General features: G+C 37.8%; 56 protein-coding genes (2 of these 56 cut by a window edge). 42 read left to right on the plus strand and 14 right to left on the minus strand.

The genetic code is table 11. The annotated features are described in order from the left end of the window. The 5 genes from ABES03_RS14295 to ABES03_RS14315 all read left to right on the plus strand — a co-directional run. A protein-coding gene (locus tag ABES03_RS14295; protein ID WP_430117958.1) for an amino acid ABC transporter permease crosses the window boundary here: on the plus strand, positions 1-566 show its 3' portion. 100 nt of this gene lie to the left of the window's left edge; only the last 566 of its 666 coding nucleotides appear in the window; its start codon lies off the left edge, out of view; the stop codon is at positions 564-566. Between the two features lie 12 nt (positions 567-578). After that, positions 579-1,322 carry an amino acid ABC transporter ATP-binding protein gene (locus ABES03_RS14300; RefSeq protein WP_430117959.1) on the plus strand — a complete coding sequence of 248 codons (744 nt, stop codon included), beginning with the start codon at positions 579-581 and terminating at the stop codon, positions 1,320-1,322. A 159-nt stretch (positions 1,323-1,481) separates the two neighbouring features. Beyond that, positions 1,482-2,021, plus strand: a complete 540-nt coding sequence (locus ABES03_RS14305) for a sigma-70 family RNA polymerase sigma factor (protein WP_430117961.1) — start codon at positions 1,482-1,484, stop codon at positions 2,019-2,021. After that, positions 2,014-3,429, plus strand: a complete 1,416-nt coding sequence (locus tag ABES03_RS14310) for a DUF4179 domain-containing protein (RefSeq protein WP_430117962.1) — start codon at positions 2,014-2,016, stop codon at positions 3,427-3,429. The genes ABES03_RS14305 and ABES03_RS14310 overlap by 8 nt, the downstream gene beginning before the upstream one ends. A gap of 325 nt (positions 3,430-3,754) precedes the next feature. Next, positions 3,755-4,741: a tRNA dihydrouridine synthase gene (locus ABES03_RS14315; protein ID WP_430117963.1), complete on the plus strand. Its 987-nt coding sequence runs from the start codon at positions 3,755-3,757 to the stop codon at positions 4,739-4,741. A gap of 128 nt (positions 4,742-4,869) precedes the next feature. On the opposite strand, the gene ABES03_RS14320 is transcribed toward ABES03_RS14315, so the two are convergent. Then, on the minus strand, positions 4,870-5,631 hold the full coding sequence (locus ABES03_RS14320; RefSeq protein WP_430117964.1) for a SagB/ThcOx family dehydrogenase: 762 nt from the start codon (positions 5,629-5,631) through the stop codon (positions 4,870-4,872). Positions 5,632-5,881: 250 nt separating this feature from the next. On the opposite strand from ABES03_RS14320, the gene ABES03_RS14325 reads away from it, so the two are divergent. Then, the gene (locus ABES03_RS14325; RefSeq protein WP_430117966.1) at positions 5,882-6,067 is read left to right on the plus strand and encodes a hypothetical protein; all 186 of its coding nucleotides are present in this window, start codon (positions 5,882-5,884) and stop codon (positions 6,065-6,067) included. A 303-nt stretch (positions 6,068-6,370) separates the two neighbouring features. Here ABES03_RS14325 and ABES03_RS14330 read toward each other — a convergent pair whose 3' ends face one another. Then, positions 6,371-6,571 (minus strand): cold-shock protein, encoded by a 201-nt coding sequence (locus ABES03_RS14330; protein WP_042463323.1) that lies wholly within the window; start codon positions 6,569-6,571, stop codon positions 6,371-6,373. Between the two features lie 332 nt (positions 6,572-6,903). Here ABES03_RS14330 and ABES03_RS14335 point away from each other — a divergent pair, with 332 nt between their 5' ends. Continuing rightward, a complete protein-coding gene (locus ABES03_RS14335; RefSeq protein WP_205178538.1) occupies positions 6,904-7,017 on the plus strand; it encodes a YjcZ family sporulation protein in 114 nt (37 codons plus the stop codon). Positions 7,018-7,049: 32 nt separating this feature from the next. Continuing rightward, positions 7,050-7,202, plus strand: coding sequence for a YjcZ family sporulation protein (locus tag ABES03_RS14340; RefSeq protein WP_430117968.1), 153 nt, complete (start codon positions 7,050-7,052; stop codon positions 7,200-7,202). Positions 7,203-7,373: 171 nt separating this feature from the next. On the opposite strand, the gene ABES03_RS14345 is transcribed toward ABES03_RS14340, so the two are convergent. Further along, complete coding sequence (locus ABES03_RS14345) at positions 7,374-7,880, minus strand: DUF421 domain-containing protein (protein ID WP_430117970.1); 507 nt, start codon at positions 7,878-7,880, stop codon at positions 7,374-7,376. Between the two features lie 252 nt (positions 7,881-8,132). On the opposite strand from ABES03_RS14345, the gene ABES03_RS14350 reads away from it, so the two are divergent. From ABES03_RS14350 to ABES03_RS14475, 26 genes are all read left to right on the plus strand, one after another. After that, on the plus strand, positions 8,133-8,945 hold the full coding sequence (locus ABES03_RS14350; RefSeq protein WP_430117971.1) for a glycoside hydrolase family 16 protein: 813 nt from the start codon (positions 8,133-8,135) through the stop codon (positions 8,943-8,945). Between the two features lie 15 nt (positions 8,946-8,960). Next, a complete protein-coding gene (locus tag ABES03_RS14355; protein ID WP_430117973.1) occupies positions 8,961-10,295 on the plus strand; it encodes a GH1 family beta-glucosidase in 1,335 nt (444 codons plus the stop codon). A 49-nt stretch (positions 10,296-10,344) separates the two neighbouring features. Next, positions 10,345-11,280: an aldo/keto reductase gene (locus tag ABES03_RS14360; protein WP_430117975.1), complete on the plus strand. Its 936-nt coding sequence runs from the start codon at positions 10,345-10,347 to the stop codon at positions 11,278-11,280. A 49-nt stretch (positions 11,281-11,329) separates the two neighbouring features. Beyond that, positions 11,330-12,319: an L-glyceraldehyde 3-phosphate reductase gene (gene mgrA / locus ABES03_RS14365; protein WP_430117977.1), complete on the plus strand. Its 990-nt coding sequence runs from the start codon at positions 11,330-11,332 to the stop codon at positions 12,317-12,319. 358 nt (positions 12,320-12,677) lie between these two features. After that, positions 12,678-13,577: an ABC transporter permease gene (locus tag ABES03_RS14370; protein ID WP_430118039.1), complete on the plus strand. Its 900-nt coding sequence runs from the start codon at positions 12,678-12,680 to the stop codon at positions 13,575-13,577. A gap of 14 nt (positions 13,578-13,591) precedes the next feature. Beyond that, the gene (locus ABES03_RS14375) at positions 13,592-14,491 is read left to right on the plus strand and encodes a carbohydrate ABC transporter permease (RefSeq protein WP_430117978.1); all 900 of its coding nucleotides are present in this window, start codon (positions 13,592-13,594) and stop codon (positions 14,489-14,491) included. Positions 14,492-14,682: 191 nt separating this feature from the next. Continuing rightward, positions 14,683-16,347: an extracellular solute-binding protein gene (locus ABES03_RS14380; RefSeq protein ID WP_430117980.1), complete on the plus strand. Its 1,665-nt coding sequence runs from the start codon at positions 14,683-14,685 to the stop codon at positions 16,345-16,347. A gap of 132 nt (positions 16,348-16,479) precedes the next feature. Beyond that, positions 16,480-18,336, plus strand: a complete 1,857-nt coding sequence (locus tag ABES03_RS14385) for a sensor histidine kinase (RefSeq protein ID WP_430117982.1) — start codon at positions 16,480-16,482, stop codon at positions 18,334-18,336. Continuing rightward, positions 18,329-19,858 carry a response regulator gene (locus ABES03_RS14390; RefSeq protein WP_430117983.1) on the plus strand — a complete coding sequence of 510 codons (1,530 nt, stop codon included), beginning with the start codon at positions 18,329-18,331 and terminating at the stop codon, positions 19,856-19,858. Before ABES03_RS14385 ends, ABES03_RS14390 begins: the two co-directional genes overlap by 8 nt. A gap of 207 nt (positions 19,859-20,065) precedes the next feature. Then, complete coding sequence (locus tag ABES03_RS14395; RefSeq protein WP_430117984.1) at positions 20,066-23,254, plus strand: cellobiose phosphorylase; 3,189 nt, start codon at positions 20,066-20,068, stop codon at positions 23,252-23,254. 16 nt (positions 23,255-23,270) lie between these two features. After that, positions 23,271-24,614: a glycoside hydrolase family 30 protein gene (locus tag ABES03_RS14400; protein WP_430118041.1), complete on the plus strand. Its 1,344-nt coding sequence runs from the start codon at positions 23,271-23,273 to the stop codon at positions 24,612-24,614. A gap of 97 nt (positions 24,615-24,711) precedes the next feature. Further along, positions 24,712-27,651, plus strand: a complete 2,940-nt coding sequence (locus ABES03_RS14405) for a carbohydrate binding domain-containing protein (RefSeq protein ID WP_430117986.1) — start codon at positions 24,712-24,714, stop codon at positions 27,649-27,651. 428 nt (positions 27,652-28,079) lie between these two features. Further along, entirely contained in the window at positions 28,080-28,391 is a 312-nt protein-coding gene (locus ABES03_RS14410) for a hypothetical protein (protein ID WP_430117987.1), read from the plus strand. A 197-nt stretch (positions 28,392-28,588) separates the two neighbouring features. Beyond that, positions 28,589-28,978, plus strand: coding sequence for a hypothetical protein (locus ABES03_RS14415; protein WP_430117988.1), 390 nt, complete (start codon positions 28,589-28,591; stop codon positions 28,976-28,978). A gap of 410 nt (positions 28,979-29,388) precedes the next feature. Further along, on the plus strand, positions 29,389-29,886 hold the full coding sequence (locus tag ABES03_RS14420; protein WP_430117990.1) for a MarR family winged helix-turn-helix transcriptional regulator: 498 nt from the start codon (positions 29,389-29,391) through the stop codon (positions 29,884-29,886). 24 nt (positions 29,887-29,910) lie between these two features. Continuing rightward, complete coding sequence (locus ABES03_RS14425; protein ID WP_430117992.1) at positions 29,911-32,994, plus strand: MMPL family transporter; 3,084 nt, start codon at positions 29,911-29,913, stop codon at positions 32,992-32,994. A gap of 980 nt (positions 32,995-33,974) precedes the next feature. After that, entirely contained in the window at positions 33,975-34,370 is a 396-nt protein-coding gene (locus ABES03_RS14430) for a VOC family protein (protein ID WP_430117993.1), read from the plus strand. A 24-nt stretch (positions 34,371-34,394) separates the two neighbouring features. After that, positions 34,395-34,766: an MmcQ/YjbR family DNA-binding protein gene (locus ABES03_RS14435; protein WP_430117995.1), complete on the plus strand. Its 372-nt coding sequence runs from the start codon at positions 34,395-34,397 to the stop codon at positions 34,764-34,766. A 257-nt stretch (positions 34,767-35,023) separates the two neighbouring features. Next, positions 35,024-36,154: an NlpC/P60 family protein gene (locus ABES03_RS14440; RefSeq protein WP_430117996.1), complete on the plus strand. Its 1,131-nt coding sequence runs from the start codon at positions 35,024-35,026 to the stop codon at positions 36,152-36,154. A 109-nt stretch (positions 36,155-36,263) separates the two neighbouring features. Then, positions 36,264-36,971, plus strand: a complete 708-nt coding sequence (locus ABES03_RS14445; protein ID WP_430117998.1) for a M48 family metallopeptidase — start codon at positions 36,264-36,266, stop codon at positions 36,969-36,971. Positions 36,972-37,161: 190 nt separating this feature from the next. Continuing rightward, entirely contained in the window at positions 37,162-37,623 is a 462-nt protein-coding gene (locus tag ABES03_RS14450) for an FMN-binding protein (protein ID WP_430118000.1), read from the plus strand. A gap of 3 nt (positions 37,624-37,626) precedes the next feature. Continuing rightward, positions 37,627-38,511, plus strand: a complete 885-nt coding sequence (locus ABES03_RS14455) for an FAD:protein FMN transferase (protein ID WP_430118001.1) — start codon at positions 37,627-37,629, stop codon at positions 38,509-38,511. Then, positions 38,512-39,342 (plus strand): RnfABCDGE type electron transport complex subunit D, encoded by an 831-nt coding sequence (locus ABES03_RS14460; RefSeq protein WP_430118002.1) that lies wholly within the window; start codon positions 38,512-38,514, stop codon positions 39,340-39,342. A 78-nt stretch (positions 39,343-39,420) separates the two neighbouring features. Next, entirely contained in the window at positions 39,421-40,092 is a 672-nt protein-coding gene (locus ABES03_RS14465; protein ID WP_430118043.1) for a response regulator transcription factor, read from the plus strand. A 6-nt stretch (positions 40,093-40,098) separates the two neighbouring features. Next, the gene (locus ABES03_RS14470; RefSeq protein WP_430118004.1) at positions 40,099-41,337 is read left to right on the plus strand and encodes a sensor histidine kinase; all 1,239 of its coding nucleotides are present in this window, start codon (positions 40,099-40,101) and stop codon (positions 41,335-41,337) included. A gap of 108 nt (positions 41,338-41,445) precedes the next feature. Next, positions 41,446-42,915, plus strand: a complete 1,470-nt coding sequence (locus ABES03_RS14475; RefSeq protein ID WP_430118005.1) for a protein adenylyltransferase SelO — start codon at positions 41,446-41,448, stop codon at positions 42,913-42,915. Positions 42,916-42,985: 70 nt separating this feature from the next. Here the strand turns inward: ABES03_RS14475 and ABES03_RS14480 are convergent, their stop codons facing one another. Continuing rightward, the gene (locus tag ABES03_RS14480; protein WP_430118007.1) at positions 42,986-43,261 is read right to left on the minus strand and encodes a CC/Se motif family (seleno)protein; all 276 of its coding nucleotides are present in this window, start codon (positions 43,259-43,261) and stop codon (positions 42,986-42,988) included. Between the two features lie 99 nt (positions 43,262-43,360). On the opposite strand from ABES03_RS14480, the gene ABES03_RS14485 reads away from it, so the two are divergent. Next, complete coding sequence (locus ABES03_RS14485; RefSeq protein WP_308080807.1) at positions 43,361-43,615, plus strand: GlsB/YeaQ/YmgE family stress response membrane protein; 255 nt, start codon at positions 43,361-43,363, stop codon at positions 43,613-43,615. Positions 43,616-43,753: 138 nt separating this feature from the next. Here ABES03_RS14485 and ABES03_RS14490 read toward each other — a convergent pair whose 3' ends face one another. The 5 genes from ABES03_RS14490 to ABES03_RS14510 all read right to left on the minus strand — a co-directional run bounded on the left by ABES03_RS14490 (position 43,754) and on the right by ABES03_RS14510 (position 47,325). Then, complete coding sequence (locus tag ABES03_RS14490; RefSeq protein WP_430118009.1) at positions 43,754-44,344, minus strand: redoxin domain-containing protein; 591 nt, start codon at positions 44,342-44,344, stop codon at positions 43,754-43,756. A gap of 27 nt (positions 44,345-44,371) precedes the next feature. After that, positions 44,372-44,773 (minus strand): OsmC family protein, encoded by a 402-nt coding sequence (locus tag ABES03_RS14495; RefSeq protein WP_430118011.1) that lies wholly within the window; start codon positions 44,771-44,773, stop codon positions 44,372-44,374. Positions 44,774-44,842: 69 nt separating this feature from the next. After that, positions 44,843-45,910 (minus strand): HAMP domain-containing sensor histidine kinase, encoded by a 1,068-nt coding sequence (locus tag ABES03_RS14500; protein WP_430118013.1) that lies wholly within the window; start codon positions 45,908-45,910, stop codon positions 44,843-44,845. Then, the gene (locus ABES03_RS14505; protein WP_430118014.1) at positions 45,897-46,595 is read right to left on the minus strand and encodes a response regulator transcription factor; all 699 of its coding nucleotides are present in this window, start codon (positions 46,593-46,595) and stop codon (positions 45,897-45,899) included. The genes ABES03_RS14500 and ABES03_RS14505 overlap by 14 nt, the downstream gene beginning before the upstream one ends. A 16-nt stretch (positions 46,596-46,611) precedes the next feature. After that, positions 46,612-47,325: a cytochrome c biogenesis CcdA family protein gene (locus ABES03_RS14510; RefSeq protein ID WP_430118016.1), complete on the minus strand. Its 714-nt coding sequence runs from the start codon at positions 47,323-47,325 to the stop codon at positions 46,612-46,614. A 110-nt stretch (positions 47,326-47,435) separates the two neighbouring features. On the opposite strand from ABES03_RS14510, the gene ABES03_RS14515 reads away from it, so the two are divergent. The 5 genes from ABES03_RS14515 (at position 47,436) to ABES03_RS14535 (ending at position 50,919) form a co-directional block, all read left to right on the plus strand. Next, a complete protein-coding gene (locus tag ABES03_RS14515) occupies positions 47,436-48,032 on the plus strand; it encodes an SAM-dependent methyltransferase (RefSeq protein ID WP_430118018.1) in 597 nt (198 codons plus the stop codon). Positions 48,033-48,114: 82 nt separating this feature from the next. Next, positions 48,115-48,483: a hypothetical protein gene (locus tag ABES03_RS14520; RefSeq protein WP_430118020.1), complete on the plus strand. Its 369-nt coding sequence runs from the start codon at positions 48,115-48,117 to the stop codon at positions 48,481-48,483. A 174-nt stretch (positions 48,484-48,657) separates the two neighbouring features. Next, positions 48,658-50,091 (plus strand): bifunctional metallophosphatase/5'-nucleotidase, encoded by a 1,434-nt coding sequence (locus tag ABES03_RS14525; RefSeq protein WP_430118021.1) that lies wholly within the window; start codon positions 48,658-48,660, stop codon positions 50,089-50,091. Between the two features lie 130 nt (positions 50,092-50,221). Next, positions 50,222-50,605, plus strand: a complete 384-nt coding sequence (locus tag ABES03_RS14530) for a DUF5655 domain-containing protein (RefSeq protein WP_430118023.1) — start codon at positions 50,222-50,224, stop codon at positions 50,603-50,605. An 83-nt stretch (positions 50,606-50,688) separates the two neighbouring features. After that, positions 50,689-50,919 carry a hypothetical protein gene (locus ABES03_RS14535; protein ID WP_430118024.1) on the plus strand — a complete coding sequence of 77 codons (231 nt, stop codon included), beginning with the start codon at positions 50,689-50,691 and terminating at the stop codon, positions 50,917-50,919. Between the two features lie 27 nt (positions 50,920-50,946). Here the strand turns inward: ABES03_RS14535 and ABES03_RS14540 are convergent, their stop codons facing one another. Continuing rightward, the gene (locus ABES03_RS14540; protein ID WP_430118025.1) at positions 50,947-52,191 is read right to left on the minus strand and encodes a helix-turn-helix domain-containing protein; all 1,245 of its coding nucleotides are present in this window, start codon (positions 52,189-52,191) and stop codon (positions 50,947-50,949) included. Between the two features lie 119 nt (positions 52,192-52,310). On the opposite strand from ABES03_RS14540, the gene ABES03_RS14545 reads away from it, so the two are divergent. Next, a complete protein-coding gene (locus ABES03_RS14545; protein ID WP_430118027.1) occupies positions 52,311-53,621 on the plus strand; it encodes an MFS transporter in 1,311 nt (436 codons plus the stop codon). 104 nt (positions 53,622-53,725) lie between these two features. Continuing rightward, positions 53,726-54,049 (plus strand): nitrous oxide-stimulated promoter family protein, encoded by a 324-nt coding sequence (locus tag ABES03_RS14550; RefSeq protein WP_430118028.1) that lies wholly within the window; start codon positions 53,726-53,728, stop codon positions 54,047-54,049. 32 nt (positions 54,050-54,081) lie between these two features. Here the strand turns inward: ABES03_RS14550 and ABES03_RS14555 are convergent, their stop codons facing one another. From ABES03_RS14555 to ABES03_RS14570, 4 genes are all read right to left on the minus strand, one after another. Beyond that, positions 54,082-55,566: a peptide MFS transporter gene (locus tag ABES03_RS14555; protein ID WP_430118029.1), complete on the minus strand. Its 1,485-nt coding sequence runs from the start codon at positions 55,564-55,566 to the stop codon at positions 54,082-54,084. A gap of 295 nt (positions 55,567-55,861) precedes the next feature. Next, entirely contained in the window at positions 55,862-56,932 is a 1,071-nt protein-coding gene (locus ABES03_RS14560) for a GIY-YIG nuclease family protein (RefSeq protein WP_430118031.1), read from the minus strand. A gap of 88 nt (positions 56,933-57,020) precedes the next feature. Continuing rightward, positions 57,021-57,386, minus strand: a complete 366-nt coding sequence (locus ABES03_RS14565; RefSeq protein ID WP_430118033.1) for a DoxX family protein — start codon at positions 57,384-57,386, stop codon at positions 57,021-57,023. A 108-nt stretch (positions 57,387-57,494) separates the two neighbouring features. Then, positions 57,495-57,671, minus strand: partial view of an EthD family reductase gene (locus ABES03_RS14570; protein ID WP_430118035.1) — the 3' portion only. Its footprint extends 126 nt past the window's final position; only the last 177 of its 303 coding nucleotides appear in the window; the start codon falls outside the window, past its right edge; it ends in the stop codon at positions 57,495-57,497.

The following is a 57,671-nucleotide window of genomic DNA, read 5'->3' on the forward strand; positions in this document are numbered from 1 at the left end:
TAATTGGGATTTTATTCGGATTATTTTTTGCTCTTTTAAAAATATCAAGGATTAAAGTATTAGGCTATATTTCAAATGCGTATGTATTCCTGGTAAGGGGAACTCCACTCATTGTCCAGATATTCATTCTGTATTTTGGATTCAGCGGTATTTTCCTCATACCTGACTTTTGGGCAGCGGCTCTTGCACTCGCCTTCCATAACGGTGCCTATATCGCAGAAATTTTTCGGGGGACGATTCAGTCCATTGATAAAGGGCAAATGGAAGCGGCACGCTCTCTCGGCATGACCAGAATACTAGCAATGCGCCGTATCATTCTTCCACAGGCTTTCAAGAGGGCACTGCCTCCCCTTGGAAACCAATTTATTATTGGACTTAAGGATTCATCTCTGGCAGCTTTTATTTCCATGAATGAGCTGTTTAATGTTTCGACCACACTGGGTTCCAATAATTTCGATGAAATGACCTACTTGTTAATAGTAGCCGTTTATTATCTAGTACTTGTTGCAGTATTAACAATGCTGGTGAGCCTGTTCGAAAAGAGATTGGCAGTTAGTGATCGATAGGAGGACGATAAAGTGAATGAACGAGAAATGATTAAAATAGAAAACTTACATAAATCTTATGACAATTTACATGTATTAAAAGATATAAACATGTCCGTGTATGAAAGTGAAGTTGTCTGTTTGGTCGGAGCATCTGGCTCTGGTAAAAGTACTCTACTAAGATGCCTTAACTTTTTAGAAAAAAGGGGCGGTGGGAGAATTTCAATCCGCGGGGAAGAGATTAGCCCGGAAACCCATAATATTAACAATATCCGCCAAACGGTGGGGATGGTTTTCCAGCACTTTAATCTTTTCCCACATAAAACTGTCCTTGAAAATGTCATTGAAGCACCAATCATGGTAAAGAAAATCCCAAAAGACCAGGCCATTGCTGAAGCAAAGGAGTTGCTCCAAAAGGTGGGTCTTGAGGATAAGGCCGATGTTTATCCTAGCAAATTGTCAGGTGGTCAAAAGCAGCGTGTGGCAATTGCCAGGTCGCTGGCCATGAAGCCGGATATTATGCTTTTTGATGAACCGACATCTGCCCTTGATCCGCAGCTAGTTGGTGAGGTATTGGCGACCATGAAGGAGTTAGCCGATGAAGGAATGACCATGGTAGTGGTTACCCATGAAATGGGCTTCGCTCGTGAGGTTGCTGATTGGATTGTACTCATGGACGATGGTAGAATTATCGAAAGAAATCGGCCAAATGAATTCTTTGATCATCCAAAGGAGCAACGTACAAAAGAATTCCTTCAAGCAACCATGTTAAAATGATTTGTAATAAGCAGAAGCCTACTCAGGTTTCTGCTTATTTTTTTGAACTTCGGATTTTATTTCCATGTTATGCTTTTCCTTAGAAAAATTAAAAACTTTAACTTTTTGAAACTTTTCTTGAGTATAGATTCCACTAATTAGTAAAGGGGGGCAAAAAAGATGGAAATAGAAAGCCACCGGCTAGTTAAAAAAGCAATCAAAGGTAATAAAAGCGCCTTTGAAAAGTTAATTCAACAACATTATGAAAGAATCTACCGAACTGCCTATCTTTATGTACATAACGAAGAAGATGCATTGGATGTTGTCCAAGAAGCAACCTATCAGGCCTTTACATCTATCCATTCGTTAAAAAATCCGGAGTATTTTATGACCTGGCTCACCAGGATTGTCATACGATGTTCGGGACATGTCCTAAAGAGAAAAAGCAATGTTGTTCCGTTGAGTGATGAGATATTGTCGAACCTGCAGGGTCAGGCAGATCCAAACATTGAAGAATCTTTACAGCTGCTAAACGCAATTCATCAGCTGAGAGAGAATTACCGTACTGTGATTATCTTATTTTACTATTACGATTACTCGATAAAAATGATTAGCAGTGTCATGGAAATTCCAGAGAGCACTGTAAAAACATATTTAAGTAGAGGGAAAGCAGAGTTAAAAAAGTCCTATAAAAATGAGGAGGACAAATGCCATGGATAACAAGGAATTCAAAACAGCAATAGAGCAAATACCTGTGCCCAAAGAAAAAGTATTTAGCGCCATTTCCAAAGGGATGAATAAGGAAGGCAATAGGGGAAAGGCAAAGAAAAAGAAGGCTCTTGCAGGTGTGGCGACTGCTGCTGCTATTTTTGGAATTACCGTTGCCTCAGGATTTGTTAATCCTACAATGAATAGAGTATTAGCTAAAACTCCATTAATAGGCGGGATTTTTCAAGAATTTAATGATGCAACAGGCTTGGAATTAGCTAACCAGGCTGCAGTTACAGAATTAAATCAATCACTTACCAAAAATGGGGTAACTGTAAAATTGACCAGCGCTTATTTTGATGGCAATGTGGTATCAATTACGGGATTTGTAGATGAAGATGTTGAAAAAGGACATAACGAAAAAGGGGAAGTAAGTTTTGATGTAAACTTTGAACACAGAAAAGGGGATCATGACCCTTGGCTAAATGGAAAGTCAAATGACATTAAGAAAGTAGAGAATGGATATAATTTTCAATGGAAAATGAATTATCCCTATAAATCATTCAAGGAGAATTCTACTCTTCCAATAACGATTCATAATATCAACGGGATAAAAGGAGAATGGAATTTTGATATTCCAATTAAGCAAGAAAAAAATAGTACACTTGCTATTAACAAGGATCAAGGATATCCGGAAGACGAGGTAAAAATCCGTATTAAAGAGATACTCACTGCAAAAGCATCCTCATCGCTTATTTATGAGACCGTGGAGAAATACAAGGGTGATGATATTTATATAGAAAAAGCGGTTGATAATAGAGGAAAAGTGTATAGGTTTGAGAACCCAACCTATCTCGAGGAATCGAAACAAGAAGATGGATATCATAGAACCATGAGGAGAGAAATGACCAAGCTCGATCCAGATATTACGTCACTTACCTTTTATCCTCGGTTATCTGCAGCAGATCCAAAAGTACAACAGCTTTTGGACAAAAAAACATTTGCATTAAAAAGCACAAGGTACAATTTTGGTCTGCAGGTAAATGATGTTACTCAAAAAGGTAAGAAAGTGGTAATAGATTATCAACTTACAGGGCTTCCGAAGAATTTGAGTAAAGGCAAACTTGAAACAATTAACCATAATTTGAAATACCTTTTCTGGTTGGTTGATAAGGAATATTTAACGAAGATCGACCCGGAAAATGCATGGCCACCTAAAAACCACGGTATTCCGTTTAATAAAGTAAAAATGATGGATAAGGAAACAGCACATTTCCAATCTACTTTTGACTTAAACGGAGAAGAAAGGATTGAGAATTTTAAACTGGAAAATACAATGTTGCTATTTGATTTTTCAAGCTTTATCCCATCAAAGGATTTAAAACCATTTACTTTTGAAATTCCATTGGAGAATAAATAAACCCGTCAGCATCTCGTGTGTTAGCAACTACAGTCCACACATTGCGAAATAGTAGCGAAAATAGTATTAAAATAAACAGAAACCGGACCAGGTTTCTGTTTATTTTTTTTGCCTTAGGATTTTAATTGCATGTACAGAGTTTGTGAAGTTAAAATGAAAATTTCCCAACCAATCACCGATTTGGTGAAAATAAACAGTTCCAATCCGTTTGATAAAAAGTACTTAATCATGGTATAAGTGTAAAGGAAGCAGGGACATTCTGCTCTTTAATTTTGGGACAGGGTGTTGTCCTGGTCTCCCATAATGAGAGGATTTGAATTTCAATATGAAAGATAATTTTTGGCGTGACTTACCACGACCTTTTTTTATACTAGCACCCATGGAAGAAGTGACGGATGTTGTTTTTCGTCATGTAGTGAGTGAGGCAGCTAGACCTGATGTGTTTTTTACAGAGTTTACAAACAGTGAGAGTTATTGTCACCCAGATGGGATCAAAAGTGTGCGCGGGCGTTTGACTTTTACAGAGGATGAACAGCCAATTGTCGCTCATATATGGGGGGACAAGCCTGAAAACTTCCGGCAAATGAGTATTGGTATGGCGGAACTGGGCTTTAAGGGTTTGGATATCAATATGGGTTGTCCCGTACCCAATGTGGTACAGAACGGGAAGGGAAGCGGCCTGATCTGCCGCCCGGAAGTTGCAGCAGAATTAATACAAGCAGCAAAAGCGGGAGGATTGCCCGTAAGTGTCAAGACAAGGCTCGGTTTCTCGGATGTAGACGAATGGAAGGTCTGGCTAAAACACATATTGGAACAAGACATCGTCAATCTTTCCATTCATCTGCGTACACGGGATGAAATGAGCAAAGTAGATGCTCATTGGGAGCTGATCCCGGAGATTAAAAAACTTCGTGACGAGGTGGCACCAGATACCCTTTTGACGATCAACGGGGATATTCCTGACCGTCAAACTGGATTGAAGCTCGCCCATCAATATGGTGTCGATGGGGTTATGATTGGCCGTGGTATTTTCCATAATCCATTTGCCTTTGAAAAGGAGCCGAAAGCTCATAGCAGTCAGGAATTACTTGATCTCTTAAGACTGCATATGGATCTTCATGATAAATATTCGCATTTAGAGTTACGACGGTTCACGGCTCTTCATCGCTTTTTTAAGATCTATGTCAAAGGATTCCCTGGGGCTGGTGAATTAAGAAATCAATTGATGAACTCGAAATCAACAGATGAAGTGCGTGCATTGCTCGACAACTTTTCAAAGAAACTTGATGGAATGGGCGAACAGAAGAACTGATAAGAAGCAGTCCCATAAGAAATTTTGATAAAAAAGCCTGTATCGTTGATTACCTAGTAATCGTCGATACAGGCTTAACTATCCTTAACTAATTACCTATATATAGTTAACCTTTACTCCCATTTGTTTTATTTTCGTTTTTTTCCAACTGCACCGAGGAATAGGACAAATTCTTCAACCCCGTCCAAGCCTAATACCTCATCGATTAATTTTTGGTCATAAATACCGATTGCACATGCTCCTGCATCCACAGATTCACTAGCTAAATAAAGGTTTTGAGATACATGTCCAACATCAATGAGAATCTTCTTATGTGCAGAAATATCATATTTCCATTCAGAACGGTAAGGAGTAGTGCTCCATGCAAATACCACGGCAGCCCTTGTGGCGAAATTAGGAACAAATGGCTGGTCTAGTGTAATAGCATCGATTTTGCTATCCATTTCAGATAATTCATGTATGAATAAGAGTTTGTGCTCTATTGGAAGATATCTGTAAACCCCTTGTTGAACGCCTTCTATCCGCATAATGAAAAGGTAGGTTTCAAATGTATGTGTGGCCCCGCTGCACGGGACAGTTCGGAGCATAAGTCCGCCTTTATTCGTACCAGTGATGCCTTGTGTAGCCCATAATAGATAGGACAACTCGTCAAGGGTTAATCCTTCCTCAGAATAAAGCCGAGTACTTCTCCTTTCCTTTATGCATTCGTAAATACTTTGCCTTTTTATAATATCCTCATGAACTTCAGGCAGATCTATTATGATGGATGAGGGGTCATAGGGCTTAACAGCCGGCGGTTTTGGCATCCCCTTAGCCTTATCGGTCTTAATGTGTTTGAATTCAAGAAAATTTGATTTTAAAAATTCTCTTTGTTGTTCATATCGTCCCATAATCTAGCCTCCCAAGATGTCTCTACCTTCACGATACTATACCCATAATGGATTTTGTTCTGTGATATGCGTCATAATAATCCATAAAAACATTGATCGAGTTCCTCCATTGAGCCCCTTCCAAAGTGCCAAGGTGACGGTTCTATGATGACAGGGACAGTTCTTGCAAACGCCAAGAGAACCGTCCCCGTGGTACAGGTCAGTATCTTGGGCATAATACAGTTTATATACATTAGAGAGGGGGGATAGTATGAGGCTAAGAAATGGAGATTTTTATACAAATGTTGTTACCAATAAGTTGTATAGGTTAAATGAAGATAACGATAGCAGCTGGTACTTGAGTTTGCGTGATGAAGAAGGTTATCATGAAACAGAAAAGATATCAGGGCGCGATATGATTAGATTGGTAGAAGGTAGTTATAAAAAAAGTTACTAAATAGTAGTCGAGGTAATACATTAGAGATTCCTACTACAAAAGAAAATGAATAATTAAGTATACATCCGAATAATAGGAAAAATTGACAAGTGATTTATAGGAATAAACTAAGGCTTGTTCCATTAATAAAACTTACTATTCAAAGGTAATTAGGAGAATTCAAGATTATGTGATACACTTTGTTTACCATTTGATTTCCTTGTTTACATGTGCCCTACTCATTCATGAGTGGGGCTCCTTGTTTTTAAAAGAAGAAATAAAAAAACAGACTCTATATAGAGCCTGTTTTAGTTGTTCTTATTATTAAGCTTTACGCACGTTAGCTGCTTGAGCTCCACGTTGACCTTGCTCAACGTCAAATGTAACTGTTTGACCTTCGTCTAAAGATTTGAAACCTTCGCCTTGGATCGCTGAGAAATGAACGAACACGTCTTCTCCGCCTTCACGCTCGATGAAACCGAATCCTTTTTCTGCGTTAAACCATTTTACTTTACCTTGTTCCATTTGTAGTTCCTCCTGCTGTGTGCTTTGCACACAATGTGTTACTATCCTTGCACTCAGTGATCATCAAGACGAAAAGTTAATCTTATACTATCCTTTACACCGAACAAAAATAATTCTTCTAAAGTTTAACATTTATTAAAGGTATTTGCAAGAAGACATAAACACAGCTTTTTTTTCACTCTCCCTGTTGATTGGAGCGGAAATCAACAGGGCAAGTTTAACAATGATTTTCTCTAATAGTTCAGATTGGGCTTTTATATTTCGCAAAAGTCCTAACACCTTTGGGATTTAATCATATTTTGTATTGAACAGATGTAAAAGGAGGTTATTAAATGGATGGTGTAGGAGCTGGTGGAGGTTTCGCATTAGTAGTTGTATTGTTTATCCTGCTTATTATTATTGGAGCGTCCTTTATGGGCGGAGGATATGGCGGAGGATTTTATTAATTAAATAATACTGATTGAAAGGGGGGATATTAATGCTCGGTTATGGAGGATTCGGCGGCGGCTTTGGTGGCTGTGGCTGTGGTGGCTACGGTTACGGTGGCGGATATGGTTACGGTGGTGGTTTTGCCTTAATCGTTGTCTTGTTTATTTTATTAATTATCATTGGAGCAACTTGCTTTTATTAATTAAAAGCATCCAACCTCATTTTTTTCATAATAAAAAAGCCCTTGCTTTAGGGCTTTTTTATTTGGCTTTAGTGCATCGAACGCATATAAAGCTATTTTTACTGTTTTATGGTAATGTCGGAGTAGTTTATTATCGGGGTGACAAAGTTATGGGGATTATTTTAACCTATCTTACTGCAAATCATCCTGCTCCTTATCAATATATAAAGAACCATCCTGCTGTACTTCTCCATAGAACACTTCGGAAATTTCTTGAATCCCAGATTGTTTTAATTGTTGATTCACCCAATTTTGATTTAAGTTTAATTTTGATAAATTTTCTTCGTCAATGATTCCACTTGAAATGATGGGTGTAGACACTGGATAAATGTTTGGTTGCTTTGTTTGCCCATTTAAATCACTTACCGTAGAGGGTTGCTTACTATTTTTTTTCATCACCGATAGCTTTCCGTCCGTTTCAAAAATGGAAAATTCTACATCCGCCTTAGAGAATACATTTTTTTGCCTTAGCATGGCGTTTAAGCTGTCCGTACTCAGCCTTGTTTTTTGTAGTGTTTTTTCCAAAATCTTGCCACTCTTGACAACTACTAAGGGTTCTCCCTCAACGACCTTTCTTGCCTTTTTTGAATTAATGTCAATCATTCCCATGACAACAGTAAAGATACTCCACAGTACCAAAGTAATCACACCAAATGAAATCTTAAGGTCTGAACGTATCATCATCGTTTACAATGTTGAAATGTTAATAACCTGATTTTTCTTCAATTGGAAGAAGGAAGAGAGACCTTATGTTTGAAGGATTACCCCGAAATTTTGGTACCCTAAACAAAATTATAAGTCTGAAGAAATCGAAGCAGCAAAGGTAAAATGATAAAAGAACCTAATAAAAGGTCCGTTTTACGATCATTGATAGAAAGGGGACACCTAATTTTGGAATCTAAAAAGGCTATTCCTAACGAAGAAATGAGTGCGCTTTCAAGTGTGGAACTCCAGTCAGATGTATGGAACCTAGTTTGGGAGGAAAGGTTCACTGGTGAAAAGATAGATGAAACAAATTGGAATTATACACAGGGCGGTTGGGGCTTTGGCAATGACGAATTACAGTATTACACGGCTCGAGAAGAAAATGCAAGGATTGAAAATAATCTACTAATTCTAGAGGCAAAACAAGAGAAATATGAAGGGATGAATTACACATCTGCAAAACTAACGACTAAAGGGAAAGCAACCTGGAAATATGGTCGATTTGAAATTAGAGCAAAACTTCCCGAAGGTCAGGGAATATGGCCTGCCATTTGGATGATGCCCGAGGATATGGAGCTTTATTCTGGCTGGCCTGCATGTGGAGAAATTGACATTATGGAGCTTATTGGTCATCAGCCTGGTACCGTTTATGGAACACTCCATTATGGAATGCCACACACTTACACAGGGGAAAATTATAGTCTGCCTGGCAATAAAAAATTCTCTGAGGATTTTCACATCTTCACACTGGATTGGGAACCAGATGAATTTCGATGGTATGTTGACGGCGTTTTATATGCCAAGCAAAACAAATGGTTTAGCAATCATAAAGAAACCGGTTCGGAACACCCCGGATTTGCTCCGTTTGATCGACCGTTTTACTTGCAAGTTAATTTAGCTGTCGGTGGAAAGTGGCCGGGAAATCCAGATGATTCAACCTGCTTTCCTCAGAAAATGGAGATTGACTATATTAAAGTTTTTCAGAAAATAGCTAGATAACTAGAGGTGATAACGATGAGTAGATTTTCTAAAGAGTTTATTTTCGGTAGTGCAACATCGGCGTATCAAATTGAAGGAGCCTTTCAAGAGGATGGAAGAGGGCTATCAATTTGGGATACATTTTCAAGGATACCTGGAAAAGTGGTCAACATGGAAAATGGTGATATTGCTTGTGATCACTACCATTTGTACGAGCAAGATATTGAAGTATTAAAGAATCTTGGAGTGGATTCATATAGATTCTCCATTTCTTGGCCAAGAATTTACCCGGAAAAAGGGAAATACAATCCAGCTGGAATGGAGTTTTACAAAAAGCTAATCAATCTATTAAATAAAAATGGAATCAAACCTGCAGTAACACTTTATCACTGGGACCTCCCACTTTGGGCGCATGAACAAGGCGGATGGACAAATCGTGAGTCGTTAAAATGGTTTATAGAATTTGCAGAGAAATGCTTTGAAGAGTTGGACGACAAAGTTTGTATGTGGATAACGCATAATGAACCATGGTGTGCGGGATTTCTTGGATACCATCAAGGTATTCACGCTCCGGGCCATACCAATATGGAGGAAGCACTGAAAGCTGTACACCACATTCTCCTATCACACGGGGAAGCAGTAAATCTGCTTAAGAGAAAAAGGGGATCGGAAACCCCGATTGGAATAACTCTAAACTTATCGCCAATGTATTCTAACGGTACATCTATCAATGATTCTCTTGCTGTCAATAACGCAGATGGCTATGCTAACCGTTGGTTTCTAGACCCAGTGTTAAAAGGCTATTATCCAGTTGATATGCTGAATCTATTTTCCAAATATGTTCATTCTTTTGATTTTATCCAACAGGGAGACCTTGAAGTAATATCAACGGCATGTGACTTCTTTGGAATTAATTACTATAGCCGAGGTCTAGTGGAATACAATGGTGCATCTGATTTTCTTTATAAAAATTCATATTCGGATTATTCCAAAACGGCAATGGGATGGGATATAAGCCCAAATGAGTTTAAAGAGTTAATCTATCGTCTTCGTAAAGAATATACCACTCTTCCAATCTATATTACTGAGAATGGTGCAGCTTTTAATGACGTGGTATCCGATGACAAAAAAGTTCATGACGGCGAACGGAAGGAATATGTAGAACGTCACCTTAAAGCCATTGCTGAGTTAAATGAAGAAGGAATGGATATAGCGGGCTATTATTTATGGTCTCTTCTTGATAATTTTGAATGGGCGTTTGGCTATGAAAAACGATTTGGGATCACGTATGTGGACTTTCAAACTCAAGAAAGAATCATAAAAGACAGTGGGCTTCGTTATGCTGAAATTATACGAGAGCGAACTATTTAGTAGGCAATAAAAGGCAAGCGGATATAGGAGAGATAAGGCGGGTTTAAGGATGAATTATAGACAGCTTGGCAGCACGGGAATAGTGGTTTCGGAAATCGGATTTGGTGCATGGCAGCTTGGGAATCAACTAGATTGGGGAGAAATGGGCGATAATCAAGCAGTAAGACTTGTCCATGAAGCGCTTGACAGCGGGTGTAATTTCTTTGATACGGCTCCTAATTATGGGCGTGGCAATAGTGAGAAACTTCTCGGTAAGGCACTTTCAGGTAGAAGGAATCAAGCGGTAATTAATACGAAATTTGGACATCATTCGGATGGTTCGCTCAATTTTGACCCTAAGTTCATTCGGTCCACGTTAGAGGCAAGCTTAAAGAGACTCAATACAGAATATGTGGATTCCCTTCTCCTCCACAACCCAGACTTTGAGTGTTTGAAAGGAAACACAGGTCATTTTGATGAATTGGAAAAGCTAAAGCAAGAGGGGAAAATTCGGGCTTATGGTGCTTCTGTTGATTCCAGTAGAGAGATGTTCGAGATAATGGATTCTACTAACAGTAAAGTAATAGAAGTAATGTTTAATATTTTTCATCAGGAAGCTAAGAAAGCATTCCAACAGGCGGGAGAAAATGGGCTGGGACTGATCATTAAGGTTCCACTAGATTCAGGATGGTTATCTGGTAAATATGATAAGGATAGCGTATTTACAGATATTCGAAGTCGCTGGGATGTTGAACAACTTACGAAGAGAGCATCCCTTCTCCCGAAATTGAGGGATGTGCTCGAACCTGAAGAATCCATGGCACAGGCTGCTTTACGATTTATCCTATCTTTTCAACAAATATCTTCTGTTATTCCAGGAGTAAAAAATATTCAGCAGCTAAACATGAATGTTTCTGCTGTTGAGAAGCAGATGAAACAGGAACAAGTAGAAGAACTGGAGAAATTGTGGGAGGAAGAAATAGCTGGATCCCCACTTAATTGGTAACTCCCTTAGAGCGCTAAAATATGTGTAATATAAGATGGAGGTTTTGGTGATGACATATCAGCCTAGTACAGAACGATATAACAAGATGATTTATAACCGCTGCGGAAACTCAGGTTTGAAACTTCCAGCTATCTCTCTTGGATTGTGGCATAACTTTGGTGGGGATGATGTATTTGCAAATGGAAGAGAGCTCATAAGGAAAGCCTTTGATTTGGGGATAACTCATTTTGACTTGGCTAATAATTACGGACCTCCTGCAGGATCTGCGGAAGAAAATTTTGGTGCCATTCTTAAAAAGGATTTCTCTAGTTATCGGGATGAGATGATTATTTCGACAAAGGCTGGATACGGGATGTGGCCAGGACCATATGGTGACTGGGGTTCAAGAAAGTACCTAGTTTCTAGCCTTGACCAAAGTCTAAAGCGAATGGGCATTGATTATGTAGATATTTTCTACCATCATAGACCAGATTCAGAAACGCCACTTGAAGAAACGATGTTGGCCTTGGACCACATAGTAAGACAGGGAAAAGCACTTTATGTGGGAATTTCCAACTATGGGGTTGAAGAGACAATGAAAGCAATTGAGATATTGAAAGAGCTTGGAACGCCTCTTTTAATACATCAACCTGCGTATTCACTATTTAACAGGTGGGTTGAGGACGGTTTAATTGACTTGCTTCAGGAAAAACAAGTAGGTTCTATTGCTTTTGTACCGCTTGCTCAGGGGTTACTCACTACTAAATATGTTAATGGAATACCTGAGGATTCTCGTGCTTCAAAAACAAATTCCTTTTTAAAGAAGAGTGATGTAACCGAGGAGGTTGTAAGGAAGGTTCAAAAACTTAACAACCTCGCAAAAAATCGGGGTCAATCGCTTGCACAAATGGCTCTTGCCTGGGTACTAAGGGATCGGAAAATAACTTCGGCCTTAATTGGAGCCAGTAAGGTTAGTCAAATTGAAGAGAATGTCGCAGCGTTAAAAAATCTTGAGTTTAGTCCTCATGAATTATTGAGTATTGAGGAGGCCATACGATAGTTTGGGCTCAATAGAAATACAGTTAGCAGAACCTATTCAATGAGTAGGTTCTTTTACTGTACTTCTAAGGATGATCGTTTACAGTTAATAGAGTGAAAAGCACAAAATTGACGATTTTGTGAAAACGATACCAATGGCGGTGGTATCGTTTTTTTTATGTCATTCTCAAAAACCAAAAATATGATACCCTAATCAAAATCTGCTAGCTTAAAATCTTGTTCACTAAATTCTATTATAAAGATAAGGAAACAAATACATCTAAGGTGGTGAGCTCGTGGAAACAAATTATCAACCAGTAGAACAAGCAGTACCTGAGGGCTTAATAAGCACCCCGACAAAAAAAGAAAAATTTAAAAAAGTGTTAAGAACCATAGCTGCTCAGAAATATTTGCACATTATGGCTATCCTCGGTGTTATTTGGATGATTATTTTTAATTATATTCCTATGTATGGCTTGATCATCTCTTTCAAGGAATTCAATATTGTCAGGCCAATTTCGGAAGCACCATGGGTTGGATTGGACCAATTCAAGGAATTTATTCAAGATGATAATTTTATGATTGTCTTAAAGAACACCCTTGGTATTAGCTTTATTAAGTTACTCATCGGTTTCCCGCTTCCAATTATTTTTGCACTGATGCTTAACGAATTAACTTCGTTAAAGTTAAAAAAGGCTGTTCAAACGATTACCTACTTACCACACTTTTTATCTTGGGTAGTGTTAGGTGGAATCTTAACAACATGGCTAGCAGACATTGGTCTTATTAACGATATTTTAATGAACCTCGGACTTACTTCCGAAAGGGTCAACTATTTAGGAGAACCGGATAATTTCTGGTCTATAGTAATCATTTCAGATATTTGGAAGGAACTTGGATGGTCGGCCATTATTTATTTAGCTGCCATTGCCGGTGTTTCTCCAGAACTATATGAGTCCGCTACGATTGATGGAGCCAGCCGTCTTCAAAAAATGTGGCATATTACCCTGCCATCAATAAAGCCTACGATTACCATTCTTTTTGTCCTTGCCGTAAGTGGAGTGCTTAATTCCAATTTTGATCAAATTCTAGTTCTTCGTAACTCTTTAAATGAAAGCGCTAGTAACGTAATAGACACTTATGTTTATAAAGTGGGTCTTCAAAATGCAAGATACTCGTATGCAACAGCAGTTGGATTGTTAAAATCAGTTATTGCTTTCATATTGCTAATAGCTGCTAATAAGGTAACAAAGAAGCTAAATGGCACAACACTATTCTAGGAGGTGATGAAAGCATGTTTAAGATTTTTAGATTAAACAGACGAACGAAGAAAGAGTATATTTTTGACAATATCAACATCCTTCTCATGCTCTTGATATGCGCCATCACCATCTATCCCATCTGGTATGTCATTATCAATTCCTTTAATGAGGGTATGGATGCCATGAAGGGCGGCATTTATTGGTGGCCAAGGGAATTTACCATTGAAAATTATAAAGCGGTTTTTGCTAATCCAGGGATTGTAACATCATTTGGGGTCACGGTTGCTAAAACGGTAATCGGAACAGCCATTCATGTGTTTTTTACAGCAATGGTAGCCTATGCGTTTTCTAGAAAAGAGTTAATAGGCAGAAATATATATATGTTTATTGGAGTTATAACAATGTTCTTTAGCGGAGGGTTAATTCCCTATTTCCTGCTAATCAGAGATTTAGGTTTATATGATAATTTCTTAGTCTATATTGTTCCAGCTATGTTTAACTTCTTTGATCTAATCATATTTGTTTCCTTCTTTAGAGAGCTCCCTGCCTCTTTGGAAGAAGCAGCAAAAATTGATGGCGCGAACGATTTTATGATCTTCCTTAAGGTGATTATCCCTTTGTCTATGCCAGTTATTGCAACTATTGCGTTATTCCATGGAGTTTACCAATGGAATGATTATTTCGCAGGAGTCATCTTCGTAAATAATCCTGACTTGCAGCCGATTCAAACCTACCTTTACAAAGTTGTGGCGGAGTCGAGTTCAAATCAGATGTTGGTGAATGCACCAGGAGGAATTGCAGCAAAAACAGTAACCTCCCAATCCATAAAACTAGCAACAATGGTTGTAACCACCTTGCCTATTATGCTGGTGTATCCATTCCTGCAAAAATATTTTGTTAAAGGAATGCTGATTGGTTCTGTTAAAGGATGATTTATTTTGGTTTAAATTTTCTCCCTTAGGAGATGTTTAAATAAATACTAAATGCGTTACAATTCTTCACTCTTTTTATACAGTTTCAGAGTTATAATGATGGGTATCGACTTGAATAATAGCTTTGTACTACATAAAAAGAGTGGCAGTTGTATCGCCAAAAAAAGACAAATTGATGAGAGGGGTTCAGCATGAAAAAGAATTTTTGGTCCAAAAGTTTCATCTTAACACTGGTTTTAGCACTTTTCTTAGCTGTAATGACAGCTGGATGTTCTTCGAAGACAGATGAAACCGCTTCCTCAAAAGAAAAGAAAGAAAATAAAACAACAGCTTCGGCAGATGAGCCAGGCTGGAAGAAAGATACATCACCGATTACCTTTGATTGGTATGTAAACTTTTCATGGTTTACTGGTAAATGGGGTGATGATGCCGTTTCAAAATATGTAACAGATAAAACAGGTGTATCAGTCAACTTCATCTCTCCAGCGGGGAATGAAGCAGAAAAAATGAATACAATGATTGCATCAGGTCAACTGCCAGATTTCATCACACTCGGCTGGTGGGAAGATGCAGTTAAGAAAATGATTGAAGGAAAGCTTGTACTTCCTTTAAATGAACTAGCAGATCAATATGATCCATACTTCGTTAAAGTTACAGACCCAACTAAGATTGAGTGGTTTAAGCAGGAAGACGGAAATACCTATGGTTATCCAAATGCTTCTTCGTCACCAAAGGATTTCGAAAAGTATAAAGACCTTAAACCATCAAACCAAACATTCTTAGTAAGAAAAGATATGTATGAAGCTATCGGTAGTCCTGACATGAGTACACCAGAAGGATTCTTGAAAGCACTTGAAGCAGTAAAAGAGAAATATCCAACTGTAAACGGAGCACCACTTATTCCATTCGGATTAAATGAATTTACTGATGTAGGGAATACTTCTTTAGAAGGATATCTTCAGAATTTCTTAGCTATTCCAATGGAAAAAGACGGAAAACTTTATGATCGTACGAAAGATCCTGAATACCTTCGCTGGTTAAAGACGTTCAGATTAGCGAATGAAAAAGGACTGTTATCTAAAGATATCTTTATTGATAAACGCCCTCAAATGGAAGAAAAGATTGCGCAAGGCAGATATTTTGCTATGTTATATCAGCGCAGTGACCTTGCAGCACAAGAACAGGCCTTATATGCAAAAGATCCAAATTCTGTTTACATTGCAGTAGATGGTCCTAAGAATTCCAAAGGTGACGAGCCTACCCTTGCAGGAGACGGCATTTCAGGATGGACGGTTACGTTAATCTCTAAGAATGTTAAGGACAAGGAAAGAGCCATTAAATTCTTAAGTTATTTAATTAGTGAAGAAGGACAAAAGGATTTATACATGGGTAAAGAAGGTCTTACCTATGATATGGTGAACGGTAAACCAGAATTTAAGCCTGAAGTTCTAGATTTATTAAACAAAGATCGTGCTGGTTTTGACCAAAAATACGGTGCTTCATTTAAATATTGGATGTTAATGGATACCAATATGAGCCTTGATTGGGCTCCGCCAACTGCGGAGCCAGCTAAACAAATGGAAGACTGGACAAAAGGAAAAACAGTTAGCTTTGCAGCATTCGACGGTATCAGCCCTACTGGTACATCACCAGAAGGGATTGCAGCAAGCAAAATTGCCCAATTATGGGGTAAAACTTTACCAAAACTATTACTAGCTAAGTCAGATAAAGAGTTCGATTCAATGTTTAAAGACTTCCTGAAGAAACGTGATTCTTACGGTTTAGATAAGGTTGAAAAATACCAGCAAGAAATGTATGAAGCAAACAAGAAGAAGTTAGAAGTTGGAAGTAAGTAATCATAATCCAGACAGAGGCTGACCCCATATGGGGGAGTCTCTGTTTGCATTTTTTATTTATTCTTGAAAATCATTTGTTTTTAGGTGTGAAAAAATTATACTAGAAATATAGTAAACTTCAGGGGGATCATCATGGCATTTTCCATCATTCATAGGCTAAAGTTGTTAATAGACCGATTGTCTTTGCAAAAAAAATTAGTCGGTTTATATATTATTATCATTATGATTCCAATTATGACCTTTACCCTGAGGTATACCCATCAACTTTTCGATAGTGCATTAAAAGATGTTGAAAACAAAAATGAACACATGTTAGAAATTGAAAAAATTCATATCTTGAACAATATTGAAACCATAAGACGAACAGCTCAAATGATCGTTGCAGATCGTTCATTTATAGATTATGTGAAATACCGCAATGACACCAATATTAGTGATTTAATAGATTTTAATACGAAATCAATCTCCAATGTTAGTAAATTGCAGTTTAACAACCCTACTATAGAAAATATTCATGTCTATACTTCCAACCCTTATATCACCGAGATGTGGCCCATTTTGTTTCGGGAAAAAAGAATTTTAGACAAGCCTTGGCTGAATGAGGTGAATGCCCTTAATGGAACGGAATTATGGTGGTTTGAAGAGGATAAAGATATTCTTGGCAGGCAGACCTCGAAAAACCAGTCTAAAATCTCATTATTGAGAGAAATAGAATATCCTAAAGATGAGCATCTAGGCATTATAGAAGTAGACATGCTCCTGTACAATTTCTTTCCGAAAATGTTTAGCTCCGTTAAGGAGCCTACTTCTGAAATGATTGTAATTGATGCGAAAGGAAACATCATTCAAAATCCCTATAATAATTTCTTGAAAGAAAAGCAAGTCAATCTAACTAATTTAAAGAAATCGTTTGAAGCAAATAAGAAAAAGACAAACAATAGTTTTCTTTTTAAAAATGAAAACACAGAATATATGGTTGTATCCGTTTACATTGATGGGATAGACTCCTATATGTTAAATTTGATTTCTTTAGAAGGTATTTATAAACAAATTACTAAAACAAGATATATGGTTTTAGTAGGGATTGTTGTTTTAATCATTATTTTATCCCTGCTTACCAATGCTTTAACTAGATTCCTTTTAAAAAGAATGATGGAATTGATTGAATCCATGAAGAGAGTAGAAAAAGGGGATTTTTCCGTAAATGTGGATATAAGTGATCACAATGAAATAGGACAGCTCGCTACTCATTTTCGTAATATGTTAAATAAAATAAATGAATTAATAACAGAAGCAGTCAATAAACAGGCTGCTAAAAAAGAAGCAGAGCTAAATGCCTTAAAAACTCAAATTGATTCTCATTTTCTATACAATACTTTAGAAAACATAAAGATGATGGCCGAAATTGAGGGTAATTATCAGATTTCAGATTCAGTTACCTCCTTAGGTGAGATGATGAGGTATAACCTAAAATGGAAAAATGATGTAGTATGTTTGAAAGAAGAAATCGAACACATTAGAAATTATATTAATATAATGGATTTGCGATTGGATGGAGGTTTAACGCTTAAAGTGGAGGTTCCACCTGATCTAAAAGAACAAGAAGTTTTAAAGATGTCCCTTCAGCCTATTTTAGAAAATTCAGTGAAACACGGGATAAGACCCAATTTATTAAAAGGGCCAGGGATTATTGAAGTTAGAGCTAGAATAGAAGAGGAACATGTATTTATAGAAGTGGAAGATAATGGTGTTGGCATGACAATGGAACAAACAGCCAGCTTACACAATAAAATGACCTCTGACAATCCAATAACCGAAACGGATAAGGGAAAAGGAAATGGAATTGGACTTAGAAATCTAAACGAAAGAATTACTTTATTCTATGGAAATGATTATGGAATAGAAGTCATCAGTGTTCTTGGCGAAGGAACTACTGTCATAATTAAACTGCCATATAGAAGCATCAAGGGAGCGGGACGCAATGTATAAGATTTTAATCGTTGACGATGAAAAGATGATTCGTTTGGGAATAAAGGCAATGATTGATAGAGAATTTTCAGACGTTTTCACAACTGAAACAGCATTTGACGGAATGGATGCTATTGAAAAGATTCAGAATGAAAAAGTCGATATTTTAATCACTGATATAAAAATGCCGAGGATGGATGGTATTTCACTCATTAAAGAGATTCAGTGTATGGAGATTCCTATGCCTGCTACTATTATTCTTAGTGGATTTGATGACTTTGAATTTGCAAAAGCAGCTATTAAATGTCGGGTGAAAGATTATCTTTTAAAACCTGTGAAACGCCATGAACTTTACCAAGATTTAAAAGATATCTTAAATGAACTTAAAATCAATAATCAGATGGCTTTTCAGCACCTGGATGAATTTCGAGCAAATCAGTTAAATTATATCTTATTGAACCCCAACCTTGATGAAGGCAAAATTTTGGACCTATGCAGCAATATGCAAATAGAAGCCTATATGGATGGATTTCATGTGGGGGTTGTGAAAAATTGTAAAAAAATTGATGGCGAGGGTCTGCTAGGAAGAATTAAGGATTTCTTTAAGACAATGACAGAGCATAGTAGTGATGTTGTTTGTTTTCTAGATAAAGATGAGCATGTTGTAGTGATAACAAAGGAAAATAGATTCCTTGAATTAAATGAGTTCTTAGGGAAACAAAAATATTTTAGCTATTCGATAGGGGTTAGTGACAAGAAGCAGAAATTAAAATCTTTAAGAGAGGGGTATGAAGAGGCAATCTTTTCTCTTAAATATCACTTCCTATTTCCAGCAAATCAGATTGTTTTCTATGAAAATGTAAAAGGAAAACCTACTAATTTAAACATCCCTATAGATTTACTGAAAAAAATTGTTAATATGATTGGTACGGAACGAGAGCAAGAAATAAAATCATATCTTCTAAAAGTACTCGATTATGATAAAATAGCGAAAAGTAATATTACGTATATGGAAGCACTAAGTAAAGAAATCAACCACATTCTTCTTGAAAGTACACTTACTAAAATAGGGAAAGAGTCCAGTGATGTTACATGTCTGTATGATAAGATCCAAGATATTTACAACTTTGAAAATTTTCATGCGTATTATCAAGCCGTTGAAGAGTTGTTGCTTCGCTTACATGAATATCATAAAAAGCTAAGACAAGTCTATTCAGAACAAAAATATATGGATAAGGCATTACATTATATAGAAGAAAATTTTTCAAAGGATCTAAATCTTGCTGTTGTATCCAATTATATTTCTCTTAATTACTCTTACTTCAGTCATATGTTTAAAGAATATACAAATCAAAACTTTGTCGATTACCTGAAGATGATTCGGATTAATCATGCTAAAAAACTATTAGCAGATTCAGAGTACAAAGTGTTTGAAATCAGTGAAATGGTTGGGTATAAAAATCCAAAGCAATTTACGAGAGTCTTCCGAGAAATTGAAGGAGTATCCCCAACAGAATATAGGGAACAAAAAATGTACAGGTGAGCGACTTAGCTCATCTTTTTTTGTTTTTAAAGGCTTTCCCAGATACATTTTTTACTGTTTCTAAAATATTGACACCTGATACAAAATTCACTATCTAAAGAAGATTTTCTTTCAACGATACAATAAGAATGAAAGGAAAAACTCTATTTGCAAACAAATGATTACGCTTTCAATCTACTAAAAATACATACATCGAGGTGCAGGAATATGGCGAATTACCGATTTAATGAAGAACAGTATTTTGTTATTGATCAATTTGATCAGGCAAAACCGTTTTCTAGCTTCCTACCAGGTCTAGCTGGTTTATACGGCATTCCTATGTGGTCGTTCTATGTCAATCGCGGTCAGGGAATTGTTAGCTTTGGAATAAAGGATAAAAATAATGCGATTACAGAGTTTTATCCAGCGAACCAGGCTTATGAGCGAGTATCAACGAATGGCTTTCGTACCTTTGTAAAGGTGAAGGACTCTAGCGGAGAAGTCATTTTTGAGCCATTCACGACCTATCGCCCCTATGAAAACCCAACAAGAAGAATGTTTATTAAGGAAAACGAGTTAAAAATAGAAGAAATCAATCATGAACACGGCGTGAAAACTATAGTAACCTATTTCACTATGCCTAATGAAAACTATGCTGGGCTTGTTCGTAAAGTTGAACTAATTAATATCTCGGACCGTACTTTAGATTTGGAGGTAGTAGATGGTCTCCCTGCCATTATACCTTTTGGGGTGGAAGACGCAGCCTATAAAGCAGTAGGAAATACACTAAAAAGCTGGATGGATGTTTTTAATTTAGATAAGAAAATTCCATATTACCGTGTAAGGTCTTCTACAAATGATACAGCAGAAGTAGAAGAAGTAACGAAAGGACATTTCTATTTAAGTTTTATTAACAATGGAGAGCTATTGGAACCTATCGTAGATGCAGATCTGATTTTTGGATTTAACACTGCTAAGACCTATCCAACGGAATTCGCTGCCCAGTCGGTTGATGCCATTATTTCTAGTAAACCTATTACTGCTAATAAGGTGCCTTGTGGTTTTTCCGGTTTTTCTAAAAAACTAAATCCACGAGAGCAGGCAACCCTATACACGCTTATTGGACATGTTATGGACATTGAAATTATCAATGAGAAAGCGAAGGAAATAACCTCAACGGATTATATGGAGAGAAAATTTCTTGAGGCTAATAAACTTGTTACTGATTTGACAAGTGACATCTTCACAAAGACTAACGACCCATTATTTGATGCTTATTGTCAGCAAAGTTATTTGGATAATATTTTACGAGGAGGTTATCCAGTCCTTCTTCCTACAGAGCAAGATCCCTTTGTTTATTATGTATTTTCACGTAAACACGGAGATTTAGAAAGAGATTACAACTTTTTCTCCCTTGCTCCTGAGTTTTTCTCCCAAGGAAATGGAAACTTCAGGGATGTAAACCAAAATCGGAGAAATGATGTATTTTTCCATCCTGAAATAGGAGATTACAATATTAAATTATTCATGAGTCTCATACAAGCAGATGGGTATAATCCACTAGTCGTGAAAGGGTCTGGTTTTGAACTTGAAGAAAAAACGAAACTAGATTGGCTGCAGGCTCTATTTGAACATTCTTCCGATTATGATTACATCTTTAAGAAGTTACAAAGGGCCTTCACACCTGGGGATTTATTGCAAACCATAGTCGACAGAAAAATTTCCCTGACCACTTCATTGCCAGAGTTTTTAAAAATCATACTCACTAGGAGCAAGCAAACTACAGTGGCAGAATTTGGGGAGGGGTACTGGATGGATCACTGGACCTACAACCTTGATTTAATTGAAAATCATTTAAAAATCTATCCGGAAAAGAGAAGCCAGCTATTATTTGAGGATGATAGTTATCGTTATTTCTCTAGCCCTGTTTTTGTTAAGCCTCGTTCAGAAAAGTATGTGCTAAAAGACAATTCTGTAAGACAATATAACGCGATTGTTGAAGAGCATCATGAGCAAACAAGTAATTGGTTGAAGTCTCAAACGGGAGAAGAGTATACAACCAATTTATTTAGCAAACTATTTACGCTCGGTCTTGTTAAGTTTGCGACCCTTGATCCGTTGGGAATAGGCATTGAAATGGAAGCGAATAAACCAGGCTGGAATGACTCAATGAACGGATTGCCAGGATTATTGGGTTCAGCATTAAGTGAAACCCTTGAATTAAGAAGGGTCCTAGAGTTTATTTTAACTACTTGTAAAACAGAAAGCCGTTCGATTTCTCTGCCAGTTGAAGTCCATCAGTTGCTTTTGGCTGTTATGGAAGGTTTGCGTAAATACAACATTCAAGAGTTTGATCATTATCACTACTGGGATTATATAGCAACAGCCCGTGAACAATACCGTGAAGATGTAAGGAATGGCTTCAGAGATGAGGAAGTCTTCCTTTCATTAAAAGAGCTAGAAGCATTTACGAAGGAATTCCTTCTTAAGGTAGATGAGGGAATTGAGAGAGCTATCGAATTAGGTAATGGCCTTGTTCCAACTTATCTTTACTATGAAGCTACAAGCTACGAAAAAATCATAGGGGAAAATGGAGTGGAGATGACCAATGAACAAGGACTTCCTTATGTAAAGGTAAATGGCTTTAAGGTACACGTCCTTCCTCATTTTCTTGAAGGACCAGCAAGAGCGTTTAAAATAACTTCACCTGAAAAAGCTAGAAAGATGTATCAGGCAGTCAGAGAATCAGATATCTTTGATTCCAAACTCCATATGTATAAAACCTCTGCATCACTTGAAATGGAAACCTTTGAAATTGGCCGTTCAAGAGCTTTCACACCTGGGTGGCTTGAACGTGAATCCATCTTTATGCACATGGAATTTAAATATCTTCTTGGCGTGTTAAAAGCAGGGCTATACGAGGAATTCTATCAAGACATAAAGTACGCACTCCCGCCGTTTATGAATCCTGAAGTATACGGGCGAAGTGTATTGGAGAATTCTTCGTTTATTGCAAGCAGTGTAAATCCGGACCCAAATGTTCATGGACAGGGATTCGTGGCAAGACTTAGTGGAACAACAGCCGAATTTTTGACGATGTGGCAGACGATGATGATGGGGAAAGAAGTATTTTCTGAAAAAGAAGGAAGTCTTATATTACGTCTGCAGCCGATTTTACCGGATTGGTTATTTGATGAGAATGGAAAAGTCGAATTTTCTTTCTTAGGGCGAACTCTAGTAACCTATCATAATCCTAAACGGAAAAACACGTTTGGAATCGATGGTGTTTCAATCAAAAAGTATATTCTTTATGGTAATGACGGTGCAGTTACGATCAATACTGTAAGGATTGAAGCTCCATACGCGCAGATGATAAGGGCGGGAGAAATTAATAGAATTGAAGCATATTTAGACTAAATAGATTGGGATGATTCTGGTGAAAGTAAAAGTCATACAAACGGCTAAAAACACAGGAGATCAATTGGCAGAAAAGGAAACACCGTTGGTTACCACGGGTGTCCCCTTACAGGGAACAACTACTTTGCGACTCGATTTAGAGAAAAGCTACCAAACGTTTATGGGATTTGGAGGTGCATTTACTGAGGCAGCTGCCTACACTCTGGCACAAATTACGGATGAGGATCGAAAACGAGTGATAGAGAGCTATTTTAATAAAAAAACTGGACTCGGATATACATTGGGACGAACTCATATTCATAGCTGTGATTTTGCTTTGGAGAATTATACGTATGTTGAGGAAAATGATGCTGAGTTGAAGACCTTTTCCATTGAGCGGGAGCAAAAATATGTCTTGCCTTTAATCAAAGATGCCATGAAAGTAGGAGGGCAAGAATTAACACTTCTTTCCTCCCCGTGGAGTCCGCCTGCATGGATGAAAACAAATAATGAGATGAATCATGGCGGTAAGCTTAAGCCAGAGTACTTTTCTGCTTGGGCGATGTATTACGCAAAATATATAAAGGCGATGGAAGCAGAAGGAATTCCTATATGGGGTGTCACTGTCCAGAATGAGCCTGAAGCAACTCAAGTCTGGGATTCTTGCAGGTACACTGCAGAGGAAGAAAGAGATTTTGTGAAAAATTACTTAGGACCTATATTGGAGCAAGAGGGGCTGCAGGAGAAGAAAATTATTATATGGGATCATAATCGGGACATCGCCTACGAACGTGCAACTACTATATTGTCAGATTCTGAAGCCGCAAAATATATATGGGGAACGGGAATCCATTGGTATGTTTCAGAGGAATTCGAGAATCTATCGAAAATTCATCAGGATTTTCCAGATAAACATTTAATCTTTACGGAAGGCTGTATAGAAGGTGGTGTTCAGCTAGGGGTTTGGCATACCGGTGAACGTTATGCTCGTAACATCATTGGAGATCTTAATAATTGGTTGGAAGGATGGATTGATTGGAATCTGGTTCTCAATGAAGTGGGAGGACCTAATCATGTGGGGAATTACTGCGATGCACCTATCATTGTTGATACAAAAACAGGTGAAATTCACTATAACAGTTCCTATTATTATATTGGCCATTTTAGTAAATATATCAAACCTAATGCAGTACGAATTGGATTTGATCTGGAGTCGGAAACATTAAAGGCAACTGCCTTTAGAAATGAAAATGGGTCACTTGCTGTTGTCATTATGAACCCCTGTGATCTGCCAGAATCAGTCACGATAGATTTAGCAGGAGAGTTTACAGAGGTAAGGCTTCCAGAGCATTCCATCACTACATTACTAATAGAAAATTAGATAAAGAGACTTTATAAATTACAGATTGTTCGCAAGGGAGGTGATACTTTTAATAACTAAACTTTTTATTCTATTAGAATTAGAAGGAGGAATGGGCTTGAAGAAAAAATTAGCGATAATAATGAGTGCCATGCTGCTTATGCCGGGAAACCTATTGGGAGCAGAAGCAAGCAGTAAACTACCATCAAATGAGAAGGCTCAGCAAAACGAGTCGAACAAATCAGAATGGTCACTAGTTTGGTCAGATGAATTTAATGGAACAGAGATTGATCACACCAAATGGAGCTATGATATTGGGAACTGGATGAAAGATAGCGAAGGAAAGGCAATCACGCCAGGTTGGGGAAACAATGAAAAGGAATATTATTCTGATTCTAAGGAAAACTCCTATGTTCAAGACGGCAAGCTCGTAATTAAAGCAAAAAAAGAGCAGGTTTCAGACGAATTAGGGACATACGAATATACATCAGCGAAGTTAAAGACAAAAAACCTTTTCAGTAAAAAGTATGGACGTTATGAAATTAAAGCAAAGCTACCAACTGGTAAAGGCCTATGGCCAGCGATTTGGATGCTTCCAGAAGAAGATAAATATGGTGCTTGGGCTGCTTCAGGAGAGATTGATATTGCCGAGGGCTGGGGTAGCAGACCAAATACTGTAGCAGGAACGATCCATTATGGGGAGGGTTGGCCCAATAACAAATTTATTGGTAAGGAATATACATTGCCTAAACAAAGAGGAGTAGATAAGTGGCATACGTATGCGCTGGAATGGGAGCCGGGAGAAATTCGATGGTATGTGGATGGGGAACTATATGAAACTCAAAACAAATGGTACTCCAAAGGAAAAGATAATGCAGCAAAATATTCTTTTCCAGCACCATTTGACCAAGAATTTTACTTAATTATGAACCTTGCAGTGGGTGGTAACTTTGATGGCGATCCTGATGCCACGACCAAATTTCCAAGCCAAATGGAGATTGATTATGTCCGTGTGTATGATTTGAAGAAGAGGGAATACCGTGAACCAGTTGAACCTGCTCTAGAGCCAGTTGTTTTACCTGACAATGCAAAACAACCTTTGGTAGATGGGAATTTAATCTATGATAATCAATACGAACAACCAGTAACAGACATTGCGCAGTCGGATATAAATTTGAATCCGCTTTATTGGAATTTTGTCCATTTACCGGATTTCGGTGGTTCAGGCTCAGTTAGTATTGATCCAATAAATGGGGTTAATTTTTCAAAAATTATGATTGAAAATCCTGGGACGCAGTTGTATTCCCTACAGCAGATTCAAAACCTTTCACTAGGCAAAGGTGGAAAATATAAAGTGAGTTTTGATGCGAAATCTACAGCTGCCAGAAATATGATGGTTAAGGTTGGAGCTGGGGCTTCAAGAGGCTGGGTCAAATATTCCAATGAAGAAACCTTTATACTTAGTGACCAAGTTCAAACCTATGGATTTACGTTTGATATGTTAAATGACACAGATCTTGAATCAAGACTTGAGTTTAATTTAGGTGGCAATGGGACAAGCCCTGTATGGATCGGAAATGTTCGTGTGGAAGATATTACAGGATTAGTTGAAGATGATGATGCCGCAAAACAGCCGCTTCCCGATGGAAATCATGTCTATAATGGGACGTTTGATCAAGGCCGTATGGACCGAATGACTTATTGGAACTTTGTAACGGCTGGTGCTTCAGCAACACCATCAGTGAATGAGGCAACACGGGAATTACATGTTTCCATTCAGGATGGCGGTGCGAATCCCGATGCCGTACAGGTTAACCAAAAAGGAATGTATCTTGTAAAGGGAAATGACTATAAAGCAACCTTTAGAGCAAGAGCGGATGAACCGCGGACCATCCAAGTGGATTTCAAGAGTCAAGACGGGGAGACAAGCTATTCCGGTCCACAAACTATTGAACTTACGCCTACAATGGAAGAAAAAACAGTCACCTTTACAATGCCTAAAACTATAACTGATTCGAATGGACAATTTGTTTTTAACTTTGGTGGCCAATCTGCGGATGTGTATTTGGATGATGTAAGATTATTTAAGACCTCCGATGATGTTGATTATGGCAATATAGATTTATTCCCTCTTAAAAATGGAAGCTTTGATGAGGGCCTAAGTAATTGGAGCAATTATGTTCATTATGATGCAAGTGCACAAATTACTGCCGATAATAGCGAGGCAAAAGTGGCTATAGGAAATGAAGGTAATGAATCGTGGAGCGTTATGCTTCAACAGGAAAACATGAGCCTAGCAAAGGGAGTAACGTATGAAGTGTCCTTTGATGCTCGCTCTACCAAGCCAAGAGATATCGAGGTAACGGTTGAGAATGCTCAGTACAATCGATATTTTGATCAAAAGGCAACACTTACAGATCAAATGCAGTCGTATGTATTTGAATTAAAAATGAGGGCAGATGATCTAACTGCGATTAAATTTCAATTAGGAAAGTCATCTAGTTCACCATTAGGTGCCCATGATGTATTTATTGATAATGTCGTACTCAAAGTAAAAGGCATGGAGCCGCCTGTTCCAGATACTTCTACTGCTGGAGTTGATAATGGAACCTTTGATCAAGGGACTGATCATTGGTCTTCCTGGTGGGGTGACCAGTGGAGCGGGTATGCTGGGGGTACTATGACCTCTGAAAATGGTAAATTAAAGGTAGATATTACGCAGGTTGGGGGAGCAAGCTATTCGCCTCAAGTTTTTCAAAAGGACTTGCTATTTCAGAAGGGAGCAAGTTATACGATTGAATTTGATGCAAGTGCTGATATAGGCAGAAAAGTGAACGTTAATATTGGAAAAGAACTCACATCTGATCCATGGTTTATCTCCTATGCTCCAACAAAAACCTTTGATTTAACAAGCGAGATGAAGCGGTACAGCTTTACCTTTATAATGACAGAAGACACCTTCTCTGATGGGAAAATTGTTTTCGAACTAGGAAACATCGCCGGTGGAAATGCAGCCACCACCGTATACCTTGATAACATAAATATTAGTCAAAATTAGTGCTGGGGGGTCGGTTCTGCTGGATCTTTGATATAGGGAAGACCCTACAAAGCCAAAGAACCGCCCCTGTGGCATCCCCCAGGAAAATGCTCAAATTTTGTCGAATAATAGGTGATTGACAAGTTTAACCGAACATGAAATTATTATATTGAAAACTTCACTTTACCTCTAGCACTTACCCACAATTTTTAACCCCATTGAACACATGAAACCCCTAAATAATGAAAACAACTAGTGAATTATGCCAACGTTTCTGAACAACCACCTAATTGAATCTTCACATTTTTCTACGATAACACCTTTTTTTCATGCAGTTTCAACAAAAAATGTTTTAATAAAAACCTGAAAGGAGTGATAAACAAAGTATACTATACTATCATTTTAAGACATTTCTAGTATTTATATTTAATTTTGAAGGAGGAAAAATAATGGGTCACGATATTTATGGAGTCAATAAAGAAGGAAAAGAAATTGCTTATGCACGTTTTAGCATGGGGAATTATAATGCTACGATACTGTACAGCTTACTTGAGGCAGATAAATACTATGCAGGAGTTAGTGGGTCAGGAGATTGGTCTACCTTCTCAATACAACAAATTGAAAAGGCTTTGAATGAGTACAAACAATTGTATAAAAATGGTGATACTCAAAATTGGGATCTAAAACAAATCCTAGATTTTATACAAAACTGTTTAGCAACAGCAAAAAAAGAAGAGAGTGTTAAAGTGTATTTTGGCTAAATAAATAGTTTTGAAATGTAGATTCCATTCTTGTAAACCTGCAATCTTCCCCTTAACTTTTCACCATTTTAAACCCACGATCATGCCGTCTTATAATAACTTCCTGTTAAAGTGATGAAACAAAAATAGATATTTAATAACTAGAATAAATGGGAAAGTTGCCGTGAAATCCGATGATATAAAAAAGGAGCGGTAGTATGAATGCAGTTCTGAGTAAAATTGCCAAAGGCGTCACTGTGTGTTATGCAGAGATTTTCCCCAATCAAAACAACGATTTTTTTCCCTTAGATTGTATGGGAAAGCTATTTTTGGTCGCTGACTCATATTGTATGAATCCAGATTGTACATGCCATGAGGCAGTACTTCATTTTCTACAGGTTTATCCGAGAGAAGAAAGTAAAGCTGACAGTTTTATGATCAGGTATAAACTTAACGGAAGAGGATACAAAATTCATGAACGTGGCAAATTCAATAAACGCGAAATACAGGCCATCGTCATGCATTTTACAGCCGACGAAACGATTCTAAACCTATTAAATGAACGGTTTAACGATATGAAGGAAAAAGCAAAAGAAATACTAAACTAATAAAATTTATAAATAAATAATCAACCCACCCAGTCTAGTGATAACGGGTTTACTTACAGGGTGCACAACTGTAAAAGTAGGTCCAATCTCTGATTTATTCTCACCATTTTATTCACATGAAAAATCACATTAGGATTTGTCCTTCATAACCCGGATGAAGGACATTTTTCATGTTATTCAACCGATTTTTGTCCTTCATAACCCGGATGAAGGACATTTTTCATGTAGTACAACCTAGTTTTGTCCTTCATAAACCGGATGAACACACGCAATTGATAAATATTACTCATTTATGATGTTTTTCAAGATATCTTTTAATTGACAAAGTGGATAGTAAATTTTACGATAGATAGCACACGATGTATCTTGCGGGATATATCGTGTGCTATTTTTTTGAAAGGGGTTAATAAATGGAGGAAAGAGCCGTTTTTATTCGTGAATCTATTGATCTATTACAAAGTTATCTAATGAAAAGTCTTCAGCAACATTCCGAAGAGCGTGGTGTCACTATTCCCCAAGCAAGAGTAATTGGAGAAGTGTTTGCTCATAAAAAAATCAGTATCAAGCATCTTTCTCAAAACCTTAAAATGACCCAAAGTACGGTTTCAGATATCGTTGAACGACTTACTTCAAAAGGGCTTCTTGTGAAAACTCCTAACCCTAAAGATAAACGTTCAGTGGAGATATCACTTTCCAATGAATTAGCAAAAGGAATAAATGAAGACATATCTGATATCGCAAATAAGTCATTACTAGGTGTATTAAATCAATTAAATCCAAGTGAACAAGAGATAGTTGAAAAGGGCATGAGATTATTGGTTTCTGCTGTTAAGGAAAAAATGGCGGCAGAAGGAATGGATAATCGTGAATTCTTTGATGTTTTATACTTTCCTGAAAAAACAAAATAAATATTAAATAACGGAGGATTTAAGGTGAGAAAGATTATTAAAGGCCGCTGGGCTATATTTTCAATTTGGCTGATTGCGACGATTGTACTTACAGTCATTCAACCGGACATCAATGCAATTTTGCGGCAAAAAGGGCAGCAAGGAACGAGTAATGACAGCCCTTCAGTAATGGCGGATCGTATCTTGAAAAAGATGGATACAACGAAAGGGACGAACAACCTTATCGTTTTTTACGATAAAAATAAAATATCAGATGACGAAATGGAGAAAATCGGTGATGCGGTAGAAACCATTCGCGAGAGCGGTGCAGAACTTGGTATTGCTAACATCATGGATCCCTTCAGTATCCCCGAAGCCAAAAGCTCTTTAGTATCTAAAGATGGTACGACACTTATGGTGAGCTATAAGCTGGATAAAAGAGGGCGAGAAATAGATGATATCCAAAAACAGATTGAAAGCAAATTGGATCATGTACCTATTGACTACTATCTTAGTGGTGAAGACTTTATCAATAATGATTATCTGAAGGCGTCACAGGCAGGTGTTGAAAAAAGTGCGGCATTAACCGTTATTTTTATTTTAGTAGTTCTTATCATTGCCTTTAGGTCAGTCGTTACACCGTTGATTTCCTTAGTGGCTGTGGCTTTTTCCTATCTTGTTTCCATGGGAATTGCCGCTCAATTAATTGATAAAGCAGGATTTCCAATAACCAGTCTTACTCAAATGCTCCTGGTCCTTATCCTTTTTGGGATTGGAACGGATTATAACATCCTTCTTTTTAATCGATTTAAGGAAGAACTATCCCATGGTCATTCTATAGATGAATCAATCTTTAACACCTATAAAACGGCAGGTAAAACAATTGCGTACAGCATACTGACTGTATTTATTGCTTTCCTTGCGCTCATTTTTGCCGAATCCCCTATCTATCGATCTGGTGTTGTGGTTGTCATCGGGGTAACTATATTACTGCTTGAAATATTGACCTTAACCCCATTTGTCATGAAGGTGTTAGGCCAAAAGCTTTTCTGGCCGTCAAAGAGTGTTATCGGTCATAAGGAAAACAAGTTTTGGGGAAGTACATCCTCTTTTGCTGTTAAGCATCCAATTATATCCGTGGTTATCATACTTTTGATCATTGGACCCATGATGTACTTGCATCAGGAAAAACTAAACTTTGATACCATTGGAGAACTTGGAAATAAATACCCTTCATCTAAAGCTATTAATTTAGTAGCGGATCACTTTGGTAAGGGTCAGGCAATGCCTGCGACTGTTGTCATCGAAACTAGCAAAGCACTTGATAATAATGAATCGCTTGCAGTCATTGACAATATAACCGAGAGAGTGAAGGGGATTAAAGGAGTGAAGCAGGTTTCATCCATCACACAACCCCAAGGTAAGCCAATTGACGGTTTTTATGTCGATAATCAAATGGGGGCTGTTACGGATGGCTTGTCACAAACTCAAGGTGGTGTGGATCAAATCCATGATGGATTGAAAGAAGCACAAGAAGGATTTGGATCGGCGGATTTTTCCAAGGTCAGTCAAATGGTGGATGGCACGGCTAAGCTTCAAGATGGAATGACTGACTTAACTGATGGGTTAAAGAGAATCCAAACGAGTATCAAGGATGGGTCAAGTAGTTCTCAAACAATTACGAACGGGCTCGCTACGATTGACAAGAATCTTTCCCAAATGAGCAATGGTGTTAGCGTGTTAGGTGATAATTATGGGAAGATGCAGGCTGGCTATGCTGAGATGGGCTCACGTTATCAATATGCCGCCCAAGAGCTTTTAAGGGTAAAAGCTGAGTTGTCGGAAATGCAATCTTTGGTAACGGCATTAGGAAGCAGTTATGGAGAGTCTCAAAGTGATAAAAACTATGTAGATTTGAAGCGAAAAATTGATGAGACATCAGCATCATTAGGTCAAATTACGCCTGAAGGAATCCAAGCATTAAATGCTAATTATAATGCAGTAACTACTGGCTTTGAAGCAGCTAATAATAATCTGACCGACATGAGCAACGGTTTAACGAAAATGGCAGATGGGTTGAAAGTGCTTGAATCTGGACTTGGTAGAGCCTCTTCAGGAATCGGCACCATCGTAACCAATATGAACAACGTCACGAATGGATTGGGTCAGATGAAATCAGGTCAGCAACAGCTGGCAGACGGTCTCAATGGATTCAGTGTCTTCGGAGAAAAGCTGTCAGATGTAAACAATGGTTTACAGCAAATCTCTGACGGACTAGGACAAACAAATGGTTACTTAACACAGCTTAATACGAATAAAACCTTCTTTATGCCAAAGGAAGCGTTGACTAACAAGGACTTTAAAAAATCATTTGACACATTCATGTCCGAAGATAGAAAAATCACCAAATTCATGGTTGTTCTGAATGATGATCCATATTCAGAGAGTGCTTTAAAAACCGTAGACAAAATCAATCAAACAGTTTCAGATGGACTTGAAGGCACCGCTCTATCAGATGCCAAGAGTGGAACATCCGGACCAAGTGCGACAACAAACGATATGAATAATGTATTGACCAGAGATTTAAATAAAACAACTACAATCGTCATTATCGGAGTATTGCTTGTACTGTTTTTTGTTATACGATCTTTCTGGACACCGGTTTTCATCACTGCGTCCCTTGTTGGGGCATACTATGCAGCCATGTTCGTCATAAACTATATTTTCATAGACTTGAAGGGGCTAGCAGGTATTTCTTCCTTCGTACCATTCTTCTCCTTTATCATCATTGTCGCTTTAGGAGTAGACTATAGTATATTCTTAATGATGCGATTTAAGGAATATCCACATTTGCCGGCTAAAGAGGCAATCGTGTTGGCTTCAAAGCAAATAGGCGGTGTGATTATAGCAGCAGTTATCATACTCGGTGGTACCTTTGCCACACTGATGCCTTCGGGTATCATCCTTTTATCAGAACTGGCGATAGCTGTTATTGCAGGGCTAGTCATCCTTTGTTTTATATTGCTTCCAATCTTTGTTCCGGCATTAATGGCTCTTCCGGAAGCACTAGCAAATTTATTTTCTAGAAAGAAGGATACGGACGTAAGTTTTGAGAAAAAAATAGTGTAAAATGCAAAAAGGCAGTCTCTCTTCGAAGGGGGAACTGCCTTTTTAAAAAGATAAGAATGTATAAAAATTTGTTACAGCCACATTCCTTGATAGTGTGGTATTTTATGCCCCCTCCCCAATGGAAAGCCCACCGGTAAATAGGGGAAGGTTCTAATGCCCGTGGTAAGGGGAAAAGCTCACGCCCGGTAAATAGGAGGAGTTTCTAATGCCCGTGGTAAGGGGAAAAGCTCACGCCTGGTAAATAGGGGAAGGTTCTAATGCCCGTGGTAAGGGGAAAAGCTCACGCCCGGTAAATAGGAGGAGTTTCTAATGCCCGTGGTAAGGGAAAAAGCGCAAGATCGGTAAATAGGGGAAGGTTCTAATGCCCAAGGTATGGGAAAAAGCGCAAGATCGGTAAATAGGGGAAGGTTCTAATGCCCGTGTTAAGAGAAAAAGTGTGCGACCGGTAAATAGAGGAAGGTTCTAATGCCCAAGGTATGGGAAAAAGCGCAAGATCGGTAAATAGGGGAAGGTTCTAATGCCCGAGCTAAGGGGAAAAGCTCACAACCGGTAAATAGGGGAAGGTTCTAATGCCCGTGGTAAGGGGAAAAGCGCAAGATCGGTAAATAGGGGAAGGTTCTAATGCCCAAGGTATGGGAAAAAGCGCAAGATCGGTAAATAGGGGAAGGTTCTAATGCCCGAGCTAAGGGGAAAAGCTCACGCCCGGTATATAGGGAAAGTGTCTAATGCCCGTGGCAAGGTTGCCAGGTTACTAAAGGCTAAGGACTTTTGTACGAGTAAGGGCGACTAGGTCTCAGTCTGCGCTTCGCTAGCCAATCTACCAGGCTTCTTGATCGGGGCTGACCAAGGCGCTTGCGCTTTTGTAATTATTGAAGGGATTTATTTCCTTAAATTACCCTATAATAGAGAAGTATAAAGGACTCTACTAAAGTTCAAACGCAACCTAGAAAAGTTCATCTTTTAAAAATTAGGAGGCAATTATGGGAAGATTAGTTCATTTTGAAATTCATGTGGATAACATGGAACGGGCAAAGAAGTTCTATGGAGAGGTATTCGACTGGTCATTTCAGGATTGGAGTGAGTATGCGGGCATGCCATACTTTGGAGCAGTGACAGGCGATGAAAATGAACCAGGAATTAATGGTGCTTTGATGCAGCGTCAAAGTGCGCCGCCTGAATCAAACCAAGCATTGAATGGGTATGCTTGTACTATGGGAGTAGAAAATTACGATCAAACAGAGGCTAAAATTCTTGAACATGGCGGCAAGGTCGCCATGCCTAAATACGCCCTGCCTGGAATGGCATGGCAAGGATACTATGTTGATACCGAGGGCAATGTTTTTGGAATTCATCAACCCGATGCAAATGCGAAATAGCATGGCAGCTAGGTGGATGGAATTATGAAAACACATGACACGGTAGGCATGCTTGAAAAGGTTCGAAGCATCTGCCTGGCACTACCTGAAGCAACTGAACTTATCGACGGTTTCGGTCACAACACTTTTAAGATCAATGGGAAATCCTTTGTGATATCAGGTGAAAGTGAGAAGGAATTCAGCCTGTCGTTCAAGTCAGATCGGGAAACGCAAGAATTATTGCTACAGAAAGAGCATTTTTACAAAACCCCGTATATAGGACATCACGGCTGGGTATCTATACAAAATCCGGTTGGAGAAAACTGGGATGAATTGAATGACCTCATTCAAGAAGCTTATTTGCGTGCAGCACCAAAGCGTTTGGTCAAGAAATGGAATGAGCTACATACAAATTAAAAAAAGGGGGGGATAATCCGCCTTTTTTTCATTTTAATCTATACCTACAAAGTCGCTATACAATATAGCGGCTTATTTTTTATGGTGCTGAGAAATATTTCTCAGCAGATGTCGACAATTTTGTCAGATTATTCTACATAAAATTACAATTATATTACATTACTGCCAATTGCATTGTTATTAGTCCATTTGGAGTATAAACTAGTAATATATTAGGAATTTGGAATTAATGATAGGTTACAAGAGGAGATAATGTAATGATAAAAAAATACTTTAAATATACAATTACAGCTGCCATTCTTGCCACTACGATTCAAGCAACACCTACTTTTGCGAGTCCTGATACATCAGTGACACAAGGCCAAATCGACAATACACAAGAACAAATTGATACATTTGAAACAAGGGTTCAACAATTAGACGACCGAATCTCCGTAGCAATGGAGAAAAGTGAAAAACTTAATGATCAAATAAAAACACAACAAGGGAAAATTGTTGAAACAGAAGCTGATATTGAAGAAGCTAAAAAGTCTTTAGATGCTCATAAAGAGGTATATTCTGAAAGACTAAAAAGCATTCAGGCCGAAGGGAAACAGTCCATTGTTACATACGCAGAACTTTTGCTTTCATCCAATAACCTTTCTGAGTTTTTTACCCGTTTTACTGCTATTTCAAACATCATGGAAAGTGATACTGCTTTACTAAACGGCTTAAATGAAAAAGAACAAGCATTAAAAGATGCAGAGGAAAAGTTACGTACTGAGTACAACCAATTAAAAAAGAGTCAGAATGAATTAGCGTCTGAACAAAAAAATATCCAGGCGAATAAAGTAGAAATTGAAAAAGAATTAGCTGTTGCGAAGACTACATTACAAAACCAACAGAATCAATTGGCTCAACAAAAGGCACAAGAAGAAGCACGCCGCCAGGCTCAATTAGCTCAGCAACGGCTTGCGCAACAAGCACAAAGGCAGTCTGTTGTAAAAAAATCAACAAAAACAACAAAATCGTTCGATTTATCTAATGAATCTACCTCTGCAACGGCTAGTAGTGTCATTGCCATTGCGGAAAGATACTTAGGCGTTCCTTACGTTTGGGGCGGAACAACACCAAGCGGATTTGATTGTTCAGGATTAACAAGTTATGTGTTCCGTCAAGTTGGCATTAATTTACCACGAGTATCTCGAGACCAGCAAAATTTTGGGAAAAGAATCTCTCCAAGTGATGTTCAGCCGGGAGATCTAGTATTTAGAGGTTCACCTGCCTACCATGTTGGCATTTATATTGGGGGCGGACAATATATTCATGCGCCACAAACGGGTGATGTGGTGAAAATTTCCACTTATAACCCAGCAAAATTCACGAGTGCTGCTAGAGTATTACCTTAAATACATGGAAAAAAATTAAGCTGTAAACTAATATAGTTTATAATATTAGTGTCTGTTCCTTCTGAGGGACAGGCACTATTTTTTTAAGTAATGTAAAAAAGGTGATGAAATGATACACACATACTTAGATAAGACGATACGTTTTGAAATTAAGTACAAGAATCGTTCCTCAATGGGTATCACGATTGATAGCTATGGGAATGTGGAAGTCCAGGCACCGAAAGGAACACCAGATGAAAAGGTAATCCAACTATTAGAGAAAAATTGGGACCCCATTCAGCAAAAATTAAAAGAAATGAAAGAGCGGCTCCAAGGACCGCAGGAAAAGGTATATGATCATGGTGAAAAATTTCTTTATTTAGGAAACACCTTTCCCATACAGATCATTCAAGACAGTACCATTACCCAAGATTACGTAAAATTTGAGGAAAATCAATTACATATATATGTGATGTACCCAGAAGATGAGAAAATAAAACATGCATTAAAACGCTTCTATTATCAACAGTGTAAAGCAATAGTTGAAAAGAGCATCTCCTCATATCAAAGTTACTTTAAAACAAAACCACGTTCTATTCGGATCACAGATAGCCAAACTACATGGGGAACTTGTGATTCAAGGCATCAGTTAACCTTTAATTGGAGGCTGGCTATGGCACCACAAAGTGTGATTGATTATGTAGTTGTTCACGAAATGTGTCATATGGTCCATTTAAATCATGACCGCTCTTTTTGGAGGTTGGTTGGAAAAATCATGCCTGATTATAAGGAAAAAGAAAACTGGTTGGCCTTATCAAACTGGAAAATGACTGTTTAGTAATGTATTTGCAAATCTTAATATGAGGGACCAATGGGACTGTCGGTACAGTTCTTTTGGTCGGATTTATAAAAGAGGAAAGGAACCACCAAACTTTGGTAGGTTCCTTTCCTTTTTCAAATAAAATTCTAAGATTACTAAGATAAACTGTTGTGGAATGATGATTGAGATGTTGTAGGAGGGATTCTATATGAAAAAAATAGATAAAAAATGGATCATCCTTTGTTCCACAGCTGTGGCAGCTGTTTACTCAGCTGGATATTTGACGACGGAAAACCAGGTGAGCATTGAACAGCCTATTCATCAAGTGGCGAAAAACATACAAACAAATAACAAAGCAACAAATGGTTTTTCGGTTAGCGATACTCAAAAAAATAAACTATATAAAGATGGTACGTTCACTGGTTCAGGAATGAATAGACGGGGTTCACTTGATGTTATGGTAACTATTCAAAACGATAAGATTACGGATGTTGAAATAAGCAATTTTGCCATGCATTATTCCGAAAGTGACATTGTGGGGCTTCCTGATGAAGTCTTGAAGAATCAGAGTGCTCAGGTGATAAATGTTTCAGGTGCAACATATAGTACGCAAGCATTTGAGGATGCCGTTCAAGATGCCCTTAATCAAGCATTAAATATAGTGGGGTAAGTTATGAGGAAAACCAAATTATTTATGGATACCATGGTTGATATACAGGTTGTAACGCAGAAGGCGGAAGAAAAAGAGGTAGAAGAGAAAATAAATCGTGCGTTTCTTGCTTTTCAAAGAGTAGAAGAAGCTTCTAGTCGATTTAGTCCTTCAAGTGAATTAATGAAAGCTTGTCAAGATGTCGGCAGACCAGTCAAAATTAGTCCGTATCTGTTCGAACCGCTATTCTTTGCCGTTCAAATAGCTCGAATGACGAATGGGTTATTTGATCCTACAGTAGGGAAGGTGATGGAGGAATACGGATTTAATCGGCATTATTTAACAGGCTCGATGATTCATAGTCCTTCTGCTGAAACAGTTACTTATCAGGATATATTATTAAGCCAATCAACAAGGACCTTAACAATAATGAAACCTTTAGTGATCGATTTAGGTGCAGTAGCAAAAGGATTTGCGATTGATGTAGCTGCTCAAGAACTAATAGATTTCGAAGGGTTTGTCATCAACGCTGGCGGTGATATATTTGCTGGTGGACTGAACGATAAGGGGAGCCCGTGGGAAATTGGAATCCAGCATCCGTATCATAGGGAGCTTCTGGTTGAAACGATTAAACTTTCCAATGAAGCGATCTGTACATCTGGAAGTTATGAACGAAAGAATCAAACGATTCCAAGTTTACATCACATCTTGAATCCAAACACGAAGTCTTCACCCAATCAATTGGTAAGCAGTAGCATTGTTGCTCCCTTTGCAATGATGGCTGATGCTTTTTCAACTGTAGTATTTCTACTAGGTGAAGATAAGGGGAAAGAGGTTATTGAAGAACTGAATCTTAAGGGTATGCTGATTACACCTGAGTTAAAGATAATCAGGGCTGGAGGAATGTAAATGAGAACCGTTAAATGGATGAAAACACCAAAAGGATATGTCACAATAAGTTTAATAACATATTTACTTATCGCATCAATTGGATACAAAACAATAATGGGGCTTCGAAATGCTCTCATTGCCGTTGTTTCAGCATTTATTATAGATTTCTTCTATGTCAAAATAACTAATCGAAAAAGTAGCAAAGATGGAGCTATTATTACTGGCTTAATTATTTCTTTGGTTTTGAGTATAACAACCCCCTGGCCGTATGTGGTAGGAACAGTTGCTATCGCCATCTTGTCTAAACATCTTTTGATATTCAAAAAGAAACCTATTTTTAACCCAGCAGCTATAGGATTATTAATATCAGTTTTAATTTTTCATACAGGTCAGAGCTGGTGGGGAGCATTTGGGGATTTACCATCATGGCTAATGATGTTCCTGCTGATTGGTGGTTATATGGTTACTGATCGAGTGAATAAATTCCCTCAAGTGTTTGCCTTTTTGGGGACCTTTTTTATGTTGCTATTTTTAATGGGATATTTTCAAGTTGGTGATGCAGTGGATGCACTTCGCCCACCTTTTATCAATGCTACTATGTTTTTTTGCCTTTTTATGCTTACCGATCCTCCTACTTCGCCTGCTAAATATAAGAATCAGATCTTGTTTGGAGTTATTTCAGCCATTTCAGGTATTGTTGTTTATGGAATGTTTGGAGGCTTAACTTACTTATTTTTCGGCATATTTATGGGGAATTTATATAATTATTGGAATAAACGTTCAGTGATGAAGGCAACTGAACTTAAGCAGCAGCGTATGAAAAATTCACAGAGAGCGCTATATAAATAAAAATCTTCATTTGTACATTAATTTGAGGCTAGAGGTTCGAGAATACTAAACTCAGTTAAGAGGAAGTTGGCGAAAAAAATGCGTGTGCTGGTCGTTGAGGATGATTTACCTTTAAGACGGATTATAACAACCATATTAGAAGAAGAACAATACGAGGTGGATCAAGCGGAAGATGGGGAGGAGGGTTATCTTATGGCCACATCCTATGAATATGATTTGGTCACACTTGATATTATGCTTCCGAAGATGGATGGTTTTACATTAATTAAAAAGTTAAAACGTGAAGGATATCAAATCCCTACTTTATTTCTGACGGCAAAAGATCGGGTTGAGGACCGAGTGAAGGGGCTAGACTTTGGAGCGGATGACTATATTGTTAAACCTTTTGCTACCGAGGAGTTTTTAGCAAGGATCAGGTCGCTGCTTCGCAGGTCAGGGAAAATAGGAATTGAAGGGAAAATCTCTTATGGTCCGATTCTCCTTGATACCAACCAACATGAAGGTTTTATAAAAGAAGAAAGTTTAAAGTTAACAATTAAGGAATATGAATTGCTCTACTATTTAATTCAAAATAAAGAACAAATTTTAACGAGAGACCAGATTTTTGAAAGAGTATGGGGAATAGAATCAGAAACAACAGATGCCATTGTGGATCTTTACATTCATTATTTGCGTAAAAAGCTAACTCCATTTGGTTATGAAAAGCTAATTCGGACTATTCGTGGTGTGGGCTATATGGTAAGGGAGTAATCAGTCATGTTTACCAAAACAAAACGCCGGCTTGTTATTACAAACTCTCTAGTTTTCTTCATTCTCCAGAATACCTTTGGAGCCATGATTTATTTATATACGTATTATAGTTTGTATCATCAAGTAGATAACAATCTTTTGGAAAAGAAAAATCATTTACTTCATGAGGAAGAAAAATTTGGTACGGAATTGAACCAAGAACGTGAGGAAAATCATCGTCTTGTCTATTTATTATGGGAGAAAGGTCAAAAACTGAATAAAGTGATTCCTACCAACACATTTACTAAACTAGACACTGAACGATTTGCTGAATTCTTAAATGCAAAAGGGCTACAATCTACTTCCATTGGGGCTAATTCTTATCGGTTAATTACGATACCTATTTCAATAAATAAAAACAATGCGCCTTTACAAAAAATTCAGGTGATCTATAACCTTAAACGCGAAAAAGAAATGCTATCCCATTTACTTATAGTGATTGGTTTCGGGTCTATATTAAGTGTTTTTATTGCTATCTTAGCAGGAATCTATTTAGCTAATAAAGCTTTAATACCTATCAAACTGTCTTGGGAAAAGCAGCAGCAATTTGTTGCAGATGCCTCACATGAATTGCGTACCCCGCTATCCGTTATGAAACTAAATCTTGAACGCTTATTTCGCCATCCAGACAATACGATTGAACAGGAAAGTGAGACCATTCATCAGGCAATACAAGAAATTAACTACTTATCCAAAATGTCTTCAGATTTACTCACATTAGCTCGATCTGATTCCAATCAGCTTCAGTTAATGCATGAAACCATTCAGTTAGATGAAATTATCCATCAAGTCACTAAAGGGTTTAATGCCCTAGCGATTTTAAAAGGGGTGCACCTAAAAGCTAATATTGCTCCTATTCAGATGATCGGAGATAAAGAGAGACTAAAACAACTGTTTGTTATTCTAATTGATAATGCCATTAAATACACAAAGGAAAACGGCTCTGTATCTATTAAAGGAAGTATTAAGAACTCACGTGCAGTAATCGAAATAGTGGATACTGGGATAGGGATATCGAGGGAAGATTTGCCTCATATTTTTAACCGATACTATCGTGGTGATAAATCACGAAACCGTCATTTAGAGGGATCAGGCTTAGGGCTCTCGATAGCAGAATGGATTGTTCAATCCCATTCAGGGAAAATTAGGGTTAAGAGCAATATAGGGGAAGGGACACATGTTTTTGTCACATTGCCTCTAAGTTAATAGTTTGGAAATGCGTAGAAAAATGCGTACACCAAGCCATTATGTGCAAGGATGGGTATAATAAAAATACAAAGGTATTAGTAAGACAGAAGAATTAAAGGAGACCAAATGACAAAAGAAATAAAAGTACCAGGATGGAACTTTGATAATAGTTATTCACGTCTGCCGGAAGCATTTTATAAAAGCACCAATCCAACCCCAGTAAACTCACCGCAGTTGGTCATTCTAAACGGATCACTAGCAAAGTCTCTGGGGCTGAACGTTGAGGCATTGCAAAGTGAGGAAGGGATTGCGATTTTTGCAGGCAATAAGATTCCCGAAGGAGCTTCCCCGCTAGCACAAGCCTATGCAGGACATCAATTTGGCCATTTTACGATGTTAGGCGATGGCAGGGCTGTACTTCTTGGTGAACAGATTACTCCCGAAAATAAACGGGTGGATATTCAGCTCAAGGGGCCTGGAAGAACGCCATTTTCTCGAGGCGGTGATGGTCGAGCTGCACTCGGACCAATGTTGCGAGAATATATCATTAGTGAAGCCATGCATGCGCTTGGTATTCCTACGACCCGAAGTCTCGCTGTTGTAACAACAGGGGAACCAGTATACCGAGAAACAGTCCTGCCAGGTGCTATTCTAACGCGTGTGGCTGCTAGTCATATTCGTGTCGGTACATTTCAATATGCGGCAAGATTTGGTACTGTGGAGGATTTACGAGCTTTAGCCGACTATACTATTAGCCGTCATTATCCTGATATTGAAGATGATGAGCATAAGTATCTTTCACTCTTAAAGGAAGTGATTAAGCGTCAGGCGGCACTTCTTGCAAAATGGCAAATGGTAGGCTTTATTCACGGGGTGATGAACACTGATAATATGGCCATTAGCGGCGAAACGATTGATTATGGTCCATGCGCTTTTATGGATGAATATAGTCCGGCTACCGTATTCAGTTCCATTGATAGGGAAGGCCGATACGCCTATGGCAATCAACCGTATATTGCTGTATGGAATCTTGCACGATTGGCTGAGTCGCTATTGGCACTTTTGAATGAAAATCAAGATGAGGCTGTGAAGCAGGCTGAAGAAGCTCTTTCAGGTTACGGTGCGTTGTTTGAAGAAAATTGGCTCACAGGAATGAGAGCGAAGCTGGGGATCTTTAACGAAGAGGAACAAGATGAGTCGCTAGTGAAAGAACTACTTCAGTTGATGGAAAAGCATCGGGCAGATTTCACGAATACTTTCCTTGCATTAACCTTTGATAGACAGAAGGATACAGCACTGTTTGTGGATCCGGAATTTGCCCAATGGAATGAGAAGTGGCAGGCGAGATTAGGCAGACAACCGAAATCCAAAGAATCTTCACATGAGTTAATGCGTAAAAGCAATCCATCAGTCATCGCACGAAATCACCGGGTAGAAGAGGCTTTAGAAGCTGCGGTGGAACAGGGGGATTTCAGTTTATTGGATAAGCTTCTTCAGGTGATATCAAATCCTTATGCTCACTCTCCTGAACAGGAAGAATACTGCACACTGCCTGCACCATCAGGTCGTCCGTATCAAACCTTTTGCGGTACTTGATTTTTCATAGAAGATTTAGAAAATGCTACTTCGTGGTATGAAGTAGCATTTTTCTCTTTCGTTATTCCATTTATTGAAGCTTAGCCGCTATGGTTTTTAAAAAGCTGATGCCCGATAATTTAAGGGTTAGTTTTTCTTTATTACATAAAATTTTTTGAACATAAATTGAAAGATCTTCAACATTTAATTCCGTAAATTGATCAGTTGTTTTGGGCTTTCCTGGAACTGCCACTACTTCCTGAACACCAGGAGCACAACAAGTTTTTGTTTCTAGAATTTTTACAGTTAGTTGATTTCCTTTTGCTTCTATCCATTTTTTTGATTCATTATCTATTTCAACATACATTCAATAATCCTCCCCAGGGACGGTATATATTTATTATACTTGTAAACCGAACACATTGTACAAGTTCCGCATATAATGTCAAAAAAAGGAGTTAATGGAATGACTATTCTATCTTTTATTCTTACTGTTATTGTTGCGATGGTAATTGGTGTTGTGGGGAGCAAATTATCACCGTTTGATATGCCGGGGGGATGGGCTGGAGCTATTGTTGCAGGTTTCGTGGGAGCATGGGTTGGTCCATATTTATTAGGGGCATGGGGTCCTATGATTCTTGGATTCTCGTTAGTTCCATCGATAATAGGGGCTATAATTGTAGTCATTGTAGCTGGTATTATTGCTAAACTGTTTGATTAACTGGTCAAGATCTATTTTGTATTATGCTAAAAGGTTGACTAAGTTTCTAAGGTATTATGTATGCTGATGAAAAAGCTCCATAGCAATAAAAAGGACTCCTGCCTATGCTGGAGTCCTTTATGAGTGAATGAAGAATAGTTATTTAATGTCCTTTGTTAAGTTCGCCATCATACTTTCATCCATAGGACCAACAATCTTTTTTGTTATGACACCAGTTGAATCAATAATGTAACTTGTCGGAATGGTAAAGGCCTGATACTGCATACCTATCGTTCCTTTCTCATCTAGAGGGATGCTAAAGGTTAGCCGATTCACTTTTGCAAAGGTTTCGACCGCATCTTTTCCATTATCCAGATTTGTTAGATTTACAGCTACTATTTCTATGCCGGTCTCTTTGTTATGCTCATAAAAATTTTGCATGTGAGGCATTTCCTCTTTACAAGGTGGACACCATGTCGCCCAAAAATTCAGGATGACCTTTTTTCCTTTATAATCTGATAGTTTTACAGATTCTCCTTCTAAAGTAGATAAGGTAAAATCAGGAGCTGAATTTCCTTCAAGGGTCTGTGAAAGGTCGGCTCCAGGAATATCCTCATTAGTAGAGGATTCTTCTGTAGCAATATCCGGAGCTTTTACATTTTTCTCACTTTGGAATGAGTTCCAAATGTTAACGACAATTATAACTACGGCCAATAGAATAATGGTCACAGATAGAAGCTTTTTATTCAAGACAACCTTCCTCCATTACCCTATTCATTAATGATTCCCATTAAGAGGCACAGAATTAATGGTAAACGTAATATCAATGGATTGTATAACAGACTGAATCATTCCACAATTTTTGATAACTAAGTCAGCTATTTTTTCTGCTAGCTGTGAGGTAAGTGGCTCTTCAGATTGAACAAAGGCAGTAAAGGAAAGCTGTTCAATTCGATTCGCGTGTTCTGGGTTTCTTACCGCAGAGACTTCCATCTCTAATTTTTGGAATGGATACTTCCTTTTTGTTAAGATATTTCGAAGAATGGTGCCGCTGCATCCCACTAAAGAGGATACAAAAAGTTCAAACGGTCGATAGCCTTTATTTTCAGAAGGTGAAATAGTAATTGGATCGAAACCTAAATTTCCTATAATGTGGTCATTTTCAATGGTATATTTCATATAAAGCACTCCTTTCAATAAAATAATGCAAGCGAATTATTAAGGAATGATTAAGAAACGCTATCCCGTTCATTTTTGGACTTGATAAAGAGGTAGCTTAACCCAAAACGTATGGATGGTACCATCTGTATGGATTCCAATCCTCCCTTTATGGGCAGAAATAATGCTTTTAGCAATGGCTAAACCAAGGCCGGCACCATCGGATTTTGTACTCCTTGATTCTTCTACCCGATAGAAACGTTCAAAGATTAGTTCCTTTTTTTCGGGATCAATGAATTGACCTGTATGTGTAAAGGAGAGGATGTAGGAGTCATTCTCTGTTCTTCCGATAATTGACAGTTTGCTTCCAATATTGTAATCAAGGATATTTTGAAGAATGTTTGTAAATACCTGCATGAGTCCATCTTTATTTCCTAAGAGACTTTCTTGCTCAATTTGAAATCTGATATCGGAAAAACGGGCTTCCAGCTTTAAATGAAAAGTAGTTAACGCTTCTGAAAGAACCTTATCAATAGCAATCGAGTCAAACTGTTTGTCTAAAAAATAATTCCCATTTGACCATGAGTGTAATTCGGTTATAAGCTCAACAATTCTTGTAATTCTTCGTGATTCTTCCAGCAAGGAACCGAATAATTCCGGGTTCCCTTCAATCACTTCGTTTTGCAGGGCTTCTAGATATCCATTAATATTCGTTAGGGGAGTCCGCAGCTCATGTGCGATATCCCGGAGCATTTCCTCTCGTTGTTCTTGAATAGAATAAAGTGTTTCTGACATGGCGTTAAAATTCTTTATGAGTTCCTCTAACTCACCGCTTGTCTTTATCTCCACTTTAGAGGGAGGGTTGCCTTCCTTAATCGCTCTTGTTGCCGCGGACAAATGCTTGATGGGCCTCACAATTTTTTTTACGGAAACGTAATGTAACAAGCCTGCAATAAGAAAGACAATAGCACTAACCTTCCAAAGAAATTCGTTTAAGTTAGTAACTAAATTCTGACCGACGATTTGTTCTGAATTGACTAAATAGCATGCGTAATTTTTTAAGGATAAACCAGCAAGAAGAATGACGAGTAAAATGACAAGACTATTTAGGAATACGAGCTTAGATAAGAGATTAGACAATTTTCTATAGAGCCACAAACTTATACCCCATTCCTCTTACGGTTTGAATATAATCCTTTGGCGTCTTTTCCTTGATTTTCCCCCTTAAATTCCTGATATGAACGTCGATGGTTCTGTCGGTGACTGCTTTTTCATTATTTTCATAAATAAAGGTAAGGATTTGATCTCTAGATAATACCTGATTTGGATGCTGCATGAAGGTATGGAGTAATTTAAATTCAAAATGAGTTAATTCAAGCTGTTCTCCATCGATCCATGCTTCTCCTTTTGCAGGTTTAATCGTAAAGCCTGTAAAGCTAAGCTTACCACAGCGGCTGGCAGTTCTTCTTAGTACAGCTTCAATTCGTACCATTAACTCGGCGGGGCTAAAGGGTTTGACTACATAATCATCTGCCCCTAAATGAAATCCTTTGATACGATCTTTTTCTGAAGCCTTTGCTGTAAGCATAATGATGGGCATCATACTTTTTAAATCCTCTCTAACCCATCTACAGATTTCCTCGCCGCTGATTCTTGGCAGCATGAGATCAAGAATTAATATACAAGGGTCCAGTTCCTCTATTTTTTCCTTCGCTTCTACCCCATTTACCGCTTCGGTTACTTCGTATCCATCTTTTTTTAAGTAGATTTTGACAAGATTCCGGATTTTTGGATCATCTTCCACAATTAAAACTGACTTTCCAATAAGGTTTTTTTGATTCAAGAGTTCTACCCCTCTTTTATTTTTGAAATAAATTATACGGTGACAGCCAAGCGCTAATTATTTGCATTTGCCCGGTTAAGACAAGGAACCCTAAGAAAACCATAATCATTCCATTAACAAAGGCCAGCTTTGCCATGTGTTTGTTAATCTTTTTCATTGTTTTAAGCGAATAGGAGATGACAATAGAAATAATGAAAAAGGGAATGGCCATTCCAAGCGAATAGGCACTTAATAAAATAATACCTTGGGTTAAAGTATCGGACGAGCTTGCCAATAATAGTATGGAGGAAAGGGCAAGTCCAACGCAAGGGGACCATCCGCTTGCAAAAGCCATTCCTAGTAAAATAGAACTGAATATGCCTTTTGATTTTATCTCTGAGTCGATTCTTTTTTCCTTCATTAAAAGTTTGAATTTTAATAGCCCAGCCATTTGCAGTCCAAAAATAATGATAAGAATCCCAGCAATCTGCATAACGATCAATCGATAGTTCATCAGTATTTTTCCAAGGAAGCTTGCTGAAGCACCAAAGGCAATAAATATTATACTAAAACCAATAATGAATCCAATGGAACGCACATATAAACGTTTTTTATCCACAATCATTTTGGAGTCTTCAATCTTTCCCCCTGTTAAATGGGTAACATAGGCTGGCAAAAGTGGAAAAACACACGGTGAGAAAAAAGATAATACTCCTGCAGCTAATGCGAAGAATATCCCGATATCATTCATTTCAATCACTCCTTTTTGGTTCATAATAAAAGTACTTTGTTAAAGTTTGATTAAGAATCTTTTTTCAATGATAAAATGGGAACTATACAAGAGTGAAAGGGGAATGAGCGATGAATCAGTGGAATAATCGATTTGCAGCAGAGCACTATGTTTATGGAACAGAACCAAATGTCTTTCTAAATGAAATGCAGAAGAGACTACAGTTATCTGGTGAGGTGCTAACCATTGCTGAAGGGGAAGGACGTAATGCTGTGTTTCTAGCTGAACAAGGAATGAATGTGACCGCGTGGGATTATGCAGAATCTGGATTGGCAAAAATAAAAAAATTGGCACATGAACGAGGGGTTGCTGTTCAAACTGAGCTGGTGGATTTAAAGGACGCAACATGGGGGAAAGATCAATGGGATGAAGTGGTTTGTATCTTTGGTCATTTTCCAGCCGAATTACGTCAGAAAACCCTGCAAGGAGTAAAAGGAGCGGTCAAGCCTGGAGGATACTTCATTACGGAAGTATATTCTCGATATCAACTTCCATATAACAGTGGTGGGCCAAAAGATGTAGGCTTTTTATATACTCCCGAGGAATTTATGCAGTCCTTTAGTGATTGGCGGATTGTTCACTTTTTCATGGGAGAAGTAGAACGTCATGAAGGTGAATTTCATAATGGCTTGTCACATGTTATTCAGTTTGTGGGGCAGAAATTGTAGAATTTTTTAGAAACATCAATAATAAATTAGAATGTCACCTATTCTGCTGTAGGTTCGTATCCTACAAGGGGGGGTGAATACAATGGCAACAAGTAATGCAATAGTGTATGTGGGTCAAATGGGGGCAGATACATTTACACAAGCATTGAATGGTGTGCTTTACACTGAGAACCAAATAGGGTTTATGGCAGACCGGATTTTATGGACGGAAGGACAAATTGGAGAAATGGCTAACCGAATTGTCTATGTAACCGAACTTTCTCAATTTAATACAATTAAAGCTATGTATATGGTTATGACAATCTCTTTTATGGGCATGGATTCTGCAATGAATAATATGTTTAAATATGCGGTAACAGTGAATCCTGTCAACTATATCCCATGGTTCAGAACAGGAACTTCCCCTGAATATCAGCATGTTCCGTATAATCCTTATATGAGTTGGTATTAAAAACCTAGTAAAAAAGCGGCGACCATTGGTTACCGCTTTTTTGCGTTAATTAATTTGGCTAAAAGTTTTGAGACATATAACTTTGGGTAGAGTTATGTATGATATTAAACAATAAAAAAATACTAACCAGAGTATGTATACAACAACATATTATATATCCCGAGGTGAGTTAGGATGGGAACTGAACTAACAATTATTCAGCAAAATGATACACATGGCTGTCTGGAAATGCATAAGGAACTCTTTTGGCAATCAAATGGCCCTTTTTTAAAAAATGCCGGTGGTTTTTCTAGAATCGGTAAGTATGTAAAAAAACTTAGAAAGCAAAAATCCAATGTGTTATTTCTTGATGGGGGTGATTTATTCCATGGTCAACTTCCACTGGTAAGCAGTAAAGGCAGCGCCATTCTTCCATTATTAAATAAAATGGAACTAGATGCGTTTGTTCCAGGTAATTGGGATTTTGCTTATGGAAAAGAGCAGTTAAGGCATCTTGCCGAAAACCTTCCTTTTCCTGTGGTTGCTTGTAATCTAATAGATGAAGAAACTGGTAAGGCGTTTCTAAAGCCATACTTTATCAGAGAGATGCAAGGAGTAAAAGTAGGAGTAATCGGCCTAACATATCCCTATGTTGATAAGACCATGCCAGATAGCTTCTCTAAAGGATTACTTTTTTCAAAAGGAACAGATGAAGTAAGCCGGATTATTGAGGTTTTAAAAGAAGAGGCTGACTTGATTATTTTAATGAGCCATATGGGGCTACCGTTAGATGTAAAACTAGCCTCATTGGTTAACGGGATTGATATCATTCTTTCCGGACATAGTCATGATCGGGTAACAAAGCCAATGGTTATTGGTCAAACAATTGTTGTTCAAGCGGGTTCCAATTCATCATTCTTAGGAAGGTTGGACGTAAATTTAGTAGGTGGGAATGTCACAGACGTAAATTATCAATTGGTCAATATTACAGAGGACTTCGAGAAAGATGAGGAGATTCAAGAATTAATTGAAATGGTTATGGAGCCCTTTGCAGATGAACGAAATACAGTTGCTGGGGAAACTCATACGTTGCTGCATAGAATGACCTTAAATGAGTCTCCAATGGATCGCCTAATTACAAATGCTTATCTACATGCATATGAATGTGATCTTTCTTTTTCACATGGCTGGCGATATGGACCACCAATGGCGGAAGGCGCGTTGTCGATGTATGACCTTTACAGTATGATTCCGACAAATCCGAAGATGTTTACATTGGAAATGGATGGACAAACTTTGTGGAACAGCCTTGAAAATAACTTGGAACAGGTTTTTTCTGCTGATCCGTTTGAGCAGAAGGGCGGATACATATTGAGGTCGTCTGGTCTTTTCATGACCTTCAAACCTTATAATCCAAAAGGACATCGAATCCAAAGCCTGCTAGTGGGGGAACGGGAAATTGACTTGGATAAAACATATAAAATTGTTGGGGGAGGAAGGCAGCTTTTTAAAGAACAAGAAAAATCAAAAATGTACGATGATAATCATGCAATTGATCTTATACGTACTTACCTGAAAGATAATGGTCCATTTCAGGCAGGGGGAGTAGAAAAAATTATTACTGTATAGATATTTAGATGAATATAGTTTTTATCCATTTTCAAATTGGTTAATTATGGAAATATGGTATAATTAAATATAGAAAGTAAATGTCATTTTATACAAGGAAGGTCAAAGGTGAAGAGAGGGGGAATAGAGGATGGAATCTGTATTTGAAAAGGATATAGAAAACTTCTTTTCTAATCAAGAACATCTCATCACATTGTTTCTGGCTGTGTATCAAATGATCCAATCGATTGCACCTGTATCATTCGATGTGAACAAATCCCAAATCTCATTCGGAACCAAACCAAAGTTTGCTTGGGTATGGCAGCACAAGCCATGGCTCAATAAGCGTCCAGAAAATGCGATTGTCCTTACTTTTTGCGTGGGTCGATATATCGAACACGACCAGATTGTTGAAGCAACTGAACCTTATCCTGGCCGCTGGATTCATCATTTGATGATTAGAGATAAGTCCGAACTTACTAGCGATGTGAATAAGTGGCTAGAAGAAGCCTATCGTTTTTCGAAAACTAGGTAAAGTTATACTACTGGAAAGTTTCAGCACAATGGATATCTGGGTATGGATTAGAGAAGGATAATGGTAAAAAAGGAGGTCTTCCTGTGTTTCTAAACTCAGATAACCGAAAGAATAAGGAAGAGAAGGATAAAATTGAACAAGTCCTTGAACATTCCATTGAGGTGGAAGAAGATTTAATGCGAACGTATTTAATTACTGCAGAACGTATTCACGATGATGAAGAACTTAAGGAACGCCTCGAGAACTTTGCTGAAGGAAATGCCAAAAGGACAAAACAGCTAATAGATGAACTAAATGAAACAAAAGAAACATAGAAAATAAACCCGCCGAATGTGACGTTTTTAGTCTTCGGTGGGTTTTGTTTTTTTGATGTTTTCTCTTATTCTGTTATACGTTTCATGGGCAAAATCCTTAAATGGTGTGGGTGGAAGCGGTTCGAAATGATCCACTGCATGTTTTGCGGCATGAAGGGCTTCATCATCATGGCCTAACTCAACTAGGCAAAGGCCCTTGTAGCAGTCCTTTACATATAATAGTGACAAATCAAAAGGATGATGCACCCAAGAGGGAACGGTCACGTTTTCAAGAAACGGTATCGCTTCTTGAAAACGTCTAAGGCTAAATAGGGCCTTTCCTTTTTCAAGAAGAAACCATACTTCATAAAAGTCCGTTGTTTTTGGATTAGATAAATAGTGGTCAATTATTTCAAGTGAAGCACAATAGTCCTTTTTTTCCGTTAGCGACATTACCTTGAACACATCATAGAAAAGGATAGATGGTGTATGATCTGCAAAGTCCCCATATTGCTTTAATTTCTTAAGATAATGCATCTTATTTTCTTCATCATGGGTCATCATCGCATGGGCCACGGCAAGTCTGTACAAATCATCAATTCGATAAAAAATCCGATGCTCTTTTGAGAATTGAATGGCTTTTTCCATCACACATCTAGCGGATTCAGAATCGCCAACCGCAAAGTAAAGAATGGCTTCATGATAATCAAGGTCAGCACGAGTAATTGGGTCAACAAATGCATGCTTGGCTTCAATTGCAGCACGTTCAGCTAAAAATATCGTTAATGATTCGGTATACTCATGTTTAACATATTTCTCCGTCGAGTACAAAATCCCAATTCCTGCTCGTTTAGCAGTCAGATTCATCACGTCATACATTTCCGCTGCACGATTACAATAGGTTTGCCAGCCATTTAGTTGTTCATGATAAAGACAGCGGCCATAAATGTCTAATAACCGGGCAGCTTCATATCCACCATTTAACTTATCCATATAAGAATTGAGCGAGCTAATAAGCTGTTTATATTTGTCGGGACATTGTTCAACTGGAGAATTGTATAATTTCTCCGCTGTTTCTAAAAGCCCTCTTAGCTCCTGTCCACTGATTTCTTCTAACAGCTCAGTTACCTCCACACCTAAGCGCTTAGCAATGTACGTCAGACTTTCCATGGATGGTTTAGCTTTGTTGTTCTCAATAAGGCTAAGCATTCCTTTGGTTAGTCCTTCTCCTGCCAGTCCTTCAAGTGTCATTTTTTTCATTTTTCGAATTTCCCGAATCCGTTTTCCTAACATGTATGAAACACACCCTATTTAGTTTGTAGTTTAATTATATTAAACTTTTTCTTGAAATGGAAGTATTTGGTGTGGTATGATTTGTTTAATTAAATTAAACTTTTTGGGGTGTGAATTGTGTGAATGATGGCTTAAGGCTAAAAAAAGCAACTTATCATCTTTGGACTTTCACGATAAGTAAACTCATTTCTTCTTTCGGTGCACAAGTATATTCCTTCGCCATTAGTTTTTATATTTTACAGGCTACCGGTTCGGCAACCAGTTTTGCAGCTAATCTAATTTGCAATATTTTACCTCGTACCCTCGCAGCCCCATTCGCTGGATACCTTGCTGACCAATACTCAAGAAAATTGATTGTTGTTTTAGCACAGGTTGCCACAAGCTTAGCAGTTGGGGGATTACTGATGGTTAGTTCCATCACCGACCTATCGTTAACGGCAATCTATATCACCTCCTGTATTTTATCCATCACTTCCATGTTTTCCGGGGTGACCTTTACTTCTTCCATATCTGGTCTTGTGGATGAAGCGAGAGTTCAAAGAGCTATGTCTTTAAACCAAATGTCCATTTCTTTTGCAGCTATTGCCAGCCCAGCAGTAGGTGGGCTTTTGTACGGTGCTGTATCGATGCAGACTTTCCTCATTATGTATATGATTGCTTCGTGTCTTGCCGTTGTACTTGAATCGACAATGGATTTTAAGCTATTCGCCAACCGAAAGAAAAAGGAAATCGCGGGGCAGAAGGAATCCATGTGGGTGAGTATTAAGGCGGGAATTAGCTATTTAAGACTGCAGCCAATCTTGGTAACGATTGTTTGGATTTCTTTATTGATAAACTTCCTTTTTGGAGCATTTGAGGTTGGCTATTCGTTCATTCTTATTGAAAAAATGAAAATGGTTTCCCAGCGTTTTGGATTTACCCAAGGAGCATTTGCCGTTGGTATGCTGCTTCTATCCATTTATTTTTCTATTAGAAAAGAAGTAAGGTATCCGTTGCTTGTTTCAAAGTGGGCCATTGTTGGTATGGGGTGTGTGATGGCGGCCGTTTCCTTTCCATTATTAGTGGGACTTACGTCCACTTCAGTTTTTGTTTTTTACTTAGTAATCATGTTCGGGCTTGGAGCATTAATCATTATCGTCAATACACCGTTGCAGGTAATGCTGCAGAAAAAAATTGAGGATGATTTTAAGGGACGTGTATTTTCTCTGCTTGAAACGATGGCAATGGCATTAATGCCATTAGGAATGGTATTGTACGGGTTTCTCTATGATGTATTTCCAGCACCTTGGATTCTTCTTATATCAGCCTCTTTATTCGTTGGTGTGGTTTTGGTTCTAGCAAGACCTTCTGTTATTAGGAAGGCACATCCTGAGATAGCTGAAACCAACGATGAAAAGGGGAGGAAAGTTCCAACGACTGTCAGGATGTAATTGTACGGAATTTGTAATGATTCTTCCGTCAGTTTAAAGAATCATATGTTATGGTGAAAGTAAGAAATTTGTTTTAGTAAATCTGAAAAGGGAGGTTTACTATCATGAGGGCAAGATTAATCGAGCCGAATAATGGTCCAGTTATTTCAAAGGAAAAAGAGATTGTTAAGGAGATGATTGAGCTTTATTGTAGAAAAAAGCATCATCGGGAAGTTTTATGTAAGGACTGCCAGGATCTAAAAAACTATGCCATGCTAAGACTCTCATTCTGCCGCTTTGGTGAAGATAAAACGGCCTGCTCTAACTGTAAAATACACTGCTATAAGTTAAGATACCGCGAAAAGATGAAAGCAGTCATGCGGTACTCTGGCAAGTGGATGATGCTGTACCATCCTATATATTCTGTAAAGCATCTATTGAATAAATAAAAAAGCGGCTGAGTGATCAGCCGCTTTTATTATTACTTTACGCCTTTCATGTATCCCTGAATTTTTGGAGATAACACTAAAAGGATGATACCAAGTAGGATAGATGCTCCACCGATGATTCCGAAGTAAGCCATTTCAGTATCTTCAGAGTAGAATTTAACCACTTGTGCATTGAGTGCTTGTGCAGCTGCACTAGATAAGAACCATAAGCTCATTGTTTGTGCAGAGAAAGCAGCAGGAGCTAGTTTCGTTGTAGCAGATAGTCCTACTGGTGAAAGCAATAATTCACCGATTACACAGATTAAATAACTAAGAACAAGCCATAATGGGTTAACTAAAGAATCTGTGCCTCCAAGATAAGATGGCAATAGAATCACTAGGAACGAAACCCCAGAGAAAAGTAATGATAATGAGAACTTTTGCGGAATTGTTGGCTGACGGTCTCCCATTTTAACCCAAATCCAAGCAAATAATGGTGCTAAAGTAATAATAAATAATGGGTTTAATGATTGGAACCAAGCTGGTTTAATATCAATTCCTGCAAAATGTAATTGTGTGCGAGTATCTGCGTAGCTTGCAAGCATCGTAGAACCTTGCTCTTGAATTGCCCAGAACATAACAGATGCAATGAATAATGGGATGTATGCAATAACACGTGAACGTTCTACTGCAGTTGTTTTCGGGCTGCGATACATAACAATGAAATACATGGTTGGAATTAACACACCAAGAATAGTAACTAAATTGATAAATCCTGCAAATGTTAGGATGCCTTTAGGAATTAAAATAGCAAAGATAACTGCAAGAACAACGACACCTAAACCGATATAAGTAAAGACTTTTTTCTTTTCAGCTGGTGACAATGGATTTGAAACCATTGTTCCAGCAAGGCCAAGATTTTTTTTCTTAGTAACAGTAAACATGATAAGTCCTAAGAACATACCAACTGCAGCAATACTGAAACCTACGTGGAAGTTGCCAACAGAACCAACGATTAACGGAGATAAGAATGCCCCCATGTTGATTCCCATGTAGAAAATGGTGAAACCAGCGTCACGACGTTGGTCTTTTTCACTGTACAATTCACCAACAACAGTTGAAACGTTTGGCTTCAATAGTCCTGTACCAAGTACGATTAATACCATTGATACAAAGAACATAGAGATATTACCAGGAATCGCTAGGGCGATATGACCAAACATGATCAATATTCCACCGTAAAATACTGCTTTTGAAGTACCAAATACACGGTCAGCTAGCCATCCACCAATAACACCTGACATGTAAACTAGTGATCCATAAATGGACATGATGGAAAGTGCGAGCGTTTTATCAATGCCCAATCCACCTTTTGAAACTGAGTAGTACATATAGAAAACGAGGATTGCTCTCATTCCATAGTAAGAAAAACGTTCCCAGAACTCCGTGAAGAAAAGGGTGAATAGACCTTTAGGATGTCCAACGAATCCTGTCTGAGGTACACTATCCACAATTTTCTGCCTATTTAAGTTTGACATGTTTCTACCTCCTTTATTATTATTTTATAATACTTTTTAGGGTTTTGAATTGTCAAAAACTTTTTTTGGAAATTAGATTGTATACGTTTTAAAAAGCTTGATAATACTGAATTACAGCAATTTTCGAGAATAAAAGAAAGTTTTTTTAAAATAGTATATAAATTTTGATTAGATTCATTTTTCTAACTAATATTTTCATAGTATTGTACAAATTAGGAGGAAGTTGGTAATTTATAAGGCTGAATAACAGAAAAAGTCCCCGGTTTAACAACCGAGGATATTAGATGAAAACTATTCAATTTAGTAGTGTATTTATAATAGAAGAATCTATATTCATTTGGTGTTCGAATTCTAACCATTTTTCGTCAATAACCACATATTTGCACGAACTGCTGTTTAGATAGCTATAAATAATTTGTGCTTCATCGATTTCGTTGTTGCTAACTTCAATGGATGAATGATTGCTAAAACTCTTAAAATGCTTTAATATATTCGCTTTAATTTTCTCGACCAACTGCTCTGAATTTTCTTCCTTTGTTTTATATTTTTTACTAAAGAGAACTTGATTCCCTTTGATTAGGAAAAGTTTCAAGGTGGCATCTTCAATATATTCGATAAGAGCGATATTTTTATTCGCTTCTGTAAATTCAATCACCTTTTCTTTATAGATGAGTGATTGAATCGCATCCAGTGTATCTCGGTATTTAGCTGCTGCTTCAAAATCAAAGTTGTTTGATGCATCTATCATTTTTTGTTTCAATCTTTGAAGGATTTCGGTATCGGTCCCTTGGAGAAAATCCATCATTTTTTTCAACCGTTCATTGTACTGTTTACGTGAATCTTCATTAAAACAAATGCCGATACATAAACCTAAGGAGTAGTTCAAACAAGGCGTGCCCTTGTTTGGATTACCACAGTCTAATTTTAGAAATTCTTTCATCCCTTGGAGTGCATTTTCAACTATATGTTTACTTGGATAAGGACCGTAATAAAGGCTGCCATCCTTTTCAATAGTGTTTGATAAATCAATAGTCCAATGGGTGTTTCTTTGGTGGAACCGAATATAGGTATAGGAAGTGGGATTTTTCATTTTTTTATTAAAAATGGGCTTGATTTCTTTAATCAGCTTACATTCCAACATAAATGCTTCGAATTCGGTATCGGTCAGTAACAAGTGAAAATCTTTAATGTTTGCCTTCAATTTCCTTATTTTCTGAGAATGTGCCTTAGTGTTTTGAAAGTATGATCGTACTCGATTTTTAAGATTTTTTGCTTTCCCCACATAAATGATCCTGTCAGAGGAATCCTTCATTAGATAAACCCCAGGGGAAGAGGGGAGTTGTTTTACTTTATCTAATAGTTTCATTGGATGCAGGCCTCTTTCAAAACTTTTCTTTCATTTTACCATAACAACTTGATTGTAGAGCGGCCTGGTCGGTTCAAATTACAGTCATTTAATGTGGATATCGTTTATAGAGAATTATCAGCAGGACAAGCATCACAATATCTAACCGAGCATGAAATGCAAATGTTAAAAAGCCAGTGTGCAAGAGTGGAAATTTAGTTAATAGAAGTGCAGCAATCATGATTGCTAGTAAGGGGATTACAGCATGGTTTACCGCCTTATTTACCAATAGTAATACCCCGCACCCAATCTCAAGTAGGATGACGATTTTTAAAAGGATGTGGGAATATGGTAAACCTAAATGGAGAAACCCATTGGCTAGTTCAGTGTTAACTAATTTCATAACTCCTGAGATTATAAAAACATATGCAACAGAATAGCGGATTAGCTTCATCGTTGATAAAGAAGTGTACATGTCCAACCTCCTTTACTAAAACTGTATGACTAAAGGAGGACAAACATCACAAAAAGAATCAGATAGGACACGAAAAAAAGTCCCTTTGAGGGACCTTTTTGTGGCAGATTAATCAACTATTGAAATTACCGGTGGCTTATCCAAGAATTTCATCAGATTTAATACGTCTCTTTGAACTTCCTTCCCTTCAAGGGATGATAATGATTGACTCAATTCAGCGGGATTATCAAAATGAAGCTCTGCAAAGAGATATAAAGGTTCAATCGAATTTTGAGTTTGCAAGAC

Origin of the sequence: Neobacillus rhizosphaerae, assembly GCF_050477885.1 — a bacterium.
Classification (GTDB): domain Bacteria; phylum Bacillota; class Bacilli; order Bacillales; family Cytobacillaceae; genus Neobacillus; species Neobacillus rhizosphaerae_A.

Coding starts and splice junctions, on each gene's coding strand:
- ABES03_RS14335 (WP_205178538.1), top strand. CDS start 6,904: ATGGATGGTGTAGGAGCTGGTGGAGGTTTCGCATTAGTAGTTGTATTG.
- ABES03_RS14330 (WP_042463323.1), bottom strand. CDS start 6,571: ATGGAACAAGGTAAAGTAAAATGGTTTAACGCAGAAAAAGGATTCGGT.
- ABES03_RS14305 (WP_430117961.1), top strand. CDS start 1,482: ATGGAAATAGAAAGCCACCGGCTAGTTAAAAAAGCAATCAAAGGTAAT.
- ABES03_RS14385 (WP_430117982.1), top strand. CDS start 16,480: ATGGCATTTTCCATCATTCATAGGCTAAAGTTGTTAATAGACCGATTG.
- ABES03_RS14520 (WP_430118020.1), top strand. CDS start 48,115: ATGGCAACAAGTAATGCAATAGTGTATGTGGGTCAAATGGGGGCAGAT.
- ABES03_RS14480 (WP_430118007.1), bottom strand. CDS start 43,261: ATGTATGTTGAAATAGATAATGAATCAAAAAAATGGATAGAAGCAAAA.
- ABES03_RS14415 (WP_430117988.1), top strand. CDS start 28,589: ATGAATGCAGTTCTGAGTAAAATTGCCAAAGGCGTCACTGTGTGTTAT.
- ABES03_RS14565 (WP_430118033.1), bottom strand. CDS start 57,386: ATGTACACTTCTTTATCAACGATGAAGCTAATCCGCTATTCTGTTGCA.
- ABES03_RS14420 (WP_430117990.1), top strand. CDS start 29,389: ATGGAGGAAAGAGCCGTTTTTATTCGTGAATCTATTGATCTATTACAA.
- ABES03_RS14450 (WP_430118000.1), top strand. CDS start 37,162: ATGAAAAAAATAGATAAAAAATGGATCATCCTTTGTTCCACAGCTGTG.
- ABES03_RS14355 (WP_430117973.1), top strand. CDS start 8,961: ATGAGTAGATTTTCTAAAGAGTTTATTTTCGGTAGTGCAACATCGGCG.
- ABES03_RS14435 (WP_430117995.1), top strand. CDS start 34,395: ATGAAAACACATGACACGGTAGGCATGCTTGAAAAGGTTCGAAGCATC.
- ABES03_RS14510 (WP_430118016.1), bottom strand. CDS start 47,325: ATGAATGATATCGGGATATTCTTCGCATTAGCTGCAGGAGTATTATCT.
- ABES03_RS14460 (WP_430118002.1), top strand. CDS start 38,512: ATGAGAACCGTTAAATGGATGAAAACACCAAAAGGATATGTCACAATA.
- ABES03_RS14340 (WP_430117968.1), top strand. CDS start 7,050: ATGCTCGGTTATGGAGGATTCGGCGGCGGCTTTGGTGGCTGTGGCTGT.
- ABES03_RS14530 (WP_430118023.1), top strand. CDS start 50,222: ATGGAATCTGTATTTGAAAAGGATATAGAAAACTTCTTTTCTAATCAA.
- ABES03_RS14380 (WP_430117980.1), top strand. CDS start 14,683: ATGAAAAAGAATTTTTGGTCCAAAAGTTTCATCTTAACACTGGTTTTA.
- ABES03_RS14470 (WP_430118004.1), top strand. CDS start 40,099: ATGTTTACCAAAACAAAACGCCGGCTTGTTATTACAAACTCTCTAGTT.
- ABES03_RS14430 (WP_430117993.1), top strand. CDS start 33,975: ATGGGAAGATTAGTTCATTTTGAAATTCATGTGGATAACATGGAACGG.
- ABES03_RS14550 (WP_430118028.1), top strand. CDS start 53,726: ATGAGGGCAAGATTAATCGAGCCGAATAATGGTCCAGTTATTTCAAAG.
- ABES03_RS14555 (WP_430118029.1), bottom strand. CDS start 55,566: ATGTCAAACTTAAATAGGCAGAAAATTGTGGATAGTGTACCTCAGACA.
- ABES03_RS14525 (WP_430118021.1), top strand. CDS start 48,658: ATGGGAACTGAACTAACAATTATTCAGCAAAATGATACACATGGCTGT.
- ABES03_RS14495 (WP_430118011.1), bottom strand. CDS start 44,773: ATGAAATATACCATTGAAAATGACCACATTATAGGAAATTTAGGTTTC.
- ABES03_RS14445 (WP_430117998.1), top strand. CDS start 36,264: ATGATACACACATACTTAGATAAGACGATACGTTTTGAAATTAAGTAC.
- ABES03_RS14515 (WP_430118018.1), top strand. CDS start 47,436: ATGAATCAGTGGAATAATCGATTTGCAGCAGAGCACTATGTTTATGGA.
- ABES03_RS14320 (WP_430117964.1), bottom strand. CDS start 5,631: ATGGGACGATATGAACAACAAAGAGAATTTTTAAAATCAAATTTTCTT.
- ABES03_RS14540 (WP_430118025.1), bottom strand. CDS start 52,191: ATGTTAGGAAAACGGATTCGGGAAATTCGAAAAATGAAAAAAATGACA.
- ABES03_RS14410 (WP_430117987.1), top strand. CDS start 28,080: ATGGGTCACGATATTTATGGAGTCAATAAAGAAGGAAAAGAAATTGCT.
- ABES03_RS14465 (WP_430118043.1), top strand. CDS start 39,421: ATGCGTGTGCTGGTCGTTGAGGATGATTTACCTTTAAGACGGATTATA.
- ABES03_RS14455 (WP_430118001.1), top strand. CDS start 37,627: ATGAGGAAAACCAAATTATTTATGGATACCATGGTTGATATACAGGTT.
- ABES03_RS14440 (WP_430117996.1), top strand. CDS start 35,024: ATGATAAAAAAATACTTTAAATATACAATTACAGCTGCCATTCTTGCC.
- ABES03_RS14390 (WP_430117983.1), top strand. CDS start 18,329: ATGTATAAGATTTTAATCGTTGACGATGAAAAGATGATTCGTTTGGGA.
- ABES03_RS14325 (WP_430117966.1), top strand. CDS start 5,882: ATGAGGCTAAGAAATGGAGATTTTTATACAAATGTTGTTACCAATAAG.
- ABES03_RS14375 (WP_430117978.1), top strand. CDS start 13,592: ATGTTTAAGATTTTTAGATTAAACAGACGAACGAAGAAAGAGTATATT.
- ABES03_RS14310 (WP_430117962.1), top strand. CDS start 2,014: ATGGATAACAAGGAATTCAAAACAGCAATAGAGCAAATACCTGTGCCC.
- ABES03_RS14560 (WP_430118031.1), bottom strand. CDS start 56,932: ATGAAACTATTAGATAAAGTAAAACAACTCCCCTCTTCCCCTGGGGTT.
- mgrA (WP_430117977.1), top strand. CDS start 11,330: ATGACATATCAGCCTAGTACAGAACGATATAACAAGATGATTTATAAC.
- ABES03_RS14475 (WP_430118005.1), top strand. CDS start 41,446: ATGACAAAAGAAATAAAAGTACCAGGATGGAACTTTGATAATAGTTAT.
- ABES03_RS14395 (WP_430117984.1), top strand. CDS start 20,066: ATGGCGAATTACCGATTTAATGAAGAACAGTATTTTGTTATTGATCAA.
- ABES03_RS14315 (WP_430117963.1), top strand. CDS start 3,755: ATGAAAGATAATTTTTGGCGTGACTTACCACGACCTTTTTTTATACTA.
- ABES03_RS14360 (WP_430117975.1), top strand. CDS start 10,345: ATGAATTATAGACAGCTTGGCAGCACGGGAATAGTGGTTTCGGAAATC.
- ABES03_RS14485 (WP_308080807.1), top strand. CDS start 43,361: ATGACTATTCTATCTTTTATTCTTACTGTTATTGTTGCGATGGTAATT.